Consider the following 57,671-nt stretch of genomic DNA (forward strand, 5'->3'; position numbering starts at 1 on the left):
TGTGATCATAACACCTCATGCAGCTTTTTATTCATCAACTTCAATAAAAGAATTGCAGAGATTATCTACTGAGAATATAGTATATTACTTAACGAATCAAAAAGATAAAGTTTTTAAACTTGTTAGCGATAATTAAAAAAAGACCGCTCTTCTGTGTGGGAGGAGCGGTCTTTTGTGTTTTTATAAATAAGCGTTTAATGGATAAGTCGTGAATTCTGTTGTTTCCAGTTTTTCACAGGTAACAAATCCGTTAGGAGCTTTAAGTAATGATGGAATACGATTGACAACAGTTGCACAAGTATGAGCGACTGTATCTGGTTTTTCTAATGAGAAAATCATGTCAGGTTCTCCAGTGATTTTCCAATCACACATATCACCATCTGTTGGGCGGTAAACTTTACCAATACACTCTACTTCGAGTTCAGGACCTTGGTAGGTTTGAATACTGGTGACAGCAGACATTCCCGTAGCATCGCCAGCAGGAATAGTCCGACCAAGCGTTTCAGAGTAGATATCTTCATCTAAAGTTATAGCCACATTTTTTTGTGAAATCGACTTGATTGTCCAATTCATTTTAGAACAAATTGCTTCAGCAGCATTCCACATATAAGAAGGTAAGCTTTCTGCTTGTGCGATGTCACTTTCAAACTTAGCCATTGGATAACCAGCACCGTGAGCTTCAGCTAAGGCTAAGCCATAGTCTTCAACATTATAACTTACTGCACCTTTTACTTTAGTTACACCATTCATCCCGGCCATCATAAGTGTTGGCATATTGATCCAATAAATATCTTGCATTCCGCTACCTGTAATCGTGACATTATGTTTTTTTGCTAGTTTATCTAAATAATTAGTTTCAGCAGGTGATGTATTCCATGGATAGATGGCTTCTTCACAAGTTGTGATAATATTCACATTATTTTTGATGCAAAGTTCAAAGAAAGGCATCATTTCAGGCATGTAACTAAAGATAGTAACAACAGCAACATCAGCATCTGTTTCATTTAAAACTTTTTCAGCATCATCAGAGATAAGTACGCCCATTTTCCGGCCGAGATTAGCGAAATCACCAATATCCGTACCTACTAACGCTGGATTATTATCGATTGCTCCGACAATTTCAGCACCATGATCAACTAAATATTTAATCATTACCTCAGCCATTTTTCCACAACCAAATTGAATTACTTTAACTTTGTCTAACTTCATAAAAATAACCTCCCAAATTATTTGATAATCATTTCACAATCATAGTATAATCTCTATAGTAACTATAGAGTCAAGGAGAGTTATCATGAATGAAAAACTAAAAATTGGTGATTTTGCTAAAATGAATGATGTATCTGTTCAAACACTGCGTTATTATGAAAAAATCGGTTTATTAAAGCCTTATTTTATTGATTTAGAAACAAATTATCGATATTATCATCTGCTCCAATCACCAATTATTGATAGTATTCAGTATTTAAAGGAATGTAATTTATCACTGACTGAAATTAAAAGCTTTCTGTCTGAAGAAAAATCATCGCTTGTTTTACATCAAAAAATGGAAAAAGAACTTCAAACTTTGATTGACGAGCAAGAAAAAATAAGTCAACGAATGCAACGAATTAAAAGTTTTATGGTGAATAACCAAACGTACCAGCAAAACTTAAAGAAGACCGCTTTTGAAATAATCAACTTGCCAGAGCGTTATCTTTATCAGTTCGAAATCCCTAAAAATATTTATGACTTGAATCCGAATGACTATGAACATTATTTACGTGATTTTAAAGCTCATCTTAATCAAGAAAAGTTACATGTGATTCACTTTAGTCAAGTGGGATCAGTTATTCCTCAAGCTCTATTTGAACGAAATGAAATGATTTCAAAACAAATGTTTGTTTTTTGCTCAAGTAAATTGAAACAACTGAATCAAGTTAAAACCTTACCAGCTCATTTATACGCAGTAGATTACTGTCATTCATTTGGAGATGAGATGGGAAAAATCAAAGAATTAAAGAAAAAAATTAAAGCCAATGGTTATCATGTAGCTGGAGATTATTTGTGTGAGGTACTCAGAGAATTACCACAAATTGATCGTTTAGAACGTAATATGTTTATTCGTTTACAAATCCCAATTGAATCTTAGTACCATTTGGTTATTGATTTGATTTCAATCTGTTGAATGGCGTGGTATGCAATTTTTTCTTGTCCTTTTGAATGAATTGCGTATGAAAAGTGTAGTCAAAAAGGGACAGATTATTCCTTCTTCCGTTTATTTATGGCTCAATTACATGAACGTTTATTCTATTTGTAAAGATAATTCATAAAAATATAATTATCAGTGTCAAGTTGTCGATGGGTATGCTACTCTTTTATTAAGCACAAGTTGATGATAGGAGAGGATTGCGATGAGGAATAAAAAAGTACCATTGCTTTTATTTGGAGTATTTCTTTGTTTTTTGTTTTTTTTCATCTTTATCTCAAAAGAATCCATACCATTTAATGCTGAAAAAGAGCATAAAATTGATGATATGTTGGAAAAACATCATTTTAAAGGAACTGTTTTAATGGTTCAAAATGGGCAAGTCGTTTTTGAAAAAGCTTATGGTCAAGCAGACCATGAAAGAAAGACAGCGAACACATTAGAAACCATTTTTCCAATTGCTTCACTTCAAAAAAGAATGACTGCAGTTATTATCGCTCAGTTGATTGCAGAAGGTAAGCTGAGTTATGAGACGAAGTTAGCTGATTATTGTCCAGAGGTCAGAGGAGCTCAAAAGATAACGATTCGTCAATTGTTAGATCATACATCGGGGTATGTGATGCCGGAAATTGCTCCAGTTAATGTTTTGAAAACAGAAGAAGCTCAATATGATTATGCACTACAACTAACGACTGTTTATGAGCCAGGGACGTACCAGTACTCAAATGGCAATTATACTTTTTTGGCACGGGTGATTCATTTGATTGAAAAAAAGACGTATGCGGATGTTTTAAAAGAAAGAATCATTCAACCACTTGGTTTAAAAAATACTTTTTTATGGGATGAAATCCCGAAAAATAAACAAGTACCGGAAGAATATATGTATCTTAATGGTGATTATACTACTCAGAAACGCGTGGCTTCTCCTGCCTTATTTAGTAGTCTATTAGGAGCTGGAAATGTCTTCTCAAGTGTGAATGATTTGTTGCTTTTTGAAAAGAGTTTGTCAGATAATCAGTTGTTAACACATCAAGAAATGGAAATTGTTTTCGACTGGTCTTTTGAACAACCTAAAAAAAAGAAGATGATTCGTGGTAATATTTCAGAAGCGGGTCAATTAGGAGGGTATGATAGTGCTGTTTATGGAACACTGGACAATCAAAACTTAGTTTTTTGGTTATCTAATCAAGCACCAGTTGACCAAGAAGGCCAACTGCTTAATATACTTTACGAAATAATGATGTATTAAAAAAGAGGAGAATTGTAGTGGGTGCAACGGTTTTTAGTGTGACAAGCGTTTTAATTTTGTTTATGTTAGTGGGTGTTTTTTTACAGTTAAGAGGGAAGTATACGCCCCAAGTTAATTATTTTTTAGGCTATTTTTTAACCAATATTGCTTTGCCACCTGCCATTATTAATAGTTTTCAGTTACCAAGGACGCTAGAAACGATAGAGTTAATTAAAACAACAGCATTCTATTCTTTGATAATGATGTTTATAACGTTAGGAATTGGTGTTCTTGTGGCTAAAATATTTAATAAAAAAGAGAATTTAAAAAGATTATGGATAACGGGAATTACTTTTTCCAATATTCTTTTCATAGGTATTCCGATTGTGGAACAATTATATGGAGAAAAGGGATTAGTCGTACTCGTTGTTTATAATACGATATCTAGTATTTTCTTATTTACAATTGGTGTGATGATTTTTTCGGAACAACGTCATTTTGATTGGCGAAGAATGTTGCTTGCGCCAGCTATTTTAGCTGCGTTGATTGGTTTTGGTTTGTTTATGCTTAATATTCAGTTACCACAACCCATTGAATCTTTTAATATCGCTTTAGGCTCGATGACTGCTCCAATTTCGATGATTATTAATGGAGGACTCTTTGCAAAAAGTTCATTAAAATCGATATTTAAAGATAAAGATAATCTCCAATTTGCATTTGCGCGTATGGTAATCATACCTGTCATCTTTGTGAGTGTTTTATCTAAATTCATTACTGAACCGATTATTTTAGGAGTGTTAGTGATGGTTTCAGCAATGCCATCTGGAGCAATTAATGCGATTTTTGCAGAACAATACATAGGTGAAGGAGTAAAAGCTTCACAGTATATTACGCTAACAACACTAATCAGTATGGTGAGTTTACCGTTAATAATGTCCTTTTAAGTTAACAAAAAAAAGCTAAATAATTAAATAAAAATTTAGCTTTTTTTTTGTTTTTATAGTATAATCACGATAATGGAGGGATTATGTGAAGATATTAATTTCTGATATTGCTAAAAAAGCAAAAGTATCAAGCGGAACGGTTTCAAATGCATTGAATAATCGTAAGGGGATTAGCGAAGAAAAAAAACAGATGATCATAAAAATAGCTGAAGAAATGGGTTATTTCAAACAAAAAGATGATAAAGAGATGTCAAAAATTCGTTTTGTTGTCTTAAGTAAAAAAGGAAATATTGTTGGCGACACACCATTTTTTTCAGAGTTAATTAGAGGAATTGAGTTAGAGAGTCGAGAATTAGGCTATGAACTAATGATTAGCCATTTAACAATTGATAAAAATATAAAGAAAAATGCAAACGATCTTTTTGGTAATGGCCAGGAGAGTGGGACGTTATTATTGTGTACAGAATTAGAAAAGGAAGATTTGTTTTTTTTAGATCAAATAAAAAAACCGTTTGTATTAATTGATACTATCTTTAGAACGCAGATTTATGATTTTGTAGCGATTAATAATGTCGATGCTTCTTATGAAATAGTAAGGCATATGATTAGTAATCATCATAAAAAAATAGGGATTATTAATTCTAAGTTTCAAATGAATAATTTTAGAGAACGAAAAAAAGGATACCTTCAAGTGCTGACCAATCATAACTTGGAAATTAATCGTGACTTTGAAGTTTTGGTGGAGCCGACATTAGAAGGTGCTTATCGAGATATGAAAGCATACTTAACAAGTCGTTTGGAAACTCATCAACCACTGCCACAAGCTTTCTTTTCCGTGAATGATATTATTGCAGTTGGTGCGATGAGAGCTTTGAAAGAGTTTAATTTATTAGAGCAAACGTCAGTGACAGGCTTTGATGATATTCCTTTAGCTGAGTTTTCAACGCCTAGTTTAACAACAGTCAGAGTGGATAAACAAAGTTTGGGTAGACAATCTGTGAGACGATTAAATGAAAAAATTAAAGATGAAAATTTGTTACCAGTTAAAGTTTTATTATCAACAAAATTAATTGAGCGAGAAAGTGTAAAAAAAGTGAATAAGGTAGAAAATTAAGCAATGATGATGTAACTGACAGTTATATCATCATTGTTTTTTTAGTGTTATTTTAGTAATAAATACTTTTAATGTAGTTTGTTATATGCGTTTTCAAAAGCCTTTCAAATCAAGGTTACTAAAATAAAGCTAAAAATAAACTAAAAATATGTTGAAAAAATATACTAATGTGTTATCATTTACTTGTAAACGATTACAACTATTGAGGAGGAAACAGCATGGATTTTAGTAAAGTAAAGTTGGGATTTGCGCCAACGAGACGGAACCTATTTAGTGCAGATGCAGCAATTGAGTATTCTAATTTAACTCGAGAAAAAATGAATGAATTAGGGATTAACTATGTTGATATTTTAGATGTGAATGAAGAAGGTCTTCTTTACAACGATGAAGGCATGGAAAAAATTGCAGCTAAATTTAACGGAGAAGAGATTGATGGGCTTTTCTTAATGAATGCTAATTTTGGAACAGAATATGAATGTGCTCGTTTAGCAAAAAAACTAAATGTTCCCGTTTTGTTATGGGGTCCTAAAGATGAAACGCCAGCTGAAGATGGTTCTCGTTTAAGAGATACACAATGTGGATTATTCGCAATTGGTAAAGTCTTAAGACGTTTTAATGTGCCATTTACTTATATAAAAAACTCTGATGTTGACTCACCAGAATTTGAGCGTGGCTTGAAAGATTTCATTAAAGTTTGTAATGTCGTTAAAACATTTAAAGAAACAAGAATTTTACAAGTTGGCCCAAGACCTTTTGATTTTTGGTCAGTGATGTGCAATGAAGGTGAATTATTAGAACGTTTTAACATCTCATTATCGCCTGTTCCTTTACAAGAACTGTATCAAGAAATGGATAAAGTTAGAATAAATAAAAAAGATAAAATTCAAAAAGCACTTGATTATTTTAATAATGAAACGATCGTCGAAATTAGTGATGAAGACTTAGAAAAAATTGCAGTGTTAAAAGTAGCTTTAGAAAGTTTATGTGAGTTTTACGGTTGTAACTCAGGAGTTATCCAATGTTGGACAGCGCTACAGGACGAAATCGGTATTTTACCTTATGCTTCATTATCATTACTTCAAGAAGAAGGTATTCCGTTTGTTTGTGAGACAGATGTTCATGGTGTCATTACGGAGTTACTGATTGAAGCAGCTAGTCTTGGTAAAGAAAAAGCAATTTTTGCCGATGTGAATTGTCGCCATCCAGAGGTCGAAAATGGTGAACTACTTCAACATTTAGGGGTTTTCGCTTATTCAACAGCAGCTGAAAAACCAGCTTTACCACAACGTCACTTTGTTTTTGATTATCCTGGTTCAGTTCGCTTTAAAGCTAAAGATGGCGAGTATACCTTATGTCGTTTTGATGGTGATCATGGCGAATACTCATTATTGATGGGAAATGCTAAAACGATGGAAGGTCCTTTCAATCAAGGAACTTATCTTTATTTAGAATTTGAAAACTTAAATCGTTTAGAAAGTAAGTTAGTTTATGGCCCTTATATTCATCATGTGGCGGCCGTGAATACTGATGTTGTTCCAGTTTTATATGAAGCATGTAAATATTTAGGTGTAACACCAGATTTCTATGATCCAATTGAAGAAGAAGTAAAATCTTATTTAAGAGGGGATATAAAATGACAGTAGATACCAAACAACTAGAAAAGAAAGCCATTGAATTAAGAAAGCGTTTGTTTACCCTGATTCATGACACACGAACAGGTCATACAGGAGGTTCTTTATCAAGTGCCGATATTTTAACTGCACTTTATTATCATGTGATGACTGTTGATGTGGAAAATCCAGAGAATGATGCTCGCGATCGCTATGTTCAAAGTAAAGGTCACGCGGTTGAAATTTTATGGACAGTTCTAGCAGATAAAGGTTTTATTACAGATGAAGAACTCAATACTTTTTCACAATATAAATCACGTTTAATCGGGCATCCAAATAATGAAGTGCCAGGAATTGAGATGAATACGGGGTCATTAGGTCATGGCTTATCGATCGCTTCAGGAATGGCTCTAGCTGCTAAAATGGATAACAAAGAATATCAAACCTATACATTAATGGGAGATGGCGAGCTAGGTGAAGGTTCATTATGGGAAGCGGCGATGTTTGCTCCACATAAAAAACTAGATAATTTAACCGCAATTATTGATAATAATGGTTTACAAATTACAGGCAAAACAAGTGATGTTTTAAATACAGAACCGTTGAAAGAAAAATGGGAAGCATTTGGCTGGTTTGTTATTGAAGTCGATGGTCACAATATGGAAGAATTACTTGCTGCATTTGATCAAAAAGATGAGCAACAACGACCAAAAATGATTATTGCACATACTGTTAAAGGTAAAGGCGTATCTTTTGCTGAAAATCAAGCAGGTTGGCATCACCGAGTTCCAACTGAGGCTGAGTATGAACAAGCCATTGAGGAATTTGATAAGAAATTGGAGGTTCTATAAAATGAATAAAATCCCAAATCGTCAAGCAATGTGTGAAGTATTAATTGAAGAAGGAAAACAAAATCGTGAGATTGTTGTTTTAACAAGTGATTCACGTGGTTCAGCATCCTTAGCTGCGTTTGCAGATACTTTACCAGATCAAATGGTTGAAGTTGGTATTGCAGAGCAAAATATTGTTGGTGTTGCTGCTGGATTAGCTCATTCGGGTAAACGTCCATTCGTAGCATCACCAGCAGCATTCTTAAGCATGCGCAGTATCGAACAAGTCAAAGTAGATGTGGCTTATTCAAATACAAATGTTAAATTAGTTGGGATTAGTGGTGGTGTAAGTTATGGTGCATTAGGAATGAGTCATCATTCTTTACAAGATTTTGCAGTGACTCGCGCTATTCCAAATCTACAAGTTTTAGCGCCGTCAGATCGTTTTGAAACCATGGCAATGTTTAAAGCGTTAGCTAAATCAGATAAACCTGCCTATATCCGTTTGGGTAGAAATGCAGTTCCAGATAATTATGATAATGAACCTACTGATTTTGAGATTGGCAAAGCAGTCGTGATGAAAGAAGGAACGGCACTTACAATTATTGGGATTGGTGAAACAGTTGCGCCAGCGTTAGAAGCGGCGAAAGCGTTAGAAGAAGAAGGAATTAAAGTAGAAGTGATCAATGTTCATACCTTAAAACCTTTAGATACTACAACGATTTTAAAATCAGCTAAGAAGACAAACTTAATAATTACTGTAGAAGAACACAGCCTTCATGGTGGTTTAGGAAGTGCAGTTGCAGAAACATTAGCAATGGAAACCGACATTAAACATAAAATCATTGGTCTACCAGACGACAAATTAATTACTGGAAGTGGTAAAGAAGTATTTGAACATTATGGACTTTCAAAAGAGAATTTAATGAAAGAAGCCAAAGCTTTACTGGTGGATTAGGATGACAGAAAAACGATTAGTCATTGATCAAAGTACGACTGGTACAAAAATGATTTTGGTAGACACAACAGAAAAAATTAAAATATTGGATCGGATAGATTTGCCACATGAGCAAATCTATCCCCAAAAAGGTTGGGTGGAACATAACCCCATTGAAATCTATAAAAATGTCGTTGTTTTATTTGAGAGAATATTAAAGAAAAATCGATTAGTAGCGAAAGATATTAAAAGTATTTCAATAACAAATCAAAGAGAGTCGATTGTGATTTGGGATAAAAAAACTGGTAAGTTGCATTCAAACGTGATGGTTTGGCAATGTAATCGAGGGATTGAGATTTGTTCAGAACTTGAAGAACGAGGGTTAAAACCTTTGATTTATAAAAAAACCGGTTTACTTTTGGATACCTATTTTTCAGCATCAAAATTGAAACACTTTTTTGATCATCAGCAACTAACCGCAGAGCAAAAAGAAAATTTGGCAATTGGTACAATGGACGCGTGGTTAATTTGGAATCTAACGGATAGGCAACATTTGATGACAGATGTGAGTAATGCTTGTCGGACTTTATTATTTAATATTTATGATAAATGTTGGGATAAAGAATTAACTACTATTTTTAACGTTCCGATTGAAGCGCTTCCAAAAGTGCAACATTCAAATTCAAATTTTGGTACCTATCAAGAAATTCCGATTGTTTCTGTTTTGGCGGACTCACAGTCAGCATTATTAACCCATTCTTGTTTTAATTTAGGCGATACTAAGGCAACCCTAGGGACTGGTTCATCGTTATTAATGAATATTGGTTCTGGTGTTAAGCTGAAAAAAGAAGAAGCAGTTGTTACCATTGCGTGGGAAGAAGACGAAAAGACAGTCTATGCTTTAGAAGGAATAATCCGTTCATTCGGCGATATTTTGAATTGGTTAAAAGATAATTTAAACTTATTTAAAACGTTTGAGGAAGCCTCAGAATTAGCTTTTTCATTGAAGAATAATGATGGCGTTTATTTTATACCCGCATTAGAAGGATTGGCAACTCCGTACTGGAGCCCTCATTTAGAAGCTACGTTTGAAGGGATGACAAGAAATACACAACGAGCTCATTTAATTCGAGCTGGTTTTGAAGCGATGGCATTTCAATTGCGTTTGGTTTTAGATGAATTTGAAGAAAGTACTGAAATTAAAGTGACTTCTTTACATGTCGATGGTGGCCCAACTAAAAATGAGAAGTTCATGCAGTTGGTAGCAGATATTACGAATAAGCAGATTATTGTCGGACAAGTAGAAGAAGCATCTGCAATTGGAACACTGATACTTTTGGGAGAAACACTAGAAAATTCAAAAGAGCAGACAGCAACTTATGAAGCAGAAAAGAGCTATGAAAAAGAGTACCAGCAATGGAAAAAAATGATAGAAAAAAATTTAGGAGGAAATGAATCATGAAAAAATTTAAAAAAGTTTTAGTTAGTTTGTTAGGTGTAGCAGCGGTTGGTTTATTGCTAACAGGATGTTCAACAGAAGGAGATAAAAAAGAAGAAGCGAAAAATAAAGAACCGAAAGATTTGAAAATTGGTTTTTCAATTTCAACATTAAATAACCCTGCTTTCGTTTATTTAAAAGATCAAATTGAAGAAAATGCTAAAAAAGAAGGCAGTAAGATTATTGTAGCTGATGCTCAAAATGACTCAGCGAAACAATCAGATAATATGGATGATTTTATTCAACAAAAAGTAGATGCGATTATCGTTAACCCAGTTGACTCTTCTGCAATTGCACCATCTGTTGAAGCTGCAAATGATGCTAACATTCCAGTTGTCGCAGTTGACCGTAGTTCTGATGGTGGTGAAATTCTATCACTTATTGTTTCAGATAACGTTAAAGGTGGAGAAATGGCTGCTAAATATTTAATAGATACTTTAGGAGAAAATGCTAAAGTAGCAATGATTGAAGGAATTCCAGGAGCATCAGCAACGAACGAACGTGGCGAAGGCTTTAAAAAAGGCGCTAAAGGTAAATTAGATATTGTTGCTTCTCAAAATGGTGACTTTGACCGTGCGAAATCATTGACTGTTACTGAAAATATTTTACAAGCAAATCCAGAAATTAAAGGAATTTTTGCTCAAAATGATGAAGAAGCACTAGGTGCATTAGAAGCAGTTAAAGCAGCTAAAAGAGATGATATCGTAATTATTGGTTTTGATGGGGCAGAAGATGCACTTAAATCAATTGAAGAAAAAGAATTAAATGCAACCATAGGTCAACGTTTTGACGAAATGGCTAAACTGTCATTAGATTCAATTTACAAACACTATAAAGGTGAAAAAGTTGATAAAGAAATATTTGCTCCAGTTGAGTTAATTACTCAAAAATAATTAAATAAAAACATCAATTTTTAGGAGGATAACGGTTGAAGTTGTTCTCCTAAAAAGGAGGTTTAAGATGGAAATCCAAATGAGTAATATCGAAAAAAGTTTTGGAAAGAATAAAGTTTTACGAGATGTTGATTTGGTAATTAAGCCTGGCGTTATTCATGCTTTAATGGGAGAAAACGGTGCAGGTAAGTCAACATTAATGAATATTTTAACAGGTTTACATAAGTTAGATTCAGGAAAAGTTTTGATTGATGGACAAGAAAAATATTTTTTTGATCCACATGAAGCTGAACAATTTGGAATTAGTTTTATTCATCAAGAGATGAATAACTGGGCAGAGATGACGGTCTTAGAGAATATGTTTCTTAATCGAGAAATTAAAACCTCTTTGGGCTTTTTAGATACACGTAAAATGAGGAAGATAGCCACTCAATATTTTGAAGAATTAGCCATTAGTATTGATTTAAACCAACCGATTAACTACCTTTCAGTTGGTGAACAGCAAATGGTTGAAATTGCGAAATCATTGATGACCGATTGTCAGGTTTTAATTATGGATGAACCAACGGCTGCATTATCAGATAAAGAAATTCGAAATTTATTTGAAATTATTCGCTCGTTAAGAGAAAAAAATGTAGCAATTGTTTATATTTCACATCGAATGGAAGAAATTTTTGAACTATGTGATGAAATTACTGTTATGCGAGATGGCTTGTCAATTGATACTGTTTTAATTGAAGACACCTCGATGAATGAAGTTGTCCGAAAAATGGTCGGTCGTGAAATTACGGATTATTACCCTGAAAAAACGGCAGCCATTGGCAAAAAAGTTTTTGAGGTGAAAGAGTTAACTTCAGCTGAAGGAACATTTGAAGAAGTAAATTTTGATGTTTCATCTGGCGAAGTGATTGGTTTTTCTGGACTAATGGGCTCAGGAAGAACAGAAATTATGCGTGGTATTTTTGGATTAGATAAGTTGAAATCTGGAAAAATATTACTTGAAGGACAAGAAGTAACCCTTCAATCACCACATCAAGCGATTGTTAAGGGAATTGGCTTTGTGACAGAAGATCGAAAAACGGAAGGCTTAGTTTTAGATTTTACCATTAGAGATAATATAGCATTGCCTTCTATTGATGGTTTTAAGAAGAATGGTTTGATTGATGATAAAGCAGTCAATGATTTTGTTGATTTACTAGTCAAGCGATTACATGTGAAAGTTCAATCAAGTGAAGACATCGCTGGTGAGTTATCGGGTGGAAATCAACAAAAAGTAGTCTTGGCAAAATGGATTGGTGCTGGTTTGAAAGTGTTGATTTTAGATGAACCTACTCGTGGTGTTGATATTGGTGCAAAACGTGAAATTTATCAATTGATTAATGAACTTGCCGATCGTGGTGTAGCAATTATTGTTGTTTCAAGTGATTTGCCAGAAGTATTAGGAATAAGTGATAGAGTTATCGTAGTGCACGAGGGAAGAATTAAGGGGCAATTAAATCGAGAAGATGCTAATCAGGAAAAAGTAATGACCTTAGCAACAGGAGGTAGTCTTTGATGAATAAGACCGTAGAAAATAGTGAAGTGGTAGATAAAAAAGAAAAATTTAGTAATATAATCAGTCGACTAGGTTCAGTGATTGCCTTGGTAATCTTAATGGTAATCATCACAATCTTAAATCCTGATTTTGTTTCAATTAACAATCTTTTAAATTTATTACGTCAAGTATCAATTAATGGCTTTATTGCTTATGGTATGACTTTTGTTATTTTAACAGGAGGAATAGATTTATCGGTAGGTTCGATTTTGGCTTTATCTGGTGCTTTTACAGGAGGGTTATTGGCAGATGGAATCTCACCAATTATTGCGATTATCGCTGGAATGTTAACTGGAGCGGCTTTGGGAGCTATTAATGGTTTGCTTGTAACTAAAGGAAATATGGCCCCTTTTATTGCAACTTTAGCTTCCATGACAATCTATCGTGGAGCAACGTTAGTTTATACTGATGGTAATCCAATTACAGGAATAGGAAACTCTGCTTTCTTCAAGTTTTTAGGTAGAGGTTACATTTTAGGTATTCCATTTCCTGTTATTTTAATGTTTGTTTCTTTTATTATATTATTTGTGTTGTTACATAAAACTTCTTTTGGTAGAAAAACCTATGCCATTGGAGGAAATGAAAAAGCAGCATTAATTGCTGGAGTAAAAATTGATAAAATTAAAATTTTGATTTACACGATTTCAGGATTCATGTCATCGATTAGTGGTATTATCTTAGCCTCTCGTTTAAATTCAGCTCAGCCAACAGCTGGAACGGCTTTCGAGATGGACGCGATAGCTGCTGTAGTTCTTGGTGGAACCAGTTTATCCGGTGGACGTGGGCGAATTTTTGGAACATTAATTGGTTCTCTGATTATAGGTACTTTAAATAACGGATTAAACTTATTAGGTGTTTCAAGTTTTTATCAACAAATTGTCAAAGGGTTAGTGATTATCGCCGCTGTTTTAATGGACCGTAAAAAGAAATAAAAAAATAAAGACTTTCAGTTTTAGAGAATAAATCTCAAATTGAAGGTCTTTTTTTGATTAGTTGATTTCTTTTTTTAGTTGATCTAATTTTAAATTTTGAACATTTAAAAAGGCTTGAATATTTTTTGATATTCCCCCTAGTAAGGTCGCTTTTTTATTGAGAGAACTATTACAAACTTGAATATCATTAGCAAAATGATTATTCAAATGTTGGTTGATTTCATCAAATAAAAAGGGAAATTTATTGTAGACAGAACTATTGATAACAATCACTTCAGGGTCGTAGATCATCACGAAATTATTAATAGCGATACTTAGATATTTTGCATTATCCTTTAAAGCTTTAAGAACGTTGTCTTGGTCACTGTTAAAACGTTTAACCAGTTCGTCTGAATTAAATTTTTCTAAGTTTAATTGCTTATATAGGGCATGATGCGATGCATACCGTTCAAGACAGCCGTGATTTCCACATGGACAAATTAAGCCATCAGGTATTAAAATAGTATGACCAATTTCTCCAGAAAAGCCGTGGATACCATTTCTTAATTTTCCTTTTTCAACAAGACCAGCACCAATACCTGTATCAATATTAATACTAACAAGACTTTGAGAATGATTTCCAAACGTATATTCACCTAAAGCAGCTAAATTACCTTCGTTATCCATCGTGATGTTTTTATAGGGTAAAATGGCTTGAACTTGTGCTAAAAAATTTTCTGGTAAATCATAGTTGGGTGTATAAAGAATGGTTTCATCGCTACAAACACCATGAACAGCAAAACTAACTCCTATAACACCGTAAATAGAAGCTTTAGGTAGGTCTTCTATCAGTTGTTCAATAACATTTAAGGTATAATCGAAAACATTCTCACGTGAAACAATTAAATTTCTTAATTTGACTTCTTTAATAATCGTTCCGTCTAAATGACAAAGCATTCCTTCGACATATTTAGGGGCTAAGTCAATTGAGATAGATTGAGCAGCAATAGGGTTAAGAGTAAGTAAAATTGGTTTTCGCCCGCCTTGTTGACTACCTTCACCAGTTTCATTGGTCATAATTAGCTGTTGGTCAAGTAATTCTTTTGTGATGTCTGAAACAGAAGCTTTGTTTAGTCCGGTAATAAGTGCTAGGTCCGATCGGGAGATACTTTTTGAAGTAATAATATGTTTTAAAATAATCGCTGTATTTCGTTTTCTAATTTTATATTTATCAATGATCATATAAATCCTCCTTGAAAGCGCTTGACAAAAATTAAATATCGATTTATGATTAGCTTACATTAGTTAGTTTACTGTACTAACTAACTAAAATCAAGTCTTATGACAGGAGGATTTTAAAAATGAGCTATTTTCCAAATGTAGAAAAAATCAAGTATGAGGGTGTAGGAACTAAGAATAAGTTTGCTTTCAGACACTATAATCCAGAAGAAGTGATTATGGGGAAAACAATGAAAGAGCACCTACGTTTTGCAGTGGCTTATTGGCATACAATGACTCAAGACGGTTCAGATCCATTCGGTAACCCAACAAATATTAGAAATTGGTTTGGTGATACTCCAATGGAAACGGCTAAAAACCGTGTGGATGCCTTTTTTGAATTTTTAGTCAAGATGGATGTTGAGTACTTCTGTTTTCATGATATTGATATTGCACCTGAAGGTAATTCTTTAGAAGAGTTTTTTGCAAATATCGATACAATTACTGATTTAATTAAAGAAAAAATGGATGAAACTGGAATAAAGTTACTTTGGAATACAGCGAATATGTTCTCCCATCCTCGTTTTAACAATGGAGCTGCTTCATCAAATAATGCAGAGGTTTTTGCTTATGCAGCAGCACAAGTCAAAAAAGGATTGGATGTTAGTAAAAAATTAGGTGGCGAAAATTATGTTTTCTGGGGTGGCCGTGAAGGTTACGAATCGTTACTAAATACAGACATGAAATTAGAGCAAGATAATATTGCACGTTTATTTAAAATGGCGATTGCTTATGGTGAGAAGATTGGTCATAAACCACAATTCTTACTTGAGCCAAAACCAAAAGAGCCATCAAAACACCAATATGATTTTGATGCAGCGACAACAGTTGCTTTTATTCAAAAATATGGTTTAGAAGGCGACTTCAAACTTAACTTAGAAGCAAACCATGCTACGTTAGCTGGTCATACATTTGAACATGAATTAAATGTAGCTCGTTGTTATGAAGCATTGGGTTCAATTGATGCGAACCAAGGCGATTTATTATTAGGCTGGGATACAGATGAATTCCCAACGAACGTGATGGATACTTCTTTAGCAATGTATGAGATTTTAGAAAATGATGGCATTGCACCAGGTGGAATTAACTTTGATGCAAAAGTTCGTCGTAGCTCATTTGAAATGGACGATTTAGTTTTAGCTCACATTGCTGGAATGGACACATATGCACGAGGGCTGAAAGTAGCGGCTAAATTAAAAGAAGATCGCTTCTTAGATGAAATCAAAGAAGAACGTTATGCGAGCTATACAATTGGAATTGGTAAAAATATTATTGATGGTAAAGAAGACTTAGAAACGTTAACAACGTATGCGTTAGAAAATGACCAAGTTGAGTTGGAATCAAGTCATTTAGAATATGTTAAATCACTTTTAAATGATTATTTAGTTTAAAAAACACTAAAGGAGAATATGAAAATGAAATTGAAGAAATTAATGTTAGTCGTTTCTACGTTAGCTGTATCATTATTATTAGTAGCTTGTGGTTCATCGGGGGATAAAAAAGAAGGCGGTTCAGAAACAAAAACAATAGGTATTTCAATGCCATCCAAAGCTTTAGAACGTTGGGAAAAAGACGGTAACTTCATGAAAGATCAATTTGAGAAAAAAGATTACAAAACAGATGTTCAATATGCACAAGATAGTGTACCAACACAAGTCTCTCAAATTGAAAATATGATTACAAAAAATGTTGATGTTTTAGTTATTGCACCGATTGATGGTGAAGCGTTGAGTGATGTTGTTGCAAAAGCTAAAAAACAAGACATTCCAGTTTTAGCTTATGATCGTTTGATTATGCATGCTGAAGGTGTTGATTACTATGCAACTTTTGATAATTTTAAAGTTGGTGTTTTACAAGGACAGTTTATTGTTGATAAATTAAACTTAGAAAAAGAAGCAGGTCCATTTAATATTGAATTATTTGGTGGTGCCCCGGATGATAACAATGCTAAATTTTTCTTTGATGGTGCAATGTCAATTTTACAACCTTATATTGATGATAAGAAATTAGTTGTTAAAAGTGGTCAAACAGATTTCAACAAAATAGCCATTAAAAATTGGGATGGAGCAACAGCTCAAGCAAGAATGGATAACTTACTGAGTTCAGCGTATACAAAAGATCAAGTGGATGCAGTTTTAGCTCCAAATGATGCAATTGCAGTAGGTGTTGTTTCTTCACTTAAAGGTGTTGGCTATGGTAAAGAAGACCGTAAGATGCCAATCATTACAGGTCAAGATGCAGAAGCAGCATCAGTAAAATCAATCATTGCGGAAGAACAAACAATGACAGTTTTCAAAAATACTCAGAAACTAGCAGAAGCTGCTGTTAAAATGGTTGACGAAATGGTTGCTGGTGAAAAAGTTGAAGTGAATGATAAAGATACATATGACAATGGTAAAAAAGTTGTTCCAACTTATTTATTAGAACCAGTAGTTGCAGATAAAGATAATTACAAAGAAATTTTAATAGACAGTGGCTACTTGAAAGAGTCTGAAGTCAAAAAATAAATGAAACAAGATAAGCCAGGTAATTAAGGTCATTTACCTGGCTTATTGTCTCATTAAAAAGGGTAGGTGAATGAATTGACAGGGTATATTTTAGAAATGAAAAATATCACTAAAGATTTTTCCGGTGTGAAGGCTCTAAATGATGTTAACTTACAGATAAAAAAAGGTGAAATTCATGCGCTATGTGGTGAGAATGGGGCGGGCAAGTCAACATTAATGAAAGTTTTGAGTGGTGTTTATCCTCATGGAAATTATGAAGGAACCATCAATTATAAAAATCAAGAGTGTCAATTTAAGGATATTAAAGATAGCGAAAAAAAAGGGATTGTTATTATTCACCAAGAATTAGCATTAATTCCTTATATGTCGATTGCAGAAAATATTTTCTTGGGTAATGAGATTGCGAAGCACGGTGTTATCAACGAGGATGTGACCATCACCGAAGCTAGAAAGTATATGGAAATTGTCGGTTTATCGGAGCCACCTAGTACATTGATTACAGATATTGGCGTTGGTAAACAACAATTAGTTGAAATAGCCAAAGCGATTTCAAAGAAGGTCGAAATTTTAATTCTCGATGAGCCAACAGCAGCGTTAAATGAGGATGATAGTGAGAACTTGTTAAAATTATTAAAAGAGTTTCAAAAACAAGGAATGACATGTATTATCATTTCCCATAAGTTGAATGAAGTAATGAGTGTATCAGATTCGGTAACGATTTTACGTGATGGTAAAACGATTGAAACACTAGATGTTAAAGAACATCAAGTGACAGAAAATCGGATTATTAGAGGCATGGTAGGTCGTGATTTAGATAACCGTTATCCAGATTATGAGCCAACGATTGGTGGTTCTTATTTTGAAGTAAAAGATTGGACAGTCTATCATCCACTTCATCAAGATCGTAAAGTGGTCGACCGAGCAAATTTATCAATTAAAAAAGGTGAAATTATCGGAATTGCTGGATTAATGGGGGCAGGCCGTACAGAATTAGCTCAGAGTATTTTTGGTAAGAGCTATGGTACAAATATCAGTGGAACTATTCTCAAAGAAGGAAAAGAAATTAAGCTTAATAATGTGAAAGATGCGATTGATCAAGGATTAGCCTATGTAACAGAAGATCGGAAAGGAAATGGTTTAATCTTAATTGATAGCATTAATCAAAATATTTCACTGGCAAGTTTAAAAGATATTGCCAAATCAGGGGTTATTAATGAAAACGAAGAAATTAAAAATTCTGAGTATTACAAAGAAAAAATGAAAATTAAAAGTCAAACTGTTTTCCAAGAAGTCGGCAGTTTAAGTGGTGGAAATCAGCAAAAGGTAGTGCTTGCGAAATGGTTACTTTCTAACCCTGATATTTTATTTTTAGATGAACCGACTCGCGGAATTGACGTGGGTGCAAAGTATGATATTTATTTGATTATTCAAGAAATGGCTAAAACCGGTAAAGCGGTTTGTATTATTTCTTCTGAGTTACCTGAAATTTTAGGAATGTGTGATCGGATTTATACTATGAACGAAGGTCAACTAACAGGTGAGTTTAAAAAAGAAGAAGCAACGCAAGAACTTTTAATGGAATATATGACTAAGAAGGTGGAGAGATAATGAATAAGGCAAACGAAGAACATGGCGATAAAAATGTTCCTATTTTTAGTATTTTGAAAAATGGCTTTCAAAAATACAGTATGTATTTCTTTTTAATTATTATTATGATTGTTTTTCAATTATTAACAAATGGAGTCTTGTTACAACCGCTGAATATTACAAACATTATTTTACAAAACAGTTATATTTTAATTTTAGCAATCGGAATGTTGATTTTAATTGTTTTAGGTGATATTGATTTATCTGTCGGCTCGATTGCAGCTTTTGTTGGAGCTCTTTCTGCCATTTTTACGATTAAGTTTGGTTTGTCGACTCCTGTTACTATTCTTTTATGTTTAGCAATTGGTCTCTTGATAGGTGCTTTCCAAGGTTTTTGGGTAGCGTTTGTTAAAGTTCCAGCTTTTATCGCAACTCTAGCAGGCATGTTAATCTTTCGTGGCTTAACGATTGTGGTTTTAGATGGAAAATCACTTTCACCTTATCCAGAAAGTTTTCAAAAAATAAGTTCAGGCTTTATTCCTGATATTGTTCAAAATGATGGAATTCATGTTTTATCTTTAATTATTGGTGCTATTATTATTGCTGTTTATGTTTGGAGCTCTTTTAAAACAAGAGGTAAAAAAGTTAGTTTTGGTTTTCCAGTAGAATCTAAGGGAATTTTCTATGCTAAATTGATTGCGTTTACAGTTGTGATTGCAGCGTTTGTTTATACAATGGCTTCTTACGAAGGCTTACCTAACGTTTTAATTATTTTAGCAGTCTTGATTTTAATTTATCGTTTTATCACAGTACGAACAACGCTAGGTCGTTATATCTTTGCGACAGGTGGAAATGAAAAAGCAGCAGCTTTATCAGGGATTAAAACACGTAAAATCAAATTTATGATGTTCATGAACATGGGACTTTTATCTGCTATTGCCGGAATTATCTTCTCAGCTCGTTTAAATGCAGCGACAGCAACAGCAGGAAATGGTTTCGAGTTAGATGCGATTGCAGCATGTTATATTGGTGGTGCTTCGGCTTATGGTGGTGTCGGGACCATTCTTGGAGCCATCGTTGGTGGTTTAGTTATGGGTGTTTTAAACAATGGGATGTCACTACTAGGAATTGGTGTTGATTGGCAACAAGCCATCAAAGGATTTGTGTTACTTTTAGCCGTAGCCTTTGATATTTATAATAAAAATAAAGCAAGATAGAGGTGTCACAAAATGGGATACGTTCTTGGTATTGACTTAGGAACAGGCTCGTTAAAAGGAATTTTAATGAATAAAAAGGGTCAGATTATTGCAACAAGTTCAGCAGATTATGAGCTGCTTCAACCACAAAAAGGGTTTATGGAGCAAAACCCAATTGATTGGGTGACAGCTTGTCGAACTATTTTGACAAGGCTTAAAACTGAAGTCGCTGATTTTACTGAAAAGTTAGAAGGAATTAGTTTTTCTGGGCAAATGCATAGTTTGGTTTTATTAGGTGGGAAAAATGAGGTCTTACGCCCTGCAATTTTATGGAACGATACACGGACGACCGCTCAGTGCGACCGCTTGATGACAGAATTTAAAGAGGAGCTCGTTGCAATCACAAGTAACGTTGCTTTAGAAGGATTTACGTTACCTAAAATACTTTGGGTTCAAGAGAATGAACCTGAGATTTGGTCTCAAGTCCGTCATATGATGTTGCCGAAAGATTATCTCGGGCTTTGGCTGACGGATCAGTATTATATGGATTATTCAGATGCATCTGGGACAATTATGTTAGACATGGATCAGAAAGCATGGTCACAGGACATCTTAGAGAAATACGACATTCCACGTGAGTACTTACCAACATTGATTGAATCATCTGGAATGATTGGTCTTTTAAAAGAAGAGCTTATTGAAGAATTTGGTTTTACTCAAGCCGTTAAAGTTTTTGCTGGTGGTGCTGACAATGCTTGTGCGGCCGTAGGTTCTGGTGTTTTGGCGGAAGGAACAGGGATGATTAGTATTGGAACATCTGGTGTCTTTTTATCCTATGAAACCCAAAATCATACAAATTATCAAGGTAAATTACACCTTTTTAATCATGGAGTCAAAGATTCCTACTATTCTATGGGGGTTACTTTGGCAGCTGGGCATAGCTTGACTTGGTTCAAAGAAACTTTTGCAAAAGATTTAAGCTATGACGAATTACTATCAGGAATTGAAAAACTCCCCGCTGGTTCAAATGGTTTGTTATTTACTCCATATATAGTAGGAGAACGAACGCCTCATACCGATAGTAAAATTCGTGGTAGTTTTATTGGATTGGATACAAATCATACGTTGAAAAATTTAACGCGTGCTGTTCTTGAAGGGATTACTTTTTCGTTACGTGATTGTAAAGAACAAATGACTGTTTTGACAGATAAGACATTTGAACAAATTATTTCCGTTGGTGGTGGAGCAAAAAATAAAGAATGGCTCCAAATTCAAGCAGATGTTTTTAATGCTAAAATCGTTTGTTTGGAAAGTGAGCAAGGTCCTGGTGTAGGGGCTGCAATGATCGCAGCACTTGGACTGGGTTGGTTTCAGACAATGCAAGCTTGTGCGGAACAATTTGTGAATTATCGTGAAGTAATCGAACCTAATCCAGAACAAGTGGTTCGTTACAATGATATTTACCGAGAGTATCGTAAAATTTATCCGGCAACGAAAGAAATTTGTCATGACTTAACAGATTTAAATTAACCAGTTGCTAAAAATTATAAAAAGGTTAGAGATTGACTTTTTAGTCGATCTCTTTTTTGTAAAGAATAGACCAGAAAGCAGGGAATGAGATGGAAAAACAAAAGATTTATGAAGTGAGCAATGAGTATTTGAAATTAAAAATAATTCCTTATGGTGCAACATTAGTTAGTTTAAAGGTGAAGACCAAAGAAGACGGTTGGCTTGATGTTGTTTTAGGACATGACCAGTTGGAAAATTATCTGACTTATGGACAGACTTATTTTGGTGCAACTATTGGGCCAAATGCCAATCGTATGAAAAATGCGTCGTTTAGATTAGAAGAACAAACATATCAGCTAGAAAACAACGAAGGGGAAAATAATCTACATAGTGGAAGTACAGGCTTTCATCAAGCACAGTGGGAAGTTGTGACGTCGGAAAGTGATCGGCTTATTTTGAAGCATGTTTCATTAAAAGAAAAAACAGGTTTTCCTGGTAGGTTAGAAACAATCATCACTTATGAACTTTTTGATCATAAATTAAGTATCACATTTGAAGGACAAAGCAATCAGACGACTTTGTTTAATCCAACGAATCATAGTTATTTTAATTTAAATGGTCATGGAACAGGAACGATTGAAGAGCATCGACTCACATTAAAAGCATCAAGTTATACTCCAGTAGATGAAGCCTTTATTCCAACAGGTGAGATTCGTAAAGTTGAAGGAACAGCATTTGATTTCCAACAAACAAAAATAATCGGCGTCGATATTAATACAGAAGATGAACAGTTGAAGTTAACGGGAGGTTACGATCATAATTATGTATTAACGACGCCAAGCTTGAGTGTCCCTTTTGCGAAAGTTGTCGGTAACCAAACAGGTCTACAGTTAGCGGTGAGTACTAATTTACCAGGAGTTCAATTTTATACGGGGAATGCAATACCAAAAATGATTGGAAAAAATGGTGTTTATTATGCTAGTCGTAGTGGTTTTTGTTTAGAAACACAATATTATCCTGATGCTATCAATCAAGAAAACTTTGTTAGTCCAATTCTTGAAGCAGGGCAAACGCAAAGTTATACAACAATTTATGCTTTTTCATCATAATTTTGAATTGGTCGAATTTAGTTTGATTACTAAATTTCACCAATTTTTTTATTCTTTTGGTGTGGTATAGTTAGATGAATAAACAAACAAGGAGAGGTGGTGAGAAGATGAATCAACGAATTTTTATCGTTGAAGATGACCCGACAATAGCGGAAACGTTAAAGGAGTATTTAACTCAGTGGGGATTTGTTTGCCAAACGGTGAGCGATTTTCAGAAGGTCACTTTTGAAATCGAGGAATTTAAAGCTGATTTAGTTTTACTTGATATTTATTTACCTTTCTATAATGGGTTCTACTGGTGTCAAACGTTACGTCAAACTTCGGAAGTACCGATTATTTTTATTTCTTCGGCAAATGATAATATGAATATGGTGATGGCGATGAATATGGGCGCGGATGATTTTGTAGTTAAGCCTTTTGATTTAACTGTTTTGGTTGCAAAAATCCAAGCTTTATTACGACGAAGTTATCAATTTGGTCAAAGTCATCAAGTTATCTTTTCAAGTTACCAGTTGCTTCCTCAGGAAAACAAGGTAGTTGGAAGTGAAGGTAGTGTTGATTTAACACCAAACGAAAGCAAGTTATTGTTACTTCTTTTTCAAACAGCCGGGCGAATCGTGACTCGCGAAGAGATGATGGAGAAACTCTGGGAAAGTGATGAGTTTGTAGATAGCAACACACTTTCAGTCAATATGACGAGGTTACGCAAAAAACTAGGTCCAATAGGTCTAGATAAAAGAATCCAAACGGTTAAAAATCGAGGGTATTTATTGGAGGAATAAAATGAAAAAAAAATTTCTTAAATCTTATTTAAAGGCCAATTTAAATATTTATCTGTTGTATTGTTTATTGTTTTTCACCTTTCTTTTTACGGTGTATTTATACCGTCAACCTCTGTTTATATTAATTGATGGTTTTCTATTTACTTTTCTGATCTTGTTAGTTTGGACGATGATTGATTTTCGTAAAAAATATCAACAACATCAATTTTTAGAATGGTTAAAAAAGCAAGACGGTTTTTATTCGGATCAATTAAAAAAAATACCTGAGGCAGCTTCACCTTTAGCGCAAGACTATGCTGAGTTGTTCCGATTAGCAGTTGAAGAAAAAGAAGTGCTTCAACAAAATTTAGTGGAACAAAATCAACAGCTTCTTGATTATTATGGAATGTGGACGCATCAAATCAAAACACCGCTTGCGGCTTTAAATTTATTGGTTCAAGCTCAAGAAAATCAGAGATATGCAAAGCAAATGAAAAATGAAATGTTTAAAATGGATGATTATTTAGGGATGATGCTACATTATTTAAAATTAAATCATTTAGAAGAAGATTTAGTCTTAACAAAAATCAATGTTTTTCAAACTGTTAAACAGGTCATTCGAAAATACGCTTCATTTTTTATTCAAAAAGATTTAAAAGTAACCATTGTTCCTTTTGAACGGGAAATTGTAACAGACGAAAAGTGGTTTGTTTTTATTTTGGAACAAGTCATCTTTAACAGTATTAAATATACGAAAAAGGGTGGCTTGACTATTGATTTTAAAGAGGAGCAGCTGTTAATTAGTGACACAGGTATTGGGATATTACCACAAGATTTACCTCGTGTATTTGAAAAAGGTTATACCGGTTTTAATGGTCGAGAAGATAAAAAGGCCACCGGTTTAGGATTACATATGTGTGAAGCGATTGCCCAACGCTTAGGGATGGAAATGAAAATCAGCTCAACGGTGAATCAAGGGACTACAATGAGTATAAAAATGAAGCAAATTGATTACGAGAATGATTAAATAAGCCAATCTTACAAAAGTGTAAGGTTGGCTCATTTATTGTAAGTAGGTTTTTTCTAAAAAGTTTAATATGATAAGAGTATAGAAAAAACGGATGGGAGAAATTAAAAATGAAGCGATTAGAAGTTAAAAATGTTAAGAAAATTTATCATACTCGTTTAGGGGGTTCTAAAGTTGAAGCCTTGAAAGATATTAGTTTTTCAGTCGAGCCTGGAGAATATCTAGCGATTATGGGAGAATCTGGTTCGGGAAAAAGTACACTACTTAATTTACTTGCAACGTTAGACCAGCCAACTTCTGGAACGATATTATTGAATGGTATGAATGTTGAAACAATCAAAGAACAAGAAGCTGCTATTTTTAGAAGGAAAAATTTAGGTTTTGTTTTTCAAAATTTTAATTTACTAGATAATTTTTCAATTAAAGATAATATTTTGTTGCCTTTAGTTTTGGCAAAAACCTCTTTATCTGAGATGGAAAATCGATTGTTGAATTTAGCACCAAAATTAGGATTGACAGATTTATTAGAGAAATATCCATACGAACTTTCAGGTGGACAACAGCAAAGAGCTGCCGCTGCTAGAGCGATTATTACCCAACCTGAGATGATTTTGGCAGATGAACCAACGGGAGCGTTAGATTCTAAAACATCAGCCCAATTATTGGCTTTATTTCAACAGTTAAATGAAGAAGGTCAAACGATTTTAATGGTGACACATAGTACGGTTGCAGCAAGTCATGCTAAGCGTGTCTTATTTATAAAAGATGGACAAGTCTTTAATCAATTATATCGAGCGAACCAATCAAATGAACAGTTTTTAAGTACGATTTCGGAAAATATGACAGTCTTACTAACAGAGGAGCGATAGTGATGTTTTATTTTAAATTAGCAATCTCCAATTTGAAGAAAAATAGGTCTATTTATGCTCCTTTTATTTTATCCATGTCCTTTTTGGTGATTCTGAATGTTATTATGCAAGTTCTTTTAAAGAATAAAGGCATGGAGACACTTCCAAGTGCTCAAGCAGCGTTAACAATGTTTAATTTTGGAAGTATAATCATTATGATTTTTACGATTATCTTCTCAATTTATACAAATAGTTTTTTGCTGAAACAACGGAAAAAAGAACTCGGTCTTTATAACATTTTGGGTTTAGGTAAGCGTGAATTGACACGTGTAATGGGGTGGGAAACACTAATCTCATACCTGATAACAATGGGATTAGGATTGCTCGTGGGGACAATTTTTGCCAGACTATGTTTTCTTATTTTTAAAAGAATGATCAATGTCACAAATGAATTTAGTTACGAATTTTCAGCGAGCAGTTATGTAACATTAATACTTCTTTTCTCATTTGTTTTTTTGCTTCTTTTTTTGCTTAATATATTCCAAGTGCGAAAAGTCAATCCAATAGAACTCTTAAAAGGTGGACAACAAGGTGAAAAAGAGCCTAAAGTAAAATATCTATCTGGAATAATTGGTGTTGCTTGTATTGTTTCTGGTTATATTATTTCATTAACCATTCAATCGCCATTGGAAGCCATTAGTTATTTCTTTATTGCTGTTGTCCTAGTTATCGTTGGAACATATGGTGTTTTTATGTCGAGTAGTCTTGTGATTTTAAAGTTATTAAAACGAAATAAAAAATTTTATTATCAACCGAATCACTTTATTTCAGTTTCAAGTATGATGTATCGGATGAAGCAAAATGCGGCAGGCTTAGCGAGTATTACTATTTTATGTACAATGGTTTTAGTGACGTTATCGACAACGGCGAGCCTTTACTTTGGCTCAGAAGATGTCTTGAAAAATCGTAACCCTTATGATATCAGTATTGTTACTAAAAATAGTGGAAAATGGCAACAGCGTTTACAAGAGGTTGCGGAAAAGAATGATGTTTCAATTGATGAAATCAATGATGTTTCTTTTTTAGACCAAGTAATGGTTGTACAAAAAAAGGGAAAATATGAAGCTTTACCACGTCAGAAATTTAGTAAAAATGCTAAGTTTTTAATTCTTATGTCTGCGAAAGAATATGAACGCTTGACGGATGAAAACTTAAATTTGAATGAGGATTCAATTGCTACATTAGAAAATTATCCAGATAATCAATTGGTATTAGAGGATCGAAGTTTTAAAGTTCAGAAGAAATTAAAAAATTCATCATTCATGCCAGCAATTGAGGGAATCATGGATACTTATTTAGTGGTTTTTGCGTCAGAAGAGATAGGGTTAGATTGGCTAGAAACTTTTGTACCGGATGATATTGAACCGGAAACGACTGTTTTTATGACAATGAATGGAATGAAAAATGATCGATTGAAATTAGCACAAACGATAAAAAATGAAGTACGTCAAAGTGAAGGAAATCAAAGTTTTTCATCGATTGATTTAGACCGCAAAGAAAGTAAAGTTTTTATTGGTGGTTTTCTTTTTCTAGGCTTGATATTTGGCTTAACTTTTACAATTGCGACGGGGATGATTATTTACTACAAGCAAATATCAGAAGGTTATCAAGACAAAGAACGTTTTGAAATTATGCAACGTGTTGGGATGAGCCATCGAGAAGTTCGTAAAATTATTCATGGCCAAATTTTAATGGTTTTCTTTTTTCCAATTGCTCTAGCGACGCTTCATTTAGGCTTTGCTTTCCCAATTATTCGTAAATTATTACTTCTCTTTGGCTTGGGAAATTGGAAATTATTATTACTAGTTAATGTGATAACGGTCTCTATTTTTGTATTAATTTATCTGTTAATGTACTGGCAAACCTCAAAAGTTTATTATAAATTAGTAGAGAGGTAGTTAAAGAAAGAAGGGATGGAAGATGTTAGCTTTAAGCCAAGAGTTTACTTTGTTAGCTTTTAAAGAAAACCAAAGGGTGAGTTACGATCCAAACTTACGTTTAAGTTTGGTTACAGCTGCGCTATTAGATTTATTATTTGATGATGTGATTATTTTTGATAACAAAAAAGTCAAAGTCATCCAGAAATTATCAGGGCGATTGTTATTTTTAGCACCATTATATGAGGTGTTAGCTAAAAAAGAGACGATTAAACTAACCAAAATTTCTGAACTTTATAGTTATAAAAACAAGGAATTTAAAGACTTATTTGGTCATCTTGAAGAATCAGTCCATTCAATACCAGATCAAGAAGGTTACAGAAAAATTGTAATTGAACGATTAAAAGAACAAATCGAACGGAATGAATTAGACATTCAAAGTGTGATGTTATTGACGTTTTTAAATAAAAATCGTAAACTTAAAAATTATTTTACAAGGGATGAAAGTGAAATAATTAAAATCATTTTGAAACAAGTGAAAGAAAATGAAGGTAACCAAGCGTTAATCACGATGGTTAATAACATTGAGGCTGTAACAGTCGCCATGATGAGTAGTGCGATTTTTATTTAGTTGTACTTTATAAGCGATTAGACCAGAGTGAAAGCTTTCTCTCTGGTCTAATCGCTTTTATTTTTTTAGACAAAAATAAATGAATTTGGATTATTTAAAGATGAATTTTTTAAGGCTTGAAAGAGTTTTTGATAATTGGTGTAGAGGGTAGGTTGGTCTAGAATTTTGAAAAGTGATAAGGCTTGTTCGCACTTTTGAATACCGTGCTCTCGTGAATTAAAAATGATTTGATACCATCCTTGGTAAAAAATGAGCAGAATATTATTGAAACAGTCTTGCTTATCTTTTAATAATTTTTCAGCAATATCAAGCGTTTCTTTTGCCCATTCTTGTTTGCGATAATTAACAAAAAGGGAAAAACTTGAGAAAATAATTTCCATTCGAGTGACTTTCATTGAGGGCAACCCAATTTCTTTTTCAGTTCTTTTTAAAGCTAATTTTAGTAGCGTATAGCTTTGTTCTAATGGAAAAGAAAAGAGGAATAAACGAAATAAAATAATTTCAAAAACACCCCAATTATCAACGGAAACCAGATAGGTAGAAATGGGTTGTGACGTTTTTTTTATACGTGTCATAACATCTTTAATGTATTTAAAATTATCCTCTGGAAGCGTTCGTTTTAGATTGGTCTGCATACTAATGATTAAGATGTCAATATAAGTAAGTAAAAAACGTTGCCATCGAACGTCACGTTTTAAATAATTTTTAAGTAAAGTTAATTCAGTTATTGCCGTTGGATACCCTGTTTTTTCAGTATTTGAATTTATTTTGATGACTTTAGCCAGTTGCAAATAAAAATCACTTGATTGATACATCATTAAAGGTGAAAGATCTTGGTTCAGTGTTGGATTTATTTGTAAAGAGCGTAAATAAAAAAATTCTTCAACGGTCATATTGATTTGTTGTAATAAACGTTCGAAACGTACCAAACTAATATTAGATTGTCCTTTTTCAAACTTACTAATAAATGAAACGCTGTTCATCTCATCAGAGACTTGTTGCAAGGTGAGATGACGACTTTCACGTAACGATCTAAATAAAGCACCTTCCATTTTAAAACTCCTTTCCACTATAGTGTAATTATAAGTAAGGTTATTATATCGTATTATATACTTAATTTACATCTCAAAGTAAGAATAAGATGAGTAATAAATTAAAATATAAAAAGAAAAGAGTGGAGAATAAATGAAAGAATATCGTCGGAACTCGGGGTATCGTGCCTTATTCAATGCTGGAATCTTGACTTCAATTGGAAATAGTTTGTTTAATATTGTTTTTGTTGTCTATGCAAGCCAGCAACCTTTTAATAAACTAGCAATTATGCTAGCTTCGTTAACGATGTTTATTCCGGTTTTTTTAGATGTTTGGATGGGGCATTTGGCCGATCAAACGCTTAATAAAAAAAGATGGATGGTTATTTCTCGGTTGTTACAAGGTTTACTTTTTATCTTGTTAGCTTTTTTAGTGACGTTGCCTTCCTCAATAGCTTTGTTTCTTACATTACTTGTAATTAATGTTGTTTCGGATTGTTTGGGAGACTACGGCAATGGTTTACGTCTACCTTATTTCAAATCACTTGTCGCAACAGAGGAACTTGATGCAGTGATGGGATTTCAAATGTCAGCGACAACACTGGTCCAGTTAATTTTTCAGGGATTAGGAGGCTGGGTGATTGTTTGGCTGAACTATGAATATCAAATCTTTGGATTTATCAATGCGTTCTTTTTCTTTTCAGCAGCCTTGGTTTTATTTATTCATCAAAAGGATTTTATTCTCAAAGAGGTAGTCACGCCACTAGCTGTAACAGAAGGGGGTCAAAAATTATCTTTTAAGTCCAATATAAAAGAAACAATGGTGTTATTAAATAAAAATATTTTGCTAAAAATGGTATTGATTATGGCTTTATTAGTAAATTTATTTGGGACCTCAATCACTGGTTTATTGAATATCAGTCTTTTAGATTTAGGTAGACTTTGGTTTCAGTCCTATGCGCAAACCATTTCTTTAATCGGAGTCAGTTTATCAGTTGGTTTAATTATTGGGTCCATTTGGACAAACGATTTCTTTAAAAATTGGGAAATTAATCGTTTGATTCGTTGGGCATTACTGGTCATGATTGCATTTCCACTCAATCTGTTATTCATTCAATCCCGCGTCTTATTATTTGTCAATTTACTGGTCTTGGGTTATTTTTTAGGAAAAGTTAATCCACGTTTTTCAGCCACTTTAATTCGTGATGTTCCACAAGAAAAGTTAGCGATTACTGGAGGTATTTTTCAAACCATCGTCATGATTGGTGGTCCTGTCGGGCAACTGATTTTTTTAGGGAGTGCGAATCTACTCAACAGTACTGTAAGTTGGAGTTTATTTTTAGTTCTCTCATTCGTTGTTCTCTTTTTTACCGTTTCGATTGAGAAAGACGCATTGAAAAAAATGAAAGAGAGTCAAGTTTAAAAAATAGTCTCAATCAAAATAACAGTTAAAAGTGAGAGGAGGATAATCAATCGCCTCCCTTACTTTTAATTGTTGTTTTATTTTGATTTTTTTAAATGCTGACTCATTGCCTCTGTATAACTTCTAGGTAATTTAATCTCTAGTGGGTGTTGCTGCCGTCTTTCTAAACACGTTGCTAAAATCTTTTGATAGTCGGCTTCCCAACTGGAAAAATGAGGATGTTCATCGAGCAATCGTAACATCTTTCGAGCCTCTGCTAGTTCTATCTCGAAAATCTTTTCTTCTCGTGCTTGTTCTAAATAGTGATAAAATTTAGTACTGATTTCCTCTGTGGTTGCTCTTTTTAATTTAACTAATTCATTCTCTTGCCAGTAATACATATGAACCCGTCCTTTATGTTTATTAGATAACAAAAAAACAGCTCACCATGATGCGAGCTGTTAGTAAAGAACGCACTATGGTTTACGACGGAAGCACGTTGCCTGTTTAAGGTACGTTGCTGTGAGGTCATAGTGTCGTATCACTACCTCAACTCTTCATAGTTTACTGTTTAGTTGTTAACTAGAGAATAAAGGATAACTCAGTGGAAGTCAAGAAGATTTCAGTGTAGAATAAAAGATATCTCTTTGTTTTTAATTTAAAGGAGGAAGAAAATGATAGGCTGGATCTATTTTTTCATTATTATATTAGCGAATAGCGTTGGAGCGATTTCAGGAATGGGGGGTGGCGTAATCATTAAACCACTGATGGATGCGATCAATGTCCACCCGGTATATGCAATTTCTTTTTATTCAACGGTTGCTGTTTTAACAATGTCGATTGTTTCAACTTTGAAGCAATTAAAGAATGGGATGCAACTTTCGATTATGACAGCCGTTTTATTGTCTTCTGGTTCGGTAGTAGGTGGTATTTTGGGAAATGTAACTTTCGAAAGATTACTTCATTATTTTCCAAGTGGTCGTGAAGCCTTACTAATTCAAATCGGTTTAACTCTAGTAACATTAATAGGGTCCTATTGGTATAGTTTATCCTCAATGAAAAGTCTTGAACGAGATTCACAAGTCAGTCAACTATTGGTCGGTTTTTTATTAGGCTATCTAGCTAGTTTATTGGGAATAGGTGGAGGACCGATTAATGTTGCTTTGTTGATGTATGTTTTTGGTTTTAGCATGAAAAAATCAACGGTTTACTCAATTGTGATTATTCTTTTTTCACAATTAGCGAAAATACTGACGATTGCAATGACAAGCGGTTTTGGTCGCTATGATCTGAGCGTGCTAACTTATATTGTTCCTGCAGCGATTATTGGTGGTTTGCTAGGAGCAAGCCTAAGTAAAAAAATGTCAACGAAACATGTTGGTTTGGTTTATCGTTTAGTTATTTTATTTGTTTTGATTCTGAATGTGATAAATGGAATTAAAGTGATTTAATCGTTGTTTTTTATCTAGAATAAACATGACATAAATCGGACGATTGGTGTATAATAAGAGAGTATGAAAACGAATTCTCAAAAGAAGAAAGGTGATTTCATGAAACAATTTGTAACAGAAAAACATAAAAAAGAAGCAATTATATCTCTGCAGCGTTTAGTAAAAGTTCCTTCTTATTTACAAGAAGCAGTTCCGGGTGCTCCTTTTGGACAAGATGTTTTAGATTGCCTAAAGGAAACATTATCGTTATTTAAAGAAGAAGGCTTTTCAACGTATATTGATCCAGAAGGTTATTATGGCTATGCTGAGATGGGTGAAGGAGAAGAAACATTTGGTCTGTTATGTCATTTAGATGTCGTGCCTCCTGGCGATGAAAGTTTATGGAATGTGCCGCCATTTTCTGCCACTATTGAAGAAGGAAAAATCATAGGCCGAGGGGTTCAAGATGATAAAGGTCCAACGATGGCAGCTCTTTATGCATTAAAAGCAGTTTTAGATAGTGGGGCTAAATTAAATAAAAAAGTTCGATTTATTTTTGGAACAGATGAAGAAACACTATGGCGTTGTATGGATCAATATCATAAGCACGAAGGTCCAATCGATTTAGGTTTTGCACCAGATTCGAAATTTCCATTAATTTACGCTGAAAAAGGTTTGCTACAAGCGTATGTGACAGGTGAAGGAAGTACTGATTTTACCTTTACTGGTGGTACAGCTTTAAATGTTGTGCCTGACTCAGCAACGTATAAAGGAATAAAACAAGAAGAAATCAAAGTAGAGTTAGATAAGCTAGGTTATGACTATCAAGAAACAGCCGACGAGATTACTGTGGCCGGGCAGTCGATTCACTCTAAAGACGCACCAAAAGGAATTAATGCGAATACTCGCTTAGCTGAGGCAGTCAGTCAAGTGATTGACCATCCAGCCATTAACTTTTTAGGAAAAGTAGTCAAAGCGGATGCGAATGGTTTTAGTGTTGTTGGTGATGTAAGCGATGAAGCTTCAGGTAAATTAACTTTTAATACAGCAACGGTTGAGATAGGTTCTAAAGAAACAAAAATAGGTTTAGATTTGCGTTTACCAGTGACCTTTACAAAAGAAGAAGTCGTTGCTCGTTTAGAGAAAAAATTAGTCGACTTTAATTTAAGCTATGAAGAATTTGATTATTTAGATTCACTTTATGTGCCGGTTGAATCAGAGTTAATTCAATCTCTTTTAGGGGCTTATCGTGATGTGACAGGTGATATGAGTGAGCCTCTTGTTTCAGGTGGAGCAACTTTTGCGCGCACAATGAAAAATTGTGTGGCATTTGGAGCGATGTTTGCTGATACCGTTGATACCATGCACCAACCAAATGAAACTTGGCGATTAGATGAGATGGAACGCGCGATGGTAATCTATGCTGAAGCGCTTTCTCGTTTGTGTTTTGAAAATTAAGAATAAACTGAACCCCCTATGAAAGCAATGAAGTGGCTTTCATAGGGGGTTGTTTTATTTAATAGTTATACGATCTTTAAGCTCCCAAGTAATGCTTCCTTTTTCATAAGTATCTGCTAAGTTTCCAGAATGAAGTTCTAAAAACAAACCTTGGTTGGTTCCTTTTAATGGATAGTTTTTTTGTAATACGTTTTCTGTGGAGCTTTGTTCAATTTTTTTGAAGTCACTATTTAAAGTGACCTTAGGTGTAGAATGATTGGATAGATAATAAATATCACCTAATAATTTCTGTTGTTTTTTTGTACTTTCCATTTCTTGACTTAACTTAGCTCGTAATTCCCATTGACTGTTACTGCCCATTGTGTTGATAACATTTAAAGTTGTAGGAGTTGTCAAAGCAATCTGTTTTGTTGTTCCATTATTAAAGTGACTTGCTTGAAATACAAGTTCTTTCGCAGCGTTTAGATTTAAAGCTCCAGTATAGACATAAGTAATTTCTAGATTATTAGCCGGGACGACACTAGGGTGTGGAGTAACTTCTGTTCCATTAATTTTAACTTTTGTTAAATTGGAATGATGGTTATAATTAGAATAATTGGTATTGATGCTTTTAAGGATAGTTGCCAAAGATTGTCCTACTGGATAACTGTTTGTTTTTTGTGTTACTTTAGCAGGTGGATTTTTTGAAAAATCAAAAATATCTTCATAAGTTTTGCTAGCCGTTAATAATTTATGGTGGAAAGTAATATTTACATTGTCTGTTTGCCATTGGGCGTATAAGGTTATGTTTTGAGCTAGATTTTTTCCATTGATTTTAGAGCTTAATCCATAAGAAGTTCCTGTCCCATCAGCTTTAGTATTCCAGCCGATTATTTTATAGCCTGTTCGCTTAAAGGTAGTATTGTTTTTAAGCGTAATCGCTTCATTTTCAACTGTATAGGCTTGTTTTACTGTTTGATTTGTTGCATCATTACTTTGGTAAGTAATGTTATATGTGATTGGTTGATAGAGTATTTTGACTTCTTGAATTTTATTGCTTCCAGTCGGTTGTTGTGGTAAAGTTTGACCACTATTCGTGTAATGAGTTATTTGTTTTCCCAAGCTAGAAGTATTGATAATATCACCTATTCTAAAAGGAAGATGATAGGTTACAATAGGTGACAAACTTTTAGTTGGTGTTGTTTTTGAATAATGTCCAATGTTAACCGTTTTAGGAATATCAGCAATCTTATGAGTTTCAACTTCTCTGCTATCTTCGGGAGGAGGAGTTGTTTCTTCGACTCTATTTCCAGGAAAATCTGAATATTCTACATAATAACCTTCCACTTTTGAATCATTGAAGCGTCGGTAAGAAACATCATTCCAAAATTCAACACTCGCGTTGTTGATATTAGGTTGGGCAAATTGTAAAACCTGTTCGTTAAATCGACCTCCTCCTCCTGAATTATTCGGTTCTGAAAGGACGCGGTCTTTTTTATTGTTATCTTTATTATTGAACCAATCAAAACCAATTTTACTTGGTGCATCTTTAGCAGGTGTTTTATTAGTATACTCTTTTCGATTATAGAAGGCTTCACCAGACTCAGGGCCGGTTGCCCAATACCAATAAGTTGCTAGACTTTCAAAATTATAGACATCCGATAAGTCACTTTCTAAATAACCCCCGGTGGGCGTTCTAGCGATTAACTCTGTTTGATTATCGATTAGACTACCATTCTTAAAACGAATTCTTGTACCACCTAAATAACCAGAATTTTTAGCAATTTTATCGTAAACCCAACGTTGTTCCTCCTTCGAGGTTAAGGTTGCTAAATAGCCTCGATAACCACTCATACTTCTTTTCTTAGCGTCATTATAGGCGTCGAACCAATTATAAGTTGCATCTGTTTTATCTGTTATTTCAATAAACTCATAGTAATGAATTTTTCCGTAAATATCAATCCAAGAAGTATAAACATTACCTCTAAGATGTACTTTAATCTGTTCTACTTCTTTTTTTTCACTACCTTTTTGTTTAAAGCGTAAAGATTCTAACGTTTTTTTGATATTACTAAGTGTATTATCACGGTCCATTGCGAATACCAAGCTTTCATAGCCATTTTCCGAAGCATTTTCAAATTCACGCCAGTAGGAACTGGGTTTCTGATAGTTATCAATTTGTAAACTTTCTGGATAAGTTATTTCAAGCATTTTATACCGGTAATTCACTTTATCGGCTAATGTTATTTGACTAAGTGAAAAGGTATCTTCAGTTTTTAAAATAGAAAAATCAATTTCGCCAATTTCTTCTGCTTTTTGTGAAATTGGAAAACTATCTTGGGGGACCTGTTCTATTTTGTTTTCTTTTGCATTTTGGTGGTTTGTTGTATTGTCTTCAGAGAAAACCACAGTATTTGTTAACAAAAAAAGATTTATTAAAAGAAGTAATATCTTTTTAAATAAAGATTTTCTATGTACCATAATATCCTCTCCTATCAACTAATTATAAGATGTCATGTCTTTTAAGTCAACGTTACAACTAGTTAATGTAGTTTTTAGGATTTTAAGAATGATAAAAACTCCTCTTGTTAAAGAAATTGATATCTTTAACAAGAGGAGTTTATTTAAAGGGTTGAATCTCGTGTAACTAATTGAGTGCTAATCATGGTTTTTCTCGGAAGAGGGGCGGGATCTTCAATTAAATCTACGATAAGTTTAACAGCTAATTCACCCATCCACTCCGTCGGAATATTGATAGTCGTTAAAGCTGGCGTGACATATTTAGCAATGCTTATATCATTAAAACCAATAAGTGAGAGGTCTTTCGGTATCTGAATACCTTCCTCTTGGAAAGCACGCATGGCACCAATCGCAAGCGCATCACTTGTTGCAAAAAGAGCACTCGGTATTTTTTTAGTCTGCTTAATAAATTCTTTAGTGGCTAAATAACCAGCATCGACACTAAAAGGAGCGGTATACAACCACTCAGGTCGGTACAAGTGCAACTGTTTTAATCGTTGCTTAAAAGCGATGAGTCGTGGATCTATAATTTCTGTTTGTTGAGTTGTAAATTCTATCCCTGAAAGGATACCAATTTCTTGATGTCCTGCAGCAATGAAATAGTCAATGACTTGATTAACAGCTTGCTCAAAATCAACGGTTAAAGAATCAATTCCTAAATTAACCGCGTTGGAATCAACAACGAGAAGTGGTTGATTAAGGGCTTTTAATTTTTCTAATTGATTATCATCAAATTTACCTAATGCAATAATACCGTCCGTCATGTTTTCGGAAACTTGATCCATTGGCTCCTTTAAGAGTGAAAGATTAAGTTCTTCTGCCTTGGCTTCAATTCCAAGACGGATAGCTAAATAATAAATATCAGCCAATTCTTCATCTTCATCATACCATTGGATGAAACGAATTGTTTTTTGCTGTGTTTTTCGTTTGGATTTATATTTTGTATAATTTAGTAACTCGGCTGTTTCAAAAATTCTTTTTTTAGTATCTTTTCCAACGGATAAACGGTCATCATAATTTAAAACACGAGAAACAGTGGCCGGTGAAACCCCCGCTTTTTCAGCAATATCTTTAATGGTTGCCATCGATAATCCCTTCCTTTCTAAAGAGTATTTACAAAGGAGGTAAAGGCATTCCTTCCTTTTTGATCTCGCTTGAAGACACCTGCATCTTCAAGTACTCTGGCAAAAATGTTCCCAATCTCTTGACGAACAATAGTCTCAACATTTTCTTTATTAATTAAGTTATTTTTCTTTAAATCATTCGCCCAATCAAGATGATAAGCAGCGATTGTATTGGGTTGTTCCAATAAATATTTTTTCACTTCTGCTAATTCCGGAACCAAACGAGGGGGTAAAATAGCTAACCCCATGACTTCAATCAAACCAATGTTTTCTTTTTTGATATGATGTAAGTCACGATGTGGGTGGAAAATTCCTTCTGGAAAATCTTCTGAGATATTATTATCCCTTAAAACAAGATCAAGTTCAAAGTTTTCTCCATTTTTACGTGCGATTGGAGTGACCGTATGGTGAGGTGTCCCATCCTCTGAATAGGCATTAATGTCTAGTTCAGGGCAAGAATATTGTTTCCAAGCATTAAAAACATAGTCAGCAGCAGCCACAAGGTCATTCGCATTTGGTCCACTGAGGCGAATAACAGACATTGGCCATTTGACAATTCCTGCTTGTACAGCTGGGAAAACGCTAAGCGTAAATGGTGTCTCAATAGGAGCGTTAGCCATTGCAAAATCAGCACGTCCCCCTTGGTAGTGATCGTGTGACAGAATAGAACCACCTACGATTGGTAAATCAGCATTTGAGCCGACGAAATAGTGAGGGAAAATAGCAACAATCGCTAATAACCGACGAAACGTTTCCTGACTAATTACCATTGGCCGATGTGTTTCTGCTAGGAAAATACAATGTTCATTATAATAAGAATACGGAGAATATTGTAACCCCCAGCTTTCTCCGTTAAGATTCATTCGAATAATACGGTGATTTGTACGGGCTGGGTGGTTTGTTCGTCCAGCATAGCCTTCATTTTCCATACAAAGTAGGCAAGAAGGATAATGGCTTTGTTTCGCATTTTTTTCGGCAGCAATTTGTTTAGGGTCTTTTTCAGGTTTTGATAAATTAATCGTAATTTCCAATTGTCCATATTCTGTTGGAACCGAATAAGCAATATTTTTCGCAATCGCGCGTGTTTTAATATAATCATTTGTTTTAGAAAGAGTATAAAAATAGTCAGTTGCCTTTTCAGGTTGGTCATCATAATGTTGCGCGAAAAGAGCATTTAAAATAGAAGGTGGTGGGGTTAGAAAATCCATTAGTTTTGCTTCTAACTGTTCTTTTTGTGAAAAAGAGTTATCAATGACGTTGTTTTTTTTCGCAATCCCGATTAAAAAATCCAATAAATCAAGGACGTTTAAATCTTCAATCGAGTGTTTCACACTTTCACTTTCAAGAGTTTCTTCACCCACTAAAGCTAATAAACGATTTTGTAAATAAAGACGATCCATTTCCATCCATTCCCCATAATGAATAGCAAAGGTTGTAAAGTCATAAATTGTTTGGCTAATTGACATTATAAACTTCCTTCCTGTTAATCTTGATAACCGTTTGGATGACTAATATGCCAATCCCAAGCTGTTTTAATAATCTCTTTCACTTGTGTATATTTAGGTTGCCAATGGAGTACCTCTTTTGCTTTTTCACTAGAGGCAACAAGAGTTCCAGGATCACCAGCTCGACGAGGTGAAATTTCAGCTGGGATTTCTTTTTGAGTGACCTCTCTAGCTGCTTCTAACATTTCTTTGACAGAATAACCAGTTGAACTACCTAAATTGAAAATATTACTCTCATGACCAGCTTTTAAATAGTTTAAAGCTAAAAGATGCGCTTGAATTAAATCTTCAACATGAACATAATCTCGAACGCATGTGCCATCCGGCGTATCATAATCATCACCAAAGATAGCTAACTGTTCTCTTTGTCCGAGAGCAACTTGTAGAATAATAGGAACAAGATGTGTTTCCGGTGTATGGTCTTCACCAATAGAAGAATCAGCTTTTGCCCCTGCAACATTAAAGTAGCGGAGCGCAACGAATTTCATACCGTAAGCTTCGTCACACCATTTCATCATATTTTCCATCGTTAATTTAGTAGCACCATATGGATTTTTAGGATTCGTTGGTGTTGTTTCTTTAATTGGAACTTCTTCCGGTTCACCGTAAGTCGCGGCAGTTGAAGAAAAGACGATATGTTTGACATCAAAATCGTTCATGACTTCTAACAAAATTTGCATGCCATAAACGTTATTATTGAAATAATCTAAAGGTTTATGGACAGATTCTCCAACGAGTGAGCTTGCTGCAAAGTGAATGACGCTATCGATCGTTTCTTTTTCAAAAACAGTCGTTAAAAATGCTTTATCGCGAATATCACCTTCGTAAAAATGGGCGTTAGGATGAACAGCTTGACGATGTCCTGTTAATAGATTATCGACAACAGCAACTGTATGTCCTTCATTGATTAATTGATCGACTGCATGTGAGCCGATGTAGCCTGCGCCACCTAATACTAAAATTGTCATCTTTTTTCCTCCTAAGGGTTATGAAAGTTTTGTTGTTCCTGAACCAATACTGGCTTGATAAATTTCGGTATCATAGCCGATTATCTCAAGGTACTCTTTTTTTACATCTTCAACAAAGGTATCCCAATGTTCTTTGTGAACTAAAGCAATCGCACAACCGCCAAAACCAGCACCTGTCATTCGAGCACCTAAAACATGAGTGTGTCTACGAGCAGCATCGACTAAAGTATCTAATTCGATTCCGGTTACTTCATAATCATTTTTGAGTGAATCATGAGAGGCATTGAGAAGTAAACCGAATTCTACTAAATCGTGGTTTTCGAGTGCTTTTTTAGCAATGAGTGTGCGTTCGTTTTCCGTAATGGCATGTTTCGCACGTTTAATAAGAAGATCATCATTAATTAAATCAAGATGAGCCTTAAAATCAGTTGCAGATAATTCACCCAATGATTGAATATCTAGTTTTGTTTGAAGTAAACTTAATGCTTTTTCACATTCTGCACGGCGTTCATTATATTTTGAATCAATTAATTCCCGACGTTTGTTGGTGTTCATAATGGCAATTACATAATCACCGAAATCAGCAGGAACTAGTTCATAACTTAAAGTATTTGTATCTAAAAGAATCGCCTGGTCTTTAGCACCCATGCCAATGGCAAATTGATCCATAATCCCTGAGTTAACGCCGATAAATTCGTTCTCAACACGTTTTCCAATTAAAATTAAATCCAAACGTTCAACGGAAAGTTTAAATTGATCTTCAAGGATGACTCCCATCAGTAATTCTAAAGAGGCTGAAGAAGAAAGACCTGCACCATTTGGAATATTTCCATAAACTAAAATATCTAAACCGTTATCAATTGAGTGTCCGGCTTCTTTTAAATATTTTAGAACGGCTTTGGGATAATTTGTCCAAGAGTGTTCTTGATTAAAGTCTAAATCCTCTAACGAAAATTCAATGATGCCTTTTTCAGGGAAATTTTCAGAATAAAGACAAATTTTGTTATCGTCTCTTTTTTTGGCAAGGCCATACGTTCCTAAAGTAATAGAAGCTGGAAAAACATGGCCTCCATTATAGTCAGTATGTTCACCAATTAAATTAATGCGCCCGGGAGAAAAATAAGTAGCGTCAGGTTCAGTATGAAATAATTCTTTAAAACGTGCTGTTAAATGTTCCATTTTAAAAACCTCCGAGTAATATTTAGTAAATTAAGTATAGAATATTTACTAAATATTAGCAATAGTTAGAGAAAACTATTTTCTTTCATCTTATGCTTTATTTTTATCGGTGTGTTGGTTGACAAATAATTTTTGTTTCGCTATAGTTTGGTTAACGAAATAATTGTTAACCAAATGAAACAAGTAAAAAAAGGAGTTGAGACAATGGCAGGAATTAGAGATGTAGCTAAGCGAGCGAGTGTTTCGATTGCTACGGTATCTCGTTTTTTAAACCATGATGCCACACTCAGCATTCAAGAAGATACAAAAACAAGAATTATGGAATCGGTGACCTATTTTGACTATGCTTTACCTAAAAAAAAGAGCAAACGTTTAAAAGAAGTCACGTTGTTGGTGGCGGTGTCAGAAATGGATGAATTGAATGATCCGTATTTTCGGTCTATTCGGTTGGGCGTCGAGAAAGAGACGGAAAGAATGGGACTCAAGATTACTGAAATCATTCGCTTGGATCGTCCTTTTGAGGTAGCCAATCTCAAACAAGAGACAGGAGTGATTGTGATTGGGGAAGTCACCTCCCAAGTGATTAATGCTATTTTAAAAAGACAGATTCCAATTGTTATGGTCGATGATGCGTCCTATAGCGAAGAATATGATTCAGTTGTCGCTGATTTTGAACGAGCGACGCAAGCCCATTTAGATCGATTATATGCGAGTGGTCATCGTCAGATTGCTTTTATTGGTGGCGCTCGGCTATTGAAAAATGGGGACGCTTTAGTAGAACGAAAAGAAAGAGACATCAGAGAAAAAACGTATCAAGATTGGATGTTGATACACGAACTTGAACCTCAAACCTTGATTGGTGATTGGAGCACGCTTGAAGGTATGCGCTTAGCAGAGGAGTTAATTGCCAAAACGAAAACAACAGGCATTCCAAGTGCAATTGTAGTTGGAAGTGATCCAATGGCAGTTGGTGTTTACCGAGCAATTCAAAAAAATAATTTAAAAATCCCTGAAGATATATCGGTGGTTAGTTTTGACAATATTGAAGTTGTTGAGTTTTTAACCCCCCCGTTAACTACAGTTAATATTGAATCTGAGGAATTAGGTAAAATAGCGGTACGACTGATGAATGAACGACTAGAGGGGATTAGGCATGTGTCTGTAAGAATCAAAGTCCCTGGTGAAATTATTTTAAGGGAAAGTGAAAAATAAAAAAAAGTAAGAAGCCGAGGTTATAAAACTTCGGCTTCTTTTTTATTGATCAAAGTTCCCTTGTGAACGTTCACTAAAAAAGGTTGACACATTTCACTAAACAAGTTAACATGTGTTTAGTGAAAAGAAAGTGTATTCGTATAAGGAGGAAAATAAATGAAGTTTAGAAAATTATTAATCAGTAGTGCTTTGGTTGTTAGTTTAATTGGAGGTTTGGCAGCTTGTGGGAGTAAAAAGACGTCTGAAAGTGGTAAAAGTGGTAAAACTGAGATTGAATTTTTCTCTCAAAAGAAAGAAATGCAAGGAACGTTAAGTGAGGTTATTAAAGATTTTGAAAAAGAAAATCCTGATATCAAAGTGAAGTTTACAAATGTTCCCGATGCGGGTACGGTTTTAAAAACAAGAATTGCGAGTAATGATGTACCTGATATCATCAATGTTTTTCCGCAAAATGCTGACTTTCGAGAATGGGCTAAAGCGGGGATCTTTGCTGATTTAACTGGTAAAGAGTATTTAAAAAATTTAAAAGAGGGTTCAGCAGAGACTTATGCTATAGATGAGAAGATTTACTCTGTTCCCTTAACAAGTAATGCATGGGGGTTTTATTATAATTATACAAAATTTAAAGAGCTAGGCTTAGAAGAGCCAAAAACATGGGAAGATTTTGAAACATTAGTTAAAACAATCAAAGCCAAAAAAGAAACTCCTTTTGCTTTATCGTTAACCCAAGCTGATGCGTGGACTTTAAATGGTTATCATCAATTAGCCTGGGCCACTATTAATGGAGGGTTTGAGGGAGCGAATGATGCCTTAGTTCACAGTGAAAAAGGGGGCATTAAAACATCAAATGCTGATTTTAAGCAAGTGACTAAAGAATTAGATTTACTTGACGGAAACGGTCAAAAAAATGCAACTGGAGCTACTTATGATGATGCAATTGCAACCTTTGCGAAAGGGGAAGCTTTGATTTTTCCTAATGGTATCTGGGCTTTACCAGCCATCAAAAATCAGCAACCTAAATTTGAAATAAAAATGTTTGCTTATCCTGGACTAAAAGCGAATGAAGAACTAACCGTTGGTGCTGCTGATTTGGCCTTGTCAATTAATGGAAAATCTAAGGATAAAGTAGCTGCAGAAAAATTTGTTGCTTATATGACAACTAACGAAGCTATGCAAAAATATTATGATGTCGATGGTGCTCCAACGTCAGTTAAAGCAGTGGATACAAAAGGTAAGTTTCCAGAAACGGAAGGGGTCACTAAATATGTCTTTACAGATAAACAAATTGTTTGGTTACAAAAAGACTGGACCTCTGAAGAAGATTTTCATCATATGACGGTTGAATATATTAATAGTCAAGATGAAAATCAGCTTGGAAAAAATCTAAATACATTTTTTGATGGAATGAAAAAATAAGAGAAAGAGGTTACTGAGGATGAGACAGAAAGGAATTATCAATCGATATTGGGCCTATCTTTTTATAGCGATACCAATTATGTTGCAACTTATTTTCTTTTACTTGCCAATGCTACAAGGTTTTTTTTACAGTTTGACAGATTGGACTGGCTTGACGTCAGACTATCATTTTATTGGCTTTGCTAATTTTCAACAAATTGCTAAAGATGAAAAATTCTTAACGTCAATTGGTTTTACCTTTCTGTTTACCCTTGCTTTAATCATTTGTGAAATTGCTATTGGCATGGGAATAGCCCGATTATTAAATCGGAAGTTAAGGGGCGTCGGGATTTTCCGTGTCGCTTACTTTTTCCCAGCAGTTCTTAGTACAGTGACCCTTGGTTTGATCTTTAAACAAGTCTTTAATTATGGTATCCCACAATTAGCAGAAACCTTAGGCTGGAGCTCGTTAGATCAAAATCTTTTAGCTAATGAAAGAACGGTCTTTTGGGGCGTTCTATTTGTAGCACTTTGGCAGGGTATTGCAATGCCAGTGGTTATTTTTTTAGCAGGATTACAAAGTATCCCTCAAGAAGTCTTAGAAGCAGCTTCGATTGATGGAGCAAGTGCACGTCAAACTTTTCAACATATTGAAGTTCCTTATTTATTACCATCCATTAGTATGATTTTCATTATGGCTTTAAAATCAGGTTTGACTGCTTTTGACTTGATTTATGCTTTAACAGGGGGCGGCCCAGCAGATAAAACAACGACACTAGGTTTGTTGGTTTATAATTATGCTTTTAAAAATAACCAATATGGTTATGCGAATGCAATTGCAATGGTTTTATTCATTTTAATTGCAATTATTTCAATGCTTCAAATTAATTTATCGAAAAAACACCAAGTCGGATAAGGAGGAAGAAAAAATGAAACAAAAAGCGAAATGGATTCATTATTTATTACTCATCGTTGGATTTATCTTGATTTTTATTCCTCTTTATCTAACCGTTATCAATTCATTTAAAGAGACCCAACAAATTACAGGGCATTTTTTTGGCTTACCCCATCCATTTACTAGCGATAACTTTACACGGTTAATCCATGATGGTATTGGTCATTACTTTTTTAATTCAACGTTAATTACTGTTGTTTCAATTGCTTTAATTATGTTAGTTGTCCCAATGGCTGCTTTCTCTATCGCTCGTAATATGAGTCAAAAGAAGGCCTTTGCTTTAATGTATTCTTTTTTACTTTTAGGAATTTTTGTCCCTTTCCAAGTGATAATGATCCCGATTACGAGCATGATGACGAAACTTGGTTTATCTAATATTAGTGGCTTAATCATTTTGTATTTGGCTTATGCGATACCACAGACCCTCTTTTTATATGTTGGTTATATTAAAACGGCTATTCCAATTGAATTAGATGAAGCTGCAGAAATTGATGGCAGTGGTCGTTTTCGTTTGTATTTTCAAATTATTTTTCCACTGATGAAACCAATGCATGCTACAACGTTAATTATTAATGCCTTATGGATTTGGAATGACTTTTTACTTCCGCTTTTAATTTTAAATAAAGATAATAGTAATTGGACGTTACCTTTGTTTCAATACAATTATCAAGGACAGTATTTTAGTGATTTTGGTCCTTCATTTGCTTCGTATGTAGTGGGAATTGTTGTGATACTAATTGTTTATCTCGTCTTCCAAAAAAATATTATCTCAGGAATGACGAATGGTTCGGTTAAATAGAAAGTGAGGATCATGATGCAGCTGATTACAGTTAATCAAGAAAAAAAGATTTTTCATTTGAAAAATAAACAAGTGAGTTATGTATTTATGGTGGAAGAGGGTGGTTATTTAGCTCATCTTTATTATGGAAAAGCAATTACAGCTTATAGTGGAACGGCACTTTATCCGAGAACCAATCGTTCATTTTCCCCCAATTTACCAGCAACAACAGAGCGGGTGTTCTCTCTTGATACTCTGTTAATGGAGTACCCAAGTTTTGGTCATGGCGATTTTAGAGAGCCTGCGCAGATGATTTATCATAAAAATGGAACACAGGTAACCGATTTTGTTTACCAATCGTATGAAATTACAGCAGGAAAACCTAAGTTAGAGGGACTTCCGGCAACGTATGCGACCGTAGATGAAGCGGCAACATTGACAGTTACTTTAAAAGATAGCTTGTCTGAATTGGAGTTAGACTTAAGCTATACTATCTTTTTAGATTATCCAGTCATTACTAGGTCGGTTGAATTAAAGAATACGGGCAAACTGAGTGTTGAAATTAAACGTTTATTTAGTACAGCTATTGATTTTTCAGCGGATGAAAAAGAAATGATTCATCTCAATGGAACATGGGCGAGAGAGCGTCAAATGACGCGTGAAATAATACAAACGGGAACTAAAAAATTAGATAGTAAACGTGGTTCAAGCAGTCATCAACAAAATCCTTTTATTGCACTTGTTGATCCAACAACAACAGAAGATCAGGGAGAAGCTTATGGTTTCAGTTTTGTTTACAGTGGCAACCATGAAACTTTGATCGAGAAAGATCCCTACAATCAGACGCGAATCATGATGGGGCTCAATTCATTTGCTTTTAATTGGCCGTTAGAAGTAGGACAGAGTTTTCAAACGCCAGAAGTTGTTATGGTTTATGCCAATGAAGGATTAAACCAGATGTCAGCGACGTTTCATGATTTATATAATCACCATTTGATTAGAGGGCGTTATAAAAATCAGGTACGCCCAACGCTGGTTAATAATTGGGAAGCAACTTATTTTGATTTTGATGAGCAGAAAATTATGGCGATTGTGGATGAAGCAGAACAGCTAGGGATTGAGATGTTTGTCCTTGATGATGGTTGGTTTGGACACCGTGAGGACGATCATACCTCACTCGGTGATTGGTTTGAAAATGAAGGGAAATTAGCTTGTGGCTTAGAAGGATTAGCGAAACAAGTCCATGCTAAAGGAATGAAATTTGGTATTTGGTTTGAGCCAGAAATGATTTCAGAAACAAGTCGTTTATTTGAAGAACATCCAGACTGGGCATTACAAATTCCAGGTCGAAAATTATCGCCTAGCCGAGGACAGTTTGTCTTAGATTTTTCACGAGCAGAGGTTCGTGAGCATATTTATCAACAAATGAAAGCTATTTTAGATCGAGTTCCGATAGATTACATTAAATGGGATATGAACCGAAACATGACGGAGGTCTATTCAAGTCAGTTAAAAGTGGAGGAACAAGGAAGTGTGGCTCATCGCTATCTGTTAGGTCTTTATGATTTTTTAGAACGCTTAACTAATGATTATCCAGAGATTTTATTTGAGAGTTGTTCTGGTGGGGGCGGTCGTTTTGATGCTGGTTTGCTTTATTACATGCCACAAACATGGACCAGTGATAATACCGATGCAATGGCACGATTAGGCATTCAATATGGTACAAGTCTAGTGTATCCAATCTCGTCAATGGGCTCGCATGTTTCTGCAATTCCTAATCATCAAACCGAGCGTTTAACGAGTTTAAAAACACGAGGAAATGTCGCAATGTCGGGTGTTTTTGGTTATGAATTAGATTTAAATCAGTTAACGGAACTTGAAAAAATTGAAATAAAAAAACAAGTTACTTTTTATAAAAAACATCGCAAACTATTTCAATATGGACGTTTTATCCGTTTATTGAATCCATTTGAATCAAATGATGTCGCTTGGATTCATGTTGCGAAAAATCAAAAAACAGCGATTCTCCAATATTTTAGAGTACTTGCCGAAGAATCATATCCATTAGTCCGTTTGAAGGCAGCAGGATTAGTACCTAACAAGCGTTATCAGATGAACGGTCTGATTGCTTATGGCGATGAATGGATGACTGTTGGTTTTTATGTTGATCCTGATTTAAAAGGGGATTACCAAAGTGAAACCTTTTATTTCAAACAAATAGATTAAAATATTAGATATAATGAAGCGAGGGTGACTTTTCAGAGTCACCCTCGCTTCATTATATTGACTCTCTTTTCGTGCGTTAGGGTTAGTTATCCGTTAGAATGAAAGAGATTAGTAAAAAGGAGAGGAAGAAAATGGTAAAGACAATAAAAGGCACAACGCCTAAGCAAGATGGCTTTTTTATGCCAGGAGAATATGCTCCTCAAGAAAAAATATGGATGATTTGGCCCGAACGACGTGATAATTGGCGTAATGGAGCAAAACCAGCCCAAGCAGCTTTCAAACAAGTCGCGATTGCGATTAGTGAATTTACTTCGGTTACTATGGTCGCGTCACGTGAGCAGTTTCAAAATTGTCGCATGCAACTTCCAGAAGAAATCACGGTGATTGAGATGTCGACTGACGATGCCTGGATGCGTGATGTTGGACCAAGTTTTTTAATTAATGGAGAGGGAGAGCGTCGTGCTGTTGACTGGCATTTTAATGCTTGGGGAGGACTAGTGGACGGTTTATATTTTCCTTGGGATCAAGATGATTTAGTCGCACAAAAAGTTTGCGAAGTTTCAGAGACTCCTCGCTATCGTACAAGTAATTTTATCTTAGAAGGTGGGGCATTTCATGTGGATGGCGAAGGAACGGTTTTGACGACGGAGATGTGTTTATTAAGTCATGGACGTAATCCACACCTTACGAAAGATGAAGTTGAAATTTATTTAAAAAATTATTTGAATGTTGAAAAAGTATTATGGTTAAAAGACGGGGTTGATCCAGAAGAAACAACGGGACATGTTGATGATATTGCATGTTTTATTCGCCCAGGAGAAGTCGCGTGTTTATATACAGAAGATACAATGCATCCATTTTATGAAATTGCTCAAGCGACTTACCGTGAATTATTAGAAATGACAGATGCTAAAGGCCGTCAATTAAAAGTTCATAAGATTTGTTGTCCTAAACAAGCGGTAACCATTCCAGAAGGAATCGAAATTGACTTGGTTGAAGGGACCTTGCCACGAGTCCCCGGGGATATTTGTATTGCTTCTTATCTTAATTTTTTGATTACTAATGAAGGAGTATTGGTTCCTCAGTATCGTGATGCTCATGACGCGTTAGCCTGTGAACAGATTCAAACATTATTCCCTGATAAGAAAGTAGTTGGTGTTGATACCTTAGAGGTTGTTTATGGTGGTGGAAATATTCATTGTATCACTCAGCAACAACCTAAAATCTAATTTGTTTCTAATTAAACTAATCAAAAACTTAATAATTATTGTAGTTTAAATCTTAAATTGATAAACTATGAACAGTCAAAAGAATCAAATCAATTGTTTTTTTTGAAAGTTTATTCAAGCAGTAGTGTTATTAGTTTTAATCAGTTGGATACTTTTTAAAGGTAGTATGGATAGGTTTTTAGGGAAAATGACTTTTTTGAAATATTTAAAAGGTGGATTATTATGGAAACCCAGAAAAAAACGTTTTTCGGCCAACCGTTTGGTCTAGCAACGTTGTTTTTTACTGAGATGTGGGAAAGATTTAGTTACTATGGCATGCGTGCGATTTTACTCTACTATATGTATGATGAAGTCGCTAATGGCGGACTAGGTTTACCTAAGCCCACAGCGTTAGCCATTATGTCAGTGTACGGAGCTCTTGTATTTATGTCAGGTATTCTTGGAGGTTGGATGGCAGACCGTTTACTAGGTTCGCGTCAAACGGTACTAATCGGTGGCTTGTTTATTATGATTGGACATGTGGTCCTTGGCTTGCCGTTTGGTTTAATGGCTCTCTTTATTTCAATGGTACTGATTGTTATTGGGACAGGAATGCTGAAATCAAATGTATCAAATATGGTGGGAAATCTTTATTCAAAAGAAGATGATCGCCGAGATGCAGGTTTCTCAATCTTTTATATGGGGATTAACATTGGGAGTTTATTAGCACCGATTATTATTGGAACATTGGGTCAAAAAGTAAATTATCATTTAGGTTTTGTTGTTGCAGCAGTTGGGATGTTTATTGGCTTACTGGTTTATTACTTTCAAGGGAAGAAAACCTTAAGTGATATTGGTCAAGCCCCAACAAATCCTATCAAAAAAGGACAAGGTAAAAAAATTGTTCAAGCACTTGCAATTTTCAGTTTAGCTGTTGCTTTAATTTTTAGTTGGGCTGGATTTTCAGGTCGATTAACCATTGATTTTTTTGTTAATTTTATTAGTGTTTTGGGAATAGGGTTACCAATTTTTTATTTTAGCCGCATGTTAACGTCGAAAGAAGTTTCGCTTGAAGAAAGACAAAAAGTACGAGCTTATATTCCTTTGTTTTTAGCAGCCATTATTTTTTGGTCGTTAGAAGAACAAGGGGCTTCAATTTTAGCTCTTTTTGCCGAAGATCGAACAAAGGATGTTCTTTGGGGTTTCAAAATACCAGCAAGTTGGTATCAAACGTTAAATCCAGTCTTTGTCGTGATGTTGACACCTGTTTTTGTTAGTCTTTGGACTAAACTGGGAAAAAAACAACCGTCGACAGTCTTTAAGTTTTCAGTTGGTTTAGTAGCCGCAGGATTATCTTTTGTTTTATTGATGTTACCAGGAATGTTATATGGAGTTGACCAACGAGTGAGTCCATTATGGTTAGTTTTTAGTTTCTTTATCATGATTATTGGTGAAATGTGTTTATCACCTGTGGGCTTATCAGTGACGACTAAATTAGCTCCTAAAGCGTTTGAATCCCAAACTTTAGCGATTTGGTTATTAGCGGATGCGACGTCACAAGTTATCAACGCTCAAATTGCTCGCTTTTATACTCCGCAAACAGAATCAGCTTATTTTGGGATTGTTGGAATTGTCGCAGTCATTGGTGGGATTTTACTTTATTTTGTGAGGAAACCAATCCAAAATTTAATGGGAAATGTCCGTTAAAAAGACAAAAGTGAATAAAAAAATGTATAAAAACTAGAAAATGAAATTTTTCTAGTTTTTTTTGCGTAAAAAACTTTAATAATGTGAGATTGTTTGCGATAATGGGAGAGGTGTTTTAAAAAAGAGTAGTAAAGGGGAGAGTCAGATTAAGGTGGCGAAATGGAGGAGTTGTTTTAAAAAGTGAAAGGCAAAAAAAGTTTGTTAATGATGAGTCTCTTGTCATTGATTTTGTTAAGCGCTTGTAACCAAGCGGTCAAGCAACAACCGACAGCAACAACGAAAACACAGGAAACAAAAAAAGTAAAAATGCAAAAAGTACCTAAAAAATCAACGCTAGCTTCGCAAAAAGTGGAAGAAGTCAAGGAAGAAAAAATCCATTTATCCAGTGCAGCAACACTTTCAGACCAGTTACTAGATGTTGAAACAGGAAATAATCAAGAGTTAAAGGTATTTGTTAGGGAAGCGATGTCACAAATAGCCCCGGCTAATTCGGGACAGCCTGTGAGATATACGGTTTACCTAGAGCATCTGCTTGATAAAGACAAAAAAGTGTATGTAACGAATTGGACACCAGTTGCTACGCAGTTTTCTGCTTCTACGATTAAAATTTTTATTCTAATTAATATCTATCAACAATTTAAAACGGGACAATTATCACCAGAAGAGTTTTATACTTTAGTTGAAAAAGACGTGGTTCAAGGAGCGGGAGATATGTTGCATGACTCAATCGGCACCACGTACTCACTAGAAGAACTTTGCCGCTTAATGATGGAGAAAAGTGATAATATTGCAACGAATGTGTTAATTGATTATGCAGGTGGTTTTGATGCTGTTAATCAAACGATTGCTCAAACGGTTGGGGAAAACCATCACTCAAAATTAGAACGTAAAATGATGGATATTCGCAATATTGAGAACGGTAAAGCGAATCAAATTAATGCAAAAGAAGTTTCTCAAGTGATGTTGAAACTTTATCAAGGCGCTGTCTTAGATCCAGAAACGGATCAACAGCTTTTAAATTTAATGTCACATACTAAAAACCGGACCAAGTTGCCAGCAAATTTGCCTAAAGAAGCCATTATTTATAATAAAACAGGTGAGGCAGCCTATCGGGGAATTGAAAACGATGTGGCATTGATTGACTATCAAGGTGAGGTTTTTGTCATGTGTGTCTTGACAGAGATGAATGGTCCCGGTGAAGTCCCTGAAACAAGTACAGAGGAACAAGCAAAGAGTCAAGTTAAAGCGATTGCTGAACTGGGGAGTCGCGTGACTGAGTGGATGCTGATGACGAAATAAAAAGGAGTGTCAAAAATGGAAGAACAGACAGAAAAACAAGAAGTTGCCAAAAAACCTAAAATAAGCAAGCAAAAACTTGTGATAGGAGCAGTTGTTGTCCTTCTAGCTGCAAGTACAGGGATTGGTTATAAAGTTTATGCTGACAACGGTAAATTAGATCAACAAATTACTGAAGCAAGTAATCTAGTGCTGTATAATCCCTTAGCGAAAGGTGAGAGTTCAAAAAAATTACAAGACCTATTACCTAAAGCAGGTGAAGTTAAAAATGATAAATTTTTAAGAGGTAAGGTAAAAAAAGCTGATTTATCAAGTTTGATAAAAAAAGCGCAAGATGAAATTAATGCAGAACGAACCAAACAAGAAAAAACACAAAAAGAATCATTGACAACGGTTCAAAATAAACTGAATGAAATGAAGAAAAATAAACATTTTCCAGAAAATACCGTGAAAGAAATTACTCAATTAGAAAAATTAGCGACAGGTTTTGAGAAAAAACAAGACATCGTTGGAATGAATGTCAGTATTGCAGGATTACAAGCTTTAGCTGGGGAAACAACTACTTTTATTCAAGAAAAAACGAAAGAACAAAAAGCGCGTGAAGAGAAAGAAAAACAAGAAGCAGAGGCTAAGAAACACGAACAAGAAGCTGATGCGAAGTCTCTTGCCGATGCAGTTGCTAATGAAACGTATCCGTCACTAGGTGCACTAAGAGGAGATATTGCTAATGGTGGTGGTGTTATCCCGATGAAAATTTATCCCGATGGACCAGCCGATAATGCTGGGTTTGAAACGGCGGATAGTGAGTGGGCAGATAGTAGTGTGATTGTTGAAATTGACGGTAAAAAAGTAAGTTCAGCAGTGATTGGTGATAACAGCATGGAAAATGTCTTAAAAGGCATTAAGTTAGGTAAAAAAGTGAATGTTAAATTTAAAGATGGCTCCAGTAAAAAAGTGGAATTAACATTACCATTTAAAGAAGCAGCGAAGTATCGTTATCCAGACTTACCTTCTTTTGGGAATGACACGGATTCAGATCTTTACTTTGGTGTGAGTGGTTACAATATGGGGCAACACAATGGTAATAAAGAATTAGGTCTTTATATTACAGATATCTATTCTGGGAGTTCTGTTTCATCAAGTTCTCTTCAAAAAGGTGATATTATTTGTCGAATTGACGGTTATTATATTGGTGACGCGACGGATATTAAAAAAGTGATGTCACGTTATTATGATGGCGACACTGTCACGGTTGATTATGTATCAAAAGAAGGTCATTTAAAATCGACTGAAGTGACCTTGATTGAAGAATAAGGGAGAGAAATTAGGTGAATAATATGAAACAATGTCCAAATTGTAGCCATGAAAATGGAGCAGAAAATTTATTTTGTGAGGCTTGTGGAGCGAAATTAGTCGAAAACAAGACTGGCATTTCAGTTGAAACAACGTCATCTTCGACTGAGGAAACAACCTATCAACAAGGATTACAGGCTTTTTCCCAAGGTCAATTTGACGAAGCATTAGCTTTGTTCACATCCATTAAAGAATACAAAGATGCGGCTGATAAATGTGAATTAGTTGAAAAAACACAAAGCAAGGTTCAAGCTAATCGACAAAAAGAGGACTATGAGTCTGCTCTGGGATTTTTTAGTCAAGGACAGTTTGATGCTGCGAGTGAGCTCTTTTTAGAATTGGGTGAGTATGCAGATTCGAAAGCAAAATTACAATTGGTGAATCAGGCACGTCAAGAAGCTCAGGTACGTCAGGTTGAAGCAGACTATCTCAAAGCAATTCAACTAACAGAACGAGGTCAATTAGCTGAAGCGCAACGTTTATTCCAAAGCGTCGGAGATTATCAGGAAGCACAAAATTATTTAATCCAAATTGAACAAAAGTTAGAAGAAGTTTTTGCGCAAGAACAAGAACAACGACGTGAAAAACAATATCAGGAAGCGTTAGAAAACTTTGGACGAGGGCATTTAGATTATGCGCAACAGCAGTTTAAATCGTTGGGTGATTATAAAGACTCACAAGATAAATTAGCAATGGTTACTCAAATTTTGAATCAAAAAGAATCAGAACACACCGCGCAAGTTTATGAGCAAGGCTTGACATTATTTAGTCAGGGTCATTTTGGCGAAGCATTAAGTGTTTTAGGTAGTATTCGTCATTATAAAGATGTTGCAGAAAAATTGGTCATGATTGAACAGGCACAACAACGTTACTTAGCAGATCAAGTTCAAAATGAACGTGGACAGGCTTTGTATCAAGCTCAAAATGCAACAACTACCCAAGAGTTGGGACCATTAATTGATTATTTACAATCAGTGGGGATAACCGCTCAAGATTTAACCTCATTGCAGGTAAAATATCAAGAACTTGAAGCACTTGAACAAGTACAACAACATAATAATGCCTCTAAGAAAAAAAGAGCGATGGTTATGACAGGAATTATCATTATTATTTGTTTAGCTGTCGGAGGAATAGGGTATTATCGCTATTCTGAAACAAAACAGTTGCATGCAGCGGTCGCAACTCAGCGTAAACTGAATGTTAAAGATTTTGGTGAATGGCAAGATAAAGAAGCTCTAGACGAAGAAACAGTTCAAGAATTAAAAGAGATGCTGACAAGTTATGGAGCAAATGCAAAAGACTATACCTTCGAAGTTTTACAAAAAACGAAAGATTATACACTTTTAAGGTATACTTTTAAGTCACCAGATACCAGTTTAGATAAATTGCCAGCTGCTGGAACGCGTATTTATAAAAAAGTTGCGATAACAAGAGTCGATGTTATTAGTGAATAAAAAAAGAGAATTAAAGGGGTCGTAAAATATGAAGTTTTGTCCGAAATGTGGTAAAGAAATTAGTGAAGATATTAAGTATTGTCCAGGATGTGGAGCAGAGCAACAAATGGTAGAAAAACCAGTTGTTTCCATTCAAGAAACATTGTCTCAAAAAGCAGCTAAACTTGAAAGTTCTGAAACGTATCGTCAAACACAGGAAAAAGTAGGTCAATTTAGTAAAGAAAGTAAAAATTATTTTGGTTTTTTAGTTTCAGCAGTTAAAAACCCTGATTTGAAAAAGGTTTCAGGAATTGCTTATTTTGGTTTAGTGAGTTTCTTAATCGTTACGTTATTTTTAGCCTTAGCGATTAGTCGTAGTTTAGTATCAATGGGATTATCAGTTGATGGTAAAGCCTTTCCGATGATTATGGAATTATTTTTATGGATTGCATTGAGTGCATTTGTCAAAGTGGCGATTGTTTTTGGCTATAATCGTTTTATCGCTAAACAAGAGGTGACTCTTTTAAATGCTTTTGAAAAAGTATTTTCACCAATTAGTGTGACTGTTTTTGCTAGTTTAGCTGCATTTGTTTTATCTTTTGCGATTACAGGTTTAACGAATGATTTTATTTTTAAAATTTTCTTTTTCTTAGTGATTGCTATTTTCTTCTTAATTGATTTTTCTTATTTAGGTAATCTATGGGTCACTGATTTAAGTCAAACAAATAAAAATAAAGTTTATATGGTTTTACTTGCATTAGTTGTTGGTATGCTTTTACAGTATTTGTTAGTAAGAATTTTTGGTCAAGTTTTTGCTAATCAATTGGCAACAATGATTGAACGGATGGTAACTAACACATTTGGTGGTATGTTGAATATGTTCAATTAGTTATTTAAAAAAAGATGAAGCGAGCTTAGCTTGACTTCATCTTTTTTTGGAGGTGGAAGGATGCGTTATCTAAAAACATTGACCTTTTCAGAAAGAATTTATCCGAGGACTCATCTCTATCCGTACAACATTTTACAGGAACGAGCAGGTGAAACCCTTGTTTTTGATTCAATCACTTTATTGCATGGTTCCAATGGTTCTGGAAAATCAACAGTTTTAAATCTTTTAGCCGGGAAATTAAAAGCAACAGGTTTTGAAGCTCCGAAACGTTTTGGTCAAGAAGATTATTTTGTTAATTATCTTAATGAAAGTATTCTTACTTTTGAAGTCAACGAGGAAACAGAACAAATCAATCGTCCTCAACAAATTCATTATTTGAAGAGTGAGGATATTTTATATGAGATGAAAAAGATTCAACAAGAAGCTGTTTTACAAGAGGGTTATGAATATCAACAAGCACGCTTAGGACGACCGAAGCATAAAAGAGCGATGGCAAAAGAAATTGATAAGATTGTTTTCTCACAAGAAAAATATTCAAATGGTGAATTAGCGTGGCAAGTTTATCAAGATGTGATCCAAATGAAGGGGCTGTATCTACTCGATGAACCAGAAGTATCTTTATCTTTAGAAAGACAGCTAGAATTAATTGGTTTGATTAGTGAGATGACTCGTTTTTTTGACTGTCAATTTATAATCGCCACCCATTCTCCTTTGTTATTGAGAGGGTTAGAAGGAAAAATCTATGATTTTGACAGTGTATTAATTACAGAGAAAAAATGGCAAGAACTGGATATTATTAAAAAATATCAAACCTATTTAAAATAAATAAAAACCGATTGCTTACTACAAAGTGTAGTAGGTAATCGGTTTTTTTATTAAACTAAGTGAACTAAAGTGTATTTTTTTTTCCCTTTGCGAACAATGATAAAACGTTCATCAAAAGAATTATTAGCAGTGATGACGAAGTCAGTTTCTTTAATACGGTCACCATTGATATAAATCGCACCATTGGTCACGTCTTCACGTGCTTGTCGTTTTGAGGGCTCGATTTTAGTTTCAATGAGCCAATCAATTAGGTTTTTATCTTCTTTGCCAATTTCGGCAGAAGGCATATTGCTAAACCCATCTTCAATTTGTTTGGCTGTCAATTGCTTCACATCGCCTGAAAAAAGAGCTTCTGTAATCGTCAAAGCATCAGCTAAGGCTGCTTCACCGTGAACAAATAGTGTCATTTCCTTGGCTAATGTTTTTTGAGCTTCACGTTTATGAGGTTCGGTGGCTACTTTTCCTTCCAATATAGTAATGTCATCCTGCGTCAAGAATGTAAAGAATTTTAGATATTTGACGACATCGCGGTCATCTTGGTTCAACCAGAATTGATAAAATTCATAAGGAGATGTTTTCTTAGGATCTAACCAAATGGCGCCACCTGCTGTTTTACCAAATTTTGTTCCGTCTGCCTTTAGCATCAGTGGAATCGTTAAACCGAAAGCTTCGGCTTCAAATCCTTCTTTTTTGCGAATTAAATCAAGGCCAGCCGTGATATTCCCCCACTGATCAGCCCCACCAATTTGTAAACGTACCTCATGTTCTTTAAATAAATGTAAAAAGTCCATGGATTGTAAGATTTGATAGGTAAATTCAGTAAATGAAATACCAGAGTCTAAACGACTAGAAACAATATCTTTAGCTAGCATTGTATTAATATTAAAGTTTTTCCCGAAATCTCTCAAGAAATCTAAAAGTGAAAGGTTACTTGTCCAATCATAGTTATTCACCATGGTTAATTCGTGCTCATTGGTTTCATCAAAAAATAAATCACGCATTTGTTGTGTTAGACAATCCACATTATGTTGAACTTGTTCCATTGTTTGAAGTTGACGTTCAGAAGTACGACCACTAGGGTCCCCAATAGTCCCCGTTGCGCCACCGATAAGAATATAAGGATGATGTCCAAATTCTTGGAAGCGTTTAAGCATCATAAAGGGAATTAAATGACCAATATGCATGCTATCTCCTGTTGGATCAACCCCACAATATAAAGAAATCTTATGATTAGAAACATATTTTCTTAATCCTTCAGCATCTGTTTGTTGATTAATGGCATCTCGCCAAATTAACTCATCAATAATATTTTGACTCATTATTTTTCCTCCTTTAATAAATAAAAAAAATCCCAATAAACATATTTGTTTATTGGGACGAATTAATAAGTTCGCGGTACCACCCGAATTGTGTCAGCGTAAGCTAACACCACTCAATTTCTCGTAACATGAGAGGATGTTCTACTATTAAATGTGATAAATAAGTGTAATTCAAAAAAGTGACGTGTGTTAAGTTCCAGCACCCTTAACTTTCTAAAACAGAGGTCCTTTTTCTACTGATGCTTATTTTAGTAGAAAAGATATTTACTCATACTTTAGTATAAAGTGGCACAAAAGTCAATTTGAAAGAGGAAAAGAGAGGAAGGATTCTGAAATAAGTTG

At 34.6% G+C, this 57,671-nt stretch carries 48 protein-coding genes and 1 other annotated feature (1 of these 49 only partly in view); of the genes, 38 read left to right on the forward strand and 10 right to left on the reverse strand.

Annotated features, from left to right (window positions below):
* Nucleotides 1-136 carry the 3' end of an NAD(P)-dependent oxidoreductase gene (locus ACTJFD_RS05195; protein ID WP_442260073.1) on the forward strand. 851 nt of this gene lie to the left of the window's left edge, so 136 of the gene's 987 nt are visible here — the last part of the coding sequence; the start codon falls outside the window, past its left edge; it ends in the stop codon at nt 134-136.
* Nucleotides 137-180: 44 nt separating this feature from the next.
* Here the strand turns inward: ACTJFD_RS05195 and ACTJFD_RS05200 are convergent, their stop codons facing one another.
* Nucleotides 181-1,209 carry an NAD(P)H-dependent amine dehydrogenase family protein gene (locus tag ACTJFD_RS05200; RefSeq protein WP_442260074.1) on the reverse strand — a complete coding sequence of 343 codons (1,029 nt, stop codon included), beginning with the start codon at nt 1,207-1,209 and terminating at the stop codon, nt 181-183.
* An 85-nt stretch (nt 1,210-1,294) separates the two neighbouring features.
* Between ACTJFD_RS05200 and ACTJFD_RS05205 the strand changes: the two genes are divergently transcribed.
* The 11 genes from ACTJFD_RS05205 to ACTJFD_RS05255 all read left to right on the forward strand — a co-directional run bounded on the left by ACTJFD_RS05205 (nt 1,295) and on the right by ACTJFD_RS05255 (nt 13,768).
* On the forward strand, nt 1,295-2,131 hold the full coding sequence (locus tag ACTJFD_RS05205; protein WP_442260076.1) for a MerR family DNA-binding transcriptional regulator: 837 nt from the start codon (nt 1,295-1,297) through the stop codon (nt 2,129-2,131).
* A 262-nt stretch (nt 2,132-2,393) separates the two neighbouring features.
* A complete protein-coding gene (locus ACTJFD_RS05210; RefSeq protein ID WP_442260078.1) occupies nt 2,394-3,437 on the forward strand; it encodes a serine hydrolase domain-containing protein in 1,044 nt (347 codons plus the stop codon).
* Nucleotides 3,438-3,454: 17 nt separating this feature from the next.
* Nucleotides 3,455-4,360 carry an AEC family transporter gene (locus ACTJFD_RS05215; RefSeq protein WP_442260079.1) on the forward strand — a complete coding sequence of 302 codons (906 nt, stop codon included), beginning with the start codon at nt 3,455-3,457 and terminating at the stop codon, nt 4,358-4,360.
* Nucleotides 4,361-4,445: 85 nt separating this feature from the next.
* Complete coding sequence (locus ACTJFD_RS05220; RefSeq protein ID WP_442260081.1) at nt 4,446-5,474, forward strand: LacI family DNA-binding transcriptional regulator; 1,029 nt, start codon at nt 4,446-4,448, stop codon at nt 5,472-5,474.
* Between the two features lie 218 nt (nt 5,475-5,692).
* Complete coding sequence (locus tag ACTJFD_RS05225) at nt 5,693-7,111, forward strand: L-fucose/L-arabinose isomerase family protein (RefSeq protein ID WP_442260083.1); 1,419 nt, start codon at nt 5,693-5,695, stop codon at nt 7,109-7,111.
* Complete coding sequence (locus ACTJFD_RS05230) at nt 7,108-7,935, forward strand: transketolase (protein ID WP_442260085.1); 828 nt, start codon at nt 7,108-7,110, stop codon at nt 7,933-7,935. The genes ACTJFD_RS05225 and ACTJFD_RS05230 overlap by 4 nt, the downstream gene beginning before the upstream one ends.
* 1 nt (nt 7,936) lies before the next feature.
* Nucleotides 7,937-8,872, forward strand: a complete 936-nt coding sequence (locus ACTJFD_RS05235; protein WP_442260086.1) for a transketolase family protein — start codon at nt 7,937-7,939, stop codon at nt 8,870-8,872.
* 1 nt (nt 8,873) lies between these two features.
* Complete coding sequence (locus ACTJFD_RS05240) at nt 8,874-10,313, forward strand: FGGY-family carbohydrate kinase (protein WP_442260088.1); 1,440 nt, start codon at nt 8,874-8,876, stop codon at nt 10,311-10,313.
* A complete protein-coding gene (locus ACTJFD_RS05245; protein ID WP_442260090.1) occupies nt 10,310-11,242 on the forward strand; it encodes a substrate-binding domain-containing protein in 933 nt (310 codons plus the stop codon). The genes ACTJFD_RS05240 and ACTJFD_RS05245 overlap by 4 nt, the downstream gene beginning before the upstream one ends.
* A 67-nt stretch (nt 11,243-11,309) precedes the next feature.
* Nucleotides 11,310-12,797 carry a sugar ABC transporter ATP-binding protein gene (locus ACTJFD_RS05250; protein WP_442260092.1) on the forward strand — a complete coding sequence of 496 codons (1,488 nt, stop codon included), beginning with the start codon at nt 11,310-11,312 and terminating at the stop codon, nt 12,795-12,797.
* On the forward strand, nt 12,797-13,768 hold the full coding sequence (locus tag ACTJFD_RS05255; RefSeq protein WP_442260094.1) for an ABC transporter permease subunit: 972 nt from the start codon (nt 12,797-12,799) through the stop codon (nt 13,766-13,768). The genes ACTJFD_RS05250 and ACTJFD_RS05255 overlap by 1 nt, the downstream gene beginning before the upstream one ends.
* Nucleotides 13,769-13,825: 57 nt before the next feature.
* On the opposite strand, the gene ACTJFD_RS05260 is transcribed toward ACTJFD_RS05255, so the two are convergent.
* Entirely contained in the window at nt 13,826-14,989 is a 1,164-nt protein-coding gene (locus ACTJFD_RS05260; protein ID WP_442260096.1) for an ROK family transcriptional regulator, read from the reverse strand.
* 119 nt (nt 14,990-15,108) lie between these two features.
* Between ACTJFD_RS05260 and xylA the strand changes: the two genes are divergently transcribed.
* The 11 genes from xylA (at nt 15,109) to ACTJFD_RS05315 (ending at nt 28,137) form a co-directional block, all read left to right on the forward strand.
* A complete protein-coding gene (gene xylA / locus ACTJFD_RS05265; RefSeq protein ID WP_442260098.1) occupies nt 15,109-16,416 on the forward strand; it encodes a xylose isomerase in 1,308 nt (435 codons plus the stop codon).
* 18 nt (nt 16,417-16,434) lie between these two features.
* Nucleotides 16,435-17,532, forward strand: coding sequence for a multiple monosaccharide ABC transporter substrate-binding protein (chvE, locus tag ACTJFD_RS05270; RefSeq protein ID WP_442260100.1), 1,098 nt, complete (start codon nt 16,435-16,437; stop codon nt 17,530-17,532).
* Nucleotides 17,533-17,607: 75 nt separating this feature from the next.
* A complete protein-coding gene (mmsA, locus tag ACTJFD_RS05275; protein ID WP_442260101.1) occupies nt 17,608-19,140 on the forward strand; it encodes a multiple monosaccharide ABC transporter ATP-binding protein in 1,533 nt (510 codons plus the stop codon).
* Nucleotides 19,140-20,336, forward strand: a complete 1,197-nt coding sequence (gene mmsB, locus ACTJFD_RS05280; protein WP_442260103.1) for a multiple monosaccharide ABC transporter permease — start codon at nt 19,140-19,142, stop codon at nt 20,334-20,336. Before mmsA ends, mmsB begins: the two co-directional genes overlap by 1 nt.
* A gap of 12 nt (nt 20,337-20,348) precedes the next feature.
* Nucleotides 20,349-21,845 carry a xylulokinase gene (gene xylB, locus ACTJFD_RS05285; RefSeq protein ID WP_442260105.1) on the forward strand — a complete coding sequence of 499 codons (1,497 nt, stop codon included), beginning with the start codon at nt 20,349-20,351 and terminating at the stop codon, nt 21,843-21,845.
* Nucleotides 21,846-21,934: 89 nt separating this feature from the next.
* Entirely contained in the window at nt 21,935-22,933 is a 999-nt protein-coding gene (locus tag ACTJFD_RS05290; RefSeq protein WP_442260106.1) for an aldose epimerase family protein, read from the forward strand.
* 107 nt (nt 22,934-23,040) lie between these two features.
* Nucleotides 23,041-23,715 carry a response regulator transcription factor gene (locus ACTJFD_RS05295; RefSeq protein WP_442260108.1) on the forward strand — a complete coding sequence of 225 codons (675 nt, stop codon included), beginning with the start codon at nt 23,041-23,043 and terminating at the stop codon, nt 23,713-23,715.
* Nucleotide 23,716: 1 nt separating this feature from the next.
* The gene (locus tag ACTJFD_RS05300) at nt 23,717-24,721 is read left to right on the forward strand and encodes a sensor histidine kinase (RefSeq protein WP_442260110.1); all 1,005 of its coding nucleotides are present in this window, start codon (nt 23,717-23,719) and stop codon (nt 24,719-24,721) included.
* Nucleotides 24,722-24,831: 110 nt separating this feature from the next.
* Entirely contained in the window at nt 24,832-25,590 is a 759-nt protein-coding gene (locus ACTJFD_RS05305; RefSeq protein ID WP_442260112.1) for an ABC transporter ATP-binding protein, read from the forward strand.
* A 2-nt stretch (nt 25,591-25,592) separates the two neighbouring features.
* Complete coding sequence (locus ACTJFD_RS05310; RefSeq protein ID WP_442260114.1) at nt 25,593-27,527, forward strand: FtsX-like permease family protein; 1,935 nt, start codon at nt 25,593-25,595, stop codon at nt 27,525-27,527.
* 22 nt (nt 27,528-27,549) lie between these two features.
* Entirely contained in the window at nt 27,550-28,137 is a 588-nt protein-coding gene (locus tag ACTJFD_RS05315) for a hypothetical protein (RefSeq protein WP_442260115.1), read from the forward strand.
* A gap of 65 nt (nt 28,138-28,202) precedes the next feature.
* Here ACTJFD_RS05315 and ACTJFD_RS05320 read toward each other — a convergent pair whose 3' ends face one another.
* A complete protein-coding gene (locus tag ACTJFD_RS05320) occupies nt 28,203-29,189 on the reverse strand; it encodes an Rgg family transcriptional regulator (protein ID WP_442260116.1) in 987 nt (328 codons plus the stop codon).
* Between the two features lie 133 nt (nt 29,190-29,322).
* On the opposite strand from ACTJFD_RS05320, the gene ACTJFD_RS05325 reads away from it, so the two are divergent.
* Nucleotides 29,323-30,591: an MFS transporter gene (locus tag ACTJFD_RS05325; protein WP_442260118.1), complete on the forward strand. Its 1,269-nt coding sequence runs from the start codon at nt 29,323-29,325 to the stop codon at nt 30,589-30,591.
* Between the two features lie 77 nt (nt 30,592-30,668).
* Here ACTJFD_RS05325 and ACTJFD_RS05330 read toward each other — a convergent pair whose 3' ends face one another.
* On the reverse strand, nt 30,669-30,971 hold the full coding sequence (locus ACTJFD_RS05330) for a hypothetical protein (protein WP_442260119.1): 303 nt from the start codon (nt 30,969-30,971) through the stop codon (nt 30,669-30,671).
* 273 nt (nt 30,972-31,244) lie between these two features.
* Between ACTJFD_RS05330 and ACTJFD_RS05335 the strand changes: the two genes are divergently transcribed.
* Both ACTJFD_RS05335 and ACTJFD_RS05340 read left to right on the forward strand, forming a co-directional pair.
* On the forward strand, nt 31,245-32,021 hold the full coding sequence (locus ACTJFD_RS05335; RefSeq protein WP_442260120.1) for a sulfite exporter TauE/SafE family protein: 777 nt from the start codon (nt 31,245-31,247) through the stop codon (nt 32,019-32,021).
* 99 nt (nt 32,022-32,120) lie between these two features.
* Nucleotides 32,121-33,458 (forward strand): M20 family metallopeptidase, encoded by a 1,338-nt coding sequence (locus ACTJFD_RS05340; RefSeq protein ID WP_442260122.1) that lies wholly within the window; start codon nt 32,121-32,123, stop codon nt 33,456-33,458.
* Nucleotides 33,459-33,512: 54 nt separating this feature from the next.
* Here ACTJFD_RS05340 and ACTJFD_RS05345 read toward each other — a convergent pair whose 3' ends face one another.
* The 5 genes from ACTJFD_RS05345 to ACTJFD_RS05365 form a co-directional block, all read right to left on the reverse strand.
* Entirely contained in the window at nt 33,513-35,918 is a 2,406-nt protein-coding gene (locus tag ACTJFD_RS05345; RefSeq protein ID WP_442260124.1) for an InlB B-repeat-containing protein, read from the reverse strand.
* A 143-nt stretch (nt 35,919-36,061) separates the two neighbouring features.
* The gene (locus ACTJFD_RS05350) at nt 36,062-37,042 is read right to left on the reverse strand and encodes a LacI family DNA-binding transcriptional regulator (RefSeq protein WP_442260126.1); all 981 of its coding nucleotides are present in this window, start codon (nt 37,040-37,042) and stop codon (nt 36,062-36,064) included.
* Between the two features lie 17 nt (nt 37,043-37,059).
* A complete protein-coding gene (gene galT, locus ACTJFD_RS05355) occupies nt 37,060-38,547 on the reverse strand; it encodes a UDP-glucose--hexose-1-phosphate uridylyltransferase (RefSeq protein ID WP_442260128.1) in 1,488 nt (495 codons plus the stop codon).
* 17 nt (nt 38,548-38,564) lie between these two features.
* Nucleotides 38,565-39,554: a UDP-glucose 4-epimerase GalE gene (gene galE / locus ACTJFD_RS05360; protein ID WP_442260130.1), complete on the reverse strand. Its 990-nt coding sequence runs from the start codon at nt 39,552-39,554 to the stop codon at nt 38,565-38,567.
* A gap of 18 nt (nt 39,555-39,572) precedes the next feature.
* Nucleotides 39,573-40,733: a galactokinase gene (locus tag ACTJFD_RS05365; RefSeq protein ID WP_442260132.1), complete on the reverse strand. Its 1,161-nt coding sequence runs from the start codon at nt 40,731-40,733 to the stop codon at nt 39,573-39,575.
* A gap of 204 nt (nt 40,734-40,937) precedes the next feature.
* Here ACTJFD_RS05365 and ACTJFD_RS05370 point away from each other — a divergent pair, with 204 nt between their 5' ends.
* From ACTJFD_RS05370 to ACTJFD_RS05425, 12 genes are all read left to right on the forward strand, one after another.
* Nucleotides 40,938-41,945: a LacI family DNA-binding transcriptional regulator gene (locus ACTJFD_RS05370; protein ID WP_442260134.1), complete on the forward strand. Its 1,008-nt coding sequence runs from the start codon at nt 40,938-40,940 to the stop codon at nt 41,943-41,945.
* Between the two features lie 156 nt (nt 41,946-42,101).
* Nucleotides 42,102-43,361 (forward strand): ABC transporter substrate-binding protein, encoded by a 1,260-nt coding sequence (locus ACTJFD_RS05375; RefSeq protein ID WP_442260136.1) that lies wholly within the window; start codon nt 42,102-42,104, stop codon nt 43,359-43,361.
* A 19-nt stretch (nt 43,362-43,380) separates the two neighbouring features.
* Complete coding sequence (locus tag ACTJFD_RS05380) at nt 43,381-44,256, forward strand: carbohydrate ABC transporter permease (protein ID WP_442260138.1); 876 nt, start codon at nt 43,381-43,383, stop codon at nt 44,254-44,256.
* A 13-nt stretch (nt 44,257-44,269) separates the two neighbouring features.
* Complete coding sequence (locus ACTJFD_RS05385) at nt 44,270-45,094, forward strand: carbohydrate ABC transporter permease (protein ID WP_442260140.1); 825 nt, start codon at nt 44,270-44,272, stop codon at nt 45,092-45,094.
* A 21-nt stretch (nt 45,095-45,115) separates the two neighbouring features.
* A complete protein-coding gene (locus ACTJFD_RS05390) occupies nt 45,116-47,299 on the forward strand; it encodes an alpha-galactosidase (protein ID WP_442260323.1) in 2,184 nt (727 codons plus the stop codon).
* Nucleotides 47,300-47,430: 131 nt separating this feature from the next.
* Nucleotides 47,431-48,528 (forward strand): agmatine deiminase, encoded by a 1,098-nt coding sequence (aguA, locus tag ACTJFD_RS05395; protein ID WP_442260142.1) that lies wholly within the window; start codon nt 47,431-47,433, stop codon nt 48,526-48,528.
* Between the two features lie 222 nt (nt 48,529-48,750).
* Nucleotides 48,751-50,214, forward strand: coding sequence for a peptide MFS transporter (locus ACTJFD_RS05400; RefSeq protein WP_442260144.1), 1,464 nt, complete (start codon nt 48,751-48,753; stop codon nt 50,212-50,214).
* 180 nt (nt 50,215-50,394) lie between these two features.
* Nucleotides 50,395-51,513, forward strand: coding sequence for a serine hydrolase (locus ACTJFD_RS05405; RefSeq protein WP_442260146.1), 1,119 nt, complete (start codon nt 50,395-50,397; stop codon nt 51,511-51,513).
* A 15-nt stretch (nt 51,514-51,528) separates the two neighbouring features.
* Complete coding sequence (locus ACTJFD_RS05410; protein ID WP_442260148.1) at nt 51,529-52,824, forward strand: PDZ domain-containing protein; 1,296 nt, start codon at nt 51,529-51,531, stop codon at nt 52,822-52,824.
* Nucleotides 52,825-52,838: 14 nt separating this feature from the next.
* On the forward strand, nt 52,839-54,317 hold the full coding sequence (locus ACTJFD_RS05415) for a hypothetical protein (protein WP_442260149.1): 1,479 nt from the start codon (nt 52,839-52,841) through the stop codon (nt 54,315-54,317).
* A gap of 28 nt (nt 54,318-54,345) precedes the next feature.
* Nucleotides 54,346-55,185: a zinc-ribbon domain-containing protein gene (locus tag ACTJFD_RS05420; protein ID WP_442260151.1), complete on the forward strand. Its 840-nt coding sequence runs from the start codon at nt 54,346-54,348 to the stop codon at nt 55,183-55,185.
* A gap of 60 nt (nt 55,186-55,245) precedes the next feature.
* Nucleotides 55,246-56,010, forward strand: a complete 765-nt coding sequence (locus ACTJFD_RS05425) for an AAA family ATPase (protein WP_442260153.1) — start codon at nt 55,246-55,248, stop codon at nt 56,008-56,010.
* Nucleotides 56,011-56,060: 50 nt separating this feature from the next.
* Here the strand turns inward: ACTJFD_RS05425 and tyrS are convergent, their stop codons facing one another.
* Nucleotides 56,061-57,329 (reverse strand): tyrosine--tRNA ligase, encoded by a 1,269-nt coding sequence (gene tyrS, locus ACTJFD_RS05430; RefSeq protein ID WP_442260155.1) that lies wholly within the window; start codon nt 57,327-57,329, stop codon nt 56,061-56,063.
* A 50-nt stretch (nt 57,330-57,379) separates the two neighbouring features.
* Nucleotides 57,380-57,583 (reverse strand) — a binding site (T-box leader).
* Nucleotides 57,584-57,671: the final 88 nt, after the last annotated feature.

It is taken from the genome of Vagococcus sp., assembly GCF_052102835.1.
GTDB lineage: Bacteria > Bacillota > Bacilli > Lactobacillales > Vagococcaceae > Vagococcus.

Coding starts and splice junctions, on each gene's coding strand:
- ACTJFD_RS05200 (WP_442260074.1), bottom strand. CDS start 1,209: ATGAAGTTAGACAAAGTTAAAGTAATTCAATTTGGTTGTGGAAAAATG.
- ACTJFD_RS05205 (WP_442260076.1), top strand. CDS start 1,295: ATGAATGAAAAACTAAAAATTGGTGATTTTGCTAAAATGAATGATGTA.
- ACTJFD_RS05210 (WP_442260078.1), top strand. CDS start 2,394: ATGAGGAATAAAAAAGTACCATTGCTTTTATTTGGAGTATTTCTTTGT.
- ACTJFD_RS05225 (WP_442260083.1), top strand. CDS start 5,693: ATGGATTTTAGTAAAGTAAAGTTGGGATTTGCGCCAACGAGACGGAAC.
- ACTJFD_RS05230 (WP_442260085.1), top strand. CDS start 7,108: ATGACAGTAGATACCAAACAACTAGAAAAGAAAGCCATTGAATTAAGA.
- ACTJFD_RS05235 (WP_442260086.1), top strand. CDS start 7,937: ATGAATAAAATCCCAAATCGTCAAGCAATGTGTGAAGTATTAATTGAA.
- ACTJFD_RS05240 (WP_442260088.1), top strand. CDS start 8,874: ATGACAGAAAAACGATTAGTCATTGATCAAAGTACGACTGGTACAAAA.
- ACTJFD_RS05245 (WP_442260090.1), top strand. CDS start 10,310: ATGAAAAAATTTAAAAAAGTTTTAGTTAGTTTGTTAGGTGTAGCAGCG.
- ACTJFD_RS05250 (WP_442260092.1), top strand. CDS start 11,310: ATGGAAATCCAAATGAGTAATATCGAAAAAAGTTTTGGAAAGAATAAA.
- ACTJFD_RS05255 (WP_442260094.1), top strand. CDS start 12,797: ATGAATAAGACCGTAGAAAATAGTGAAGTGGTAGATAAAAAAGAAAAA.
- ACTJFD_RS05260 (WP_442260096.1), bottom strand. CDS start 14,989: ATGATCATTGATAAATATAAAATTAGAAAACGAAATACAGCGATTATT.
- xylA (WP_442260098.1), top strand. CDS start 15,109: ATGAGCTATTTTCCAAATGTAGAAAAAATCAAGTATGAGGGTGTAGGA.
- chvE (WP_442260100.1), top strand. CDS start 16,435: ATGAAAATGAAATTGAAGAAATTAATGTTAGTCGTTTCTACGTTAGCT.
- mmsB (WP_442260103.1), top strand. CDS start 19,140: ATGAATAAGGCAAACGAAGAACATGGCGATAAAAATGTTCCTATTTTT.
- xylB (WP_442260105.1), top strand. CDS start 20,349: ATGGGATACGTTCTTGGTATTGACTTAGGAACAGGCTCGTTAAAAGGA.
- ACTJFD_RS05290 (WP_442260106.1), top strand. CDS start 21,935: ATGGAAAAACAAAAGATTTATGAAGTGAGCAATGAGTATTTGAAATTA.
- ACTJFD_RS05295 (WP_442260108.1), top strand. CDS start 23,041: ATGAATCAACGAATTTTTATCGTTGAAGATGACCCGACAATAGCGGAA.
- ACTJFD_RS05300 (WP_442260110.1), top strand. CDS start 23,717: ATGAAAAAAAAATTTCTTAAATCTTATTTAAAGGCCAATTTAAATATT.
- ACTJFD_RS05305 (WP_442260112.1), top strand. CDS start 24,832: ATGAAGCGATTAGAAGTTAAAAATGTTAAGAAAATTTATCATACTCGT.
- ACTJFD_RS05310 (WP_442260114.1), top strand. CDS start 25,593: ATGTTTTATTTTAAATTAGCAATCTCCAATTTGAAGAAAAATAGGTCT.
- ACTJFD_RS05315 (WP_442260115.1), top strand. CDS start 27,550: ATGTTAGCTTTAAGCCAAGAGTTTACTTTGTTAGCTTTTAAAGAAAAC.
- ACTJFD_RS05320 (WP_442260116.1), bottom strand. CDS start 29,189: ATGGAAGGTGCTTTATTTAGATCGTTACGTGAAAGTCGTCATCTCACC.
- ACTJFD_RS05325 (WP_442260118.1), top strand. CDS start 29,323: ATGAAAGAATATCGTCGGAACTCGGGGTATCGTGCCTTATTCAATGCT.
- ACTJFD_RS05330 (WP_442260119.1), bottom strand. CDS start 30,971: ATGTATTACTGGCAAGAGAATGAATTAGTTAAATTAAAAAGAGCAACC.
- ACTJFD_RS05335 (WP_442260120.1), top strand. CDS start 31,245: ATGATAGGCTGGATCTATTTTTTCATTATTATATTAGCGAATAGCGTT.
- ACTJFD_RS05340 (WP_442260122.1), top strand. CDS start 32,121: ATGAAACAATTTGTAACAGAAAAACATAAAAAAGAAGCAATTATATCT.
- ACTJFD_RS05345 (WP_442260124.1), bottom strand. CDS start 35,918: ATGGTACATAGAAAATCTTTATTTAAAAAGATATTACTTCTTTTAATA.
- ACTJFD_RS05350 (WP_442260126.1), bottom strand. CDS start 37,042: ATGGCAACCATTAAAGATATTGCTGAAAAAGCGGGGGTTTCACCGGCC.
- galT (WP_442260128.1), bottom strand. CDS start 38,547: ATGTCAATTAGCCAAACAATTTATGACTTTACAACCTTTGCTATTCAT.
- galE (WP_442260130.1), bottom strand. CDS start 39,554: ATGACAATTTTAGTATTAGGTGGCGCAGGCTACATCGGCTCACATGCA.
- ACTJFD_RS05365 (WP_442260132.1), bottom strand. CDS start 40,733: ATGGAACATTTAACAGCACGTTTTAAAGAATTATTTCATACTGAACCT.
- ACTJFD_RS05370 (WP_442260134.1), top strand. CDS start 40,938: ATGGCAGGAATTAGAGATGTAGCTAAGCGAGCGAGTGTTTCGATTGCT.
- ACTJFD_RS05375 (WP_442260136.1), top strand. CDS start 42,102: ATGAAGTTTAGAAAATTATTAATCAGTAGTGCTTTGGTTGTTAGTTTA.
- ACTJFD_RS05380 (WP_442260138.1), top strand. CDS start 43,381: ATGAGACAGAAAGGAATTATCAATCGATATTGGGCCTATCTTTTTATA.
- ACTJFD_RS05385 (WP_442260140.1), top strand. CDS start 44,270: ATGAAACAAAAAGCGAAATGGATTCATTATTTATTACTCATCGTTGGA.
- aguA (WP_442260142.1), top strand. CDS start 47,431: ATGGTAAAGACAATAAAAGGCACAACGCCTAAGCAAGATGGCTTTTTT.
- ACTJFD_RS05400 (WP_442260144.1), top strand. CDS start 48,751: ATGGAAACCCAGAAAAAAACGTTTTTCGGCCAACCGTTTGGTCTAGCA.
- ACTJFD_RS05410 (WP_442260148.1), top strand. CDS start 51,529: ATGGAAGAACAGACAGAAAAACAAGAAGTTGCCAAAAAACCTAAAATA.
- ACTJFD_RS05420 (WP_442260151.1), top strand. CDS start 54,346: ATGAAGTTTTGTCCGAAATGTGGTAAAGAAATTAGTGAAGATATTAAG.
- ACTJFD_RS05425 (WP_442260153.1), top strand. CDS start 55,246: ATGCGTTATCTAAAAACATTGACCTTTTCAGAAAGAATTTATCCGAGG.
- tyrS (WP_442260155.1), bottom strand. CDS start 57,329: ATGAGTCAAAATATTATTGATGAGTTAATTTGGCGAGATGCCATTAAT.